Origin of the sequence: Halorubrum sp. SD626R (genome assembly GCF_001261915.1) — an archaeon.
Classification (GTDB): Archaea; Halobacteriota; Halobacteria; order Halobacteriales; family Haloferacaceae; genus Halorubrum.
Map to the genome: position 1 here is coordinate 1 of NZ_CVRT01000029.1, position 40,707 is coordinate 40,707.

The 40,707-nt window shown below is 71.1% G+C and carries 34 protein-coding genes; 12 read left to right on the forward strand and 22 right to left on the reverse strand.

Features of this window, described 5'->3' with window-relative positions; genetic code table 11:
* Positions 1-237: hypothetical protein (locus SD626R_RS16980; RefSeq protein ID WP_218054128.1), on the reverse strand; the 237-nt coding region annotated here is incomplete at its 3' end.
* Between the two features lie 81 nt (positions 238-318).
* Here SD626R_RS16980 and SD626R_RS01645 point away from each other — a divergent pair.
* From SD626R_RS01645 to SD626R_RS01655, 3 genes are read left to right on the forward strand one after another with little or no spacing between them, the layout of a single operon-like run.
* Entirely contained in the window at positions 319-1,212 is an 894-nt protein-coding gene (locus SD626R_RS01645; protein WP_092562595.1) for a tetratricopeptide repeat protein, read from the forward strand.
* Positions 1,213-1,234: 22 nt separating this feature from the next.
* Positions 1,235-1,534: a DUF424 domain-containing protein gene (locus SD626R_RS01650; RefSeq protein WP_092562693.1), complete on the forward strand. Its 300-nt coding sequence runs from the start codon at positions 1,235-1,237 to the stop codon at positions 1,532-1,534.
* A gap of 10 nt (positions 1,535-1,544) precedes the next feature.
* Positions 1,545-1,877, forward strand: a complete 333-nt coding sequence (locus tag SD626R_RS01655) for a hypothetical protein (protein WP_092562598.1) — start codon at positions 1,545-1,547, stop codon at positions 1,875-1,877.
* 30 nt (positions 1,878-1,907) lie between these two features.
* Here SD626R_RS01655 and SD626R_RS01660 read toward each other — a convergent pair whose 3' ends face one another.
* Positions 1,908-3,017, reverse strand: coding sequence for a pyridoxal-phosphate-dependent aminotransferase family protein (locus SD626R_RS01660; RefSeq protein ID WP_092562696.1), 1,110 nt, complete (start codon positions 3,015-3,017; stop codon positions 1,908-1,910).
* Positions 3,018-3,250: 233 nt separating this feature from the next.
* Between SD626R_RS01660 and SD626R_RS01665 the strand changes: the two genes are divergently transcribed.
* The gene (locus SD626R_RS01665) at positions 3,251-5,614 is read left to right on the forward strand and encodes an amino acid permease (RefSeq protein ID WP_092562601.1); all 2,364 of its coding nucleotides are present in this window, start codon (positions 3,251-3,253) and stop codon (positions 5,612-5,614) included.
* A 485-nt stretch (positions 5,615-6,099) separates the two neighbouring features.
* Here SD626R_RS01665 and SD626R_RS01670 read toward each other — a convergent pair whose 3' ends face one another.
* The 4 genes from SD626R_RS01670 to SD626R_RS01685 form a co-directional block, all read right to left on the reverse strand.
* The gene (locus SD626R_RS01670; protein WP_092562604.1) at positions 6,100-6,357 is read right to left on the reverse strand and encodes a DUF7561 family protein; all 258 of its coding nucleotides are present in this window, start codon (positions 6,355-6,357) and stop codon (positions 6,100-6,102) included.
* Between the two features lie 396 nt (positions 6,358-6,753).
* Positions 6,754-7,890 (reverse strand): ABC transporter ATP-binding protein, encoded by a 1,137-nt coding sequence (locus SD626R_RS01675; RefSeq protein ID WP_092562607.1) that lies wholly within the window; start codon positions 7,888-7,890, stop codon positions 6,754-6,756.
* Positions 7,880-9,682: an ABC transporter permease gene (locus tag SD626R_RS01680; protein ID WP_092562610.1), complete on the reverse strand. Its 1,803-nt coding sequence runs from the start codon at positions 9,680-9,682 to the stop codon at positions 7,880-7,882. Before SD626R_RS01680 ends, SD626R_RS01675 begins: the two co-directional genes overlap by 11 nt.
* A gap of 7 nt (positions 9,683-9,689) precedes the next feature.
* Positions 9,690-10,970 carry a thiamine ABC transporter substrate-binding protein gene (locus tag SD626R_RS01685; RefSeq protein ID WP_092562613.1) on the reverse strand — a complete coding sequence of 427 codons (1,281 nt, stop codon included), beginning with the start codon at positions 10,968-10,970 and terminating at the stop codon, positions 9,690-9,692.
* A gap of 137 nt (positions 10,971-11,107) precedes the next feature.
* On the opposite strand from SD626R_RS01685, the gene SD626R_RS01690 reads away from it, so the two are divergent.
* The 4 genes from SD626R_RS01690 to SD626R_RS01705 all read left to right on the forward strand — a co-directional run bounded on the left by SD626R_RS01690 (position 11,108) and on the right by SD626R_RS01705 (position 15,526).
* Positions 11,108-11,929 (forward strand): DUF6517 family protein, encoded by an 822-nt coding sequence (locus tag SD626R_RS01690; RefSeq protein WP_092562616.1) that lies wholly within the window; start codon positions 11,108-11,110, stop codon positions 11,927-11,929.
* 50 nt (positions 11,930-11,979) lie between these two features.
* Complete coding sequence (hisA, locus tag SD626R_RS01695) at positions 11,980-12,738, forward strand: 1-(5-phosphoribosyl)-5-[(5-phosphoribosylamino)methylideneamino]imidazole-4-carboxamide isomerase (protein ID WP_092562619.1); 759 nt, start codon at positions 11,980-11,982, stop codon at positions 12,736-12,738.
* Positions 12,739-13,258: 520 nt separating this feature from the next.
* Entirely contained in the window at positions 13,259-14,638 is a 1,380-nt protein-coding gene (locus tag SD626R_RS01700; protein WP_092562622.1) for a phosphoglucomutase/phosphomannomutase family protein, read from the forward strand.
* 144 nt (positions 14,639-14,782) lie between these two features.
* On the forward strand, positions 14,783-15,526 hold the full coding sequence (locus SD626R_RS01705) for a DNA polymerase sliding clamp (protein WP_092562625.1): 744 nt from the start codon (positions 14,783-14,785) through the stop codon (positions 15,524-15,526).
* A 48-nt stretch (positions 15,527-15,574) separates the two neighbouring features.
* On the opposite strand, the gene SD626R_RS01710 is transcribed toward SD626R_RS01705, so the two are convergent.
* The 3 genes from SD626R_RS01710 to SD626R_RS01720 form a co-directional block, all read right to left on the reverse strand.
* On the reverse strand, positions 15,575-17,452 hold the full coding sequence (locus SD626R_RS01710; RefSeq protein ID WP_092562628.1) for a histidine kinase N-terminal 7TM domain-containing protein: 1,878 nt from the start codon (positions 17,450-17,452) through the stop codon (positions 15,575-15,577).
* A gap of 74 nt (positions 17,453-17,526) precedes the next feature.
* Entirely contained in the window at positions 17,527-18,933 is a 1,407-nt protein-coding gene (locus SD626R_RS01715; RefSeq protein WP_092562631.1) for an MFS transporter, read from the reverse strand.
* 92 nt (positions 18,934-19,025) lie between these two features.
* Positions 19,026-19,619: a DUF7474 family protein gene (locus SD626R_RS01720; protein WP_092562634.1), complete on the reverse strand. Its 594-nt coding sequence runs from the start codon at positions 19,617-19,619 to the stop codon at positions 19,026-19,028.
* 151 nt (positions 19,620-19,770) lie between these two features.
* Between SD626R_RS01720 and mdh the strand changes: the two genes are divergently transcribed.
* On the forward strand, positions 19,771-20,685 hold the full coding sequence (mdh, locus tag SD626R_RS01725) for a malate dehydrogenase (RefSeq protein ID WP_092562644.1): 915 nt from the start codon (positions 19,771-19,773) through the stop codon (positions 20,683-20,685).
* Between the two features lie 525 nt (positions 20,686-21,210).
* Here mdh and SD626R_RS01730 read toward each other — a convergent pair.
* Both SD626R_RS01730 and larE read right to left on the reverse strand, forming a co-directional pair.
* On the reverse strand, positions 21,211-21,414 hold the full coding sequence (locus tag SD626R_RS01730; protein WP_092562647.1) for a hypothetical protein: 204 nt from the start codon (positions 21,412-21,414) through the stop codon (positions 21,211-21,213).
* Between the two features lie 99 nt (positions 21,415-21,513).
* Entirely contained in the window at positions 21,514-22,485 is a 972-nt protein-coding gene (gene larE / locus SD626R_RS01735; protein ID WP_092562650.1) for an ATP-dependent sacrificial sulfur transferase LarE, read from the reverse strand.
* A gap of 132 nt (positions 22,486-22,617) precedes the next feature.
* Here larE and SD626R_RS01740 point away from each other — a divergent pair, with 132 nt between their 5' ends.
* The gene (locus tag SD626R_RS01740; RefSeq protein ID WP_092562653.1) at positions 22,618-24,627 is read left to right on the forward strand and encodes a MutS-related protein; all 2,010 of its coding nucleotides are present in this window, start codon (positions 22,618-22,620) and stop codon (positions 24,625-24,627) included.
* On the opposite strand, the gene SD626R_RS01745 is transcribed toward SD626R_RS01740, so the two are convergent.
* From SD626R_RS01745 to SD626R_RS01755, 3 genes are all read right to left on the reverse strand, one after another.
* A complete protein-coding gene (locus SD626R_RS01745) occupies positions 24,600-25,142 on the reverse strand; it encodes a hypothetical protein (RefSeq protein WP_092562656.1) in 543 nt (180 codons plus the stop codon). The two genes, SD626R_RS01740 and SD626R_RS01745, sit on opposite strands and share 28 nt — an antisense overlap.
* Positions 25,143-25,242: 100 nt before the next feature.
* On the reverse strand, positions 25,243-28,194 hold the full coding sequence (gene uvrA / locus SD626R_RS01750) for an excinuclease ABC subunit UvrA (RefSeq protein WP_092562659.1): 2,952 nt from the start codon (positions 28,192-28,194) through the stop codon (positions 25,243-25,245).
* Between the two features lie 87 nt (positions 28,195-28,281).
* On the reverse strand, positions 28,282-30,507 hold the full coding sequence (locus tag SD626R_RS01755; RefSeq protein ID WP_092562663.1) for a twin-arginine translocase subunit TatC: 2,226 nt from the start codon (positions 30,505-30,507) through the stop codon (positions 28,282-28,284).
* A 122-nt stretch (positions 30,508-30,629) separates the two neighbouring features.
* Here SD626R_RS01755 and SD626R_RS01760 point away from each other — a divergent pair, with 122 nt between their 5' ends.
* Together SD626R_RS01760 and SD626R_RS16645 are read left to right on the forward strand one after the other, a co-directional pair.
* Positions 30,630-31,784: a twin-arginine translocase subunit TatC gene (locus SD626R_RS01760; RefSeq protein ID WP_092562667.1), complete on the forward strand. Its 1,155-nt coding sequence runs from the start codon at positions 30,630-30,632 to the stop codon at positions 31,782-31,784.
* A gap of 408 nt (positions 31,785-32,192) precedes the next feature.
* Entirely contained in the window at positions 32,193-32,351 is a 159-nt protein-coding gene (locus SD626R_RS16645) for a hypothetical protein (RefSeq protein WP_176697246.1), read from the forward strand.
* 28 nt (positions 32,352-32,379) lie between these two features.
* Here SD626R_RS16645 and argF read toward each other — a convergent pair whose 3' ends face one another.
* The 8 genes from argF to argH form a co-directional block, all read right to left on the reverse strand.
* Positions 32,380-33,279, reverse strand: coding sequence for an ornithine carbamoyltransferase (gene argF, locus SD626R_RS01765; RefSeq protein WP_092562670.1), 900 nt, complete (start codon positions 33,277-33,279; stop codon positions 32,380-32,382).
* 72 nt (positions 33,280-33,351) lie between these two features.
* Entirely contained in the window at positions 33,352-34,542 is a 1,191-nt protein-coding gene (locus tag SD626R_RS01770; protein WP_092562674.1) for a [LysW]-lysine hydrolase, read from the reverse strand.
* Positions 34,542-35,669: an aspartate aminotransferase family protein gene (locus tag SD626R_RS01775; protein WP_092562677.1), complete on the reverse strand. Its 1,128-nt coding sequence runs from the start codon at positions 35,667-35,669 to the stop codon at positions 34,542-34,544. Before SD626R_RS01775 ends, SD626R_RS01770 begins: the two co-directional genes overlap by 1 nt.
* Entirely contained in the window at positions 35,666-36,655 is a 990-nt protein-coding gene (locus SD626R_RS01780) for an acetylglutamate/acetylaminoadipate kinase (protein WP_092562680.1), read from the reverse strand. The genes SD626R_RS01775 and SD626R_RS01780 overlap by 4 nt, the downstream gene beginning before the upstream one ends.
* Complete coding sequence (argC, locus tag SD626R_RS01785) at positions 36,652-37,749, reverse strand: N-acetyl-gamma-glutamyl-phosphate reductase (protein ID WP_092562683.1); 1,098 nt, start codon at positions 37,747-37,749, stop codon at positions 36,652-36,654. The genes SD626R_RS01780 and argC overlap by 4 nt, the downstream gene beginning before the upstream one ends.
* Complete coding sequence (gene lysX / locus SD626R_RS01790; RefSeq protein WP_092562699.1) at positions 37,746-38,633, reverse strand: lysine biosynthesis protein LysX; 888 nt, start codon at positions 38,631-38,633, stop codon at positions 37,746-37,748. The genes argC and lysX overlap by 4 nt, the downstream gene beginning before the upstream one ends.
* 41 nt (positions 38,634-38,674) lie before the next feature.
* Complete coding sequence (lysW, locus tag SD626R_RS01795; RefSeq protein WP_092562686.1) at positions 38,675-38,863, reverse strand: lysine biosynthesis protein LysW; 189 nt, start codon at positions 38,861-38,863, stop codon at positions 38,675-38,677.
* A gap of 252 nt (positions 38,864-39,115) precedes the next feature.
* Positions 39,116-40,588: an argininosuccinate lyase gene (gene argH / locus SD626R_RS01800; protein WP_092562689.1), complete on the reverse strand. Its 1,473-nt coding sequence runs from the start codon at positions 40,586-40,588 to the stop codon at positions 39,116-39,118.
* Positions 40,589-40,707: the final 119 nt, after the last annotated feature.

The window sequence follows — 40,707 nt, forward strand, 5'->3', positions numbered from 1 at the left end:
CGGTGAGCGCTCGGAGAGCGCGAACCGCGAGGCTGGGGAGGTGTGAGGCTGCGGTCGCTGTGCGGGGCGGGACTCAAAGGGGCAGTCGGCGAGGACGAAGCCCGACGACGCAAGCACCGCAGGAACGAGCATAGCGAGTGACGAGGAGCGCAGCGAGTCGTGCGAGTCGTCGCCGGCTGGGGCTTTGGAGGCGTTCACCGCGCTGGCAGTTGCATAAAAGCGGTCAATGCGATTCATACCGACGAAAGGTGCGTATAACCCACATCCGTCCAGTCGGCGACGCAACCCTTACGCGTCGTGACCGTCAAACTAGGGCATATGACCGACGAACGCGACGGCGACCGCCACGAGTTCTCCGCCGGGCAGGGCGTCGACGCCGACTACGAGGAGTTCACCCTCGACCCCGAGGAGCTCGACGCCGACCCGAACACGGTCGACCCCGTCGACTCCCGCGTGCTGACCGACATCCTCGACAAGCGGAACGTCGAGAGCGACGCCATCGACGTGGAGCGGCTGATCGATGTCGGGCTCTCCTACATGGGGATCAACCGCTTCGAGGAGGCCACGGAGACGTTCGAGCGCGCCGCCCACTTCGCCGAGGAGGACTCGCTGGAGGCCCAGGAGGCGTGGGTGAACAAGGGCGCGGCCCACGCCGAGTTAGAGGAGTACGACGAGGCGATCGGCGCCTACGAGGAGGCGCTGCGGATCGACGACGACTCCGAGCACGCCGCGACCGCCGAGACTAACCTCGCGTACGCGCTCTGGGAGTTCGGCCGCACCGAGCAGGCGCTCGAACACGCCGAGCGCGCCGTCGAGACCGACCCGCGCTTCGCCGAGGCGTGGTACAACCGGGGGTTCCTGCTGGTCGAGCGCGGGCTCGCCGAGGACGCCGTCACCTGCTTCGACAACGCGATCCGCCTCGGCTACCGGAGCGCGGGCGTCCTCGAAGAGAAGGCGCGCGCCCTCGAAGAGGCCGGCGAGCACGAGCAGGCCGAGGAGGTCGCCGACCGCGCCGACGAGATCCGGCGCGAGGCGGAAGAGCAGATGGTCGAGGAACAGACCGGGCAGGCGCCCGGACCGGGCGGTCAGGCGGGCGGCCGTGGCGGCCGCGGGGGTCAAGCGGGCGGCCGCGGCGGTCAAGGAGGCGAGCGCGACGAGGCGGCCGAGCCCCCGGAGCGCGAGCTCCAGGGCGAGGGGCCCGAGGGCTTCTGAGATGGGCGAGGAGGCCGTCGCGATGCTCCTGCGCGAGCGCGAGACCGCGGAGGGGACGCTCGTCTCCGTCTGCGACGCCGACTGCCTCGGCGAGACGTACGCGGACGGCGCCGTGACGCTCGACGTCACCGAGGAGTTCTACGGGGGCGACGACGCCGTCGAGGCGAGCGCCGAGGAGGTCGTCGCCGGGCTCCATCGGGCGCAGGTCGCGAACATCGTCGGCGTCGAGGCCGTCCGCGTCGCGGTCGAGGCGGGGCTCGTCGACGAGGAGACGGTGCTCGACGTCGACGGAACCCGACACGCACAACTGCTCTGGCTGTGAGCGGGGACGTATGAAGCGACTCGGACGGGCGGAGCTCGCGGAGCGACTGGGCCCGCGGCCGCCGTCGGACGCGTTCTGGAACCGCGCGATCGACGCCGAGCGCGCCGTCATCGGCGTCGCGCCGGACATCGTCAAAGAGGAGACGGACAGCGACCACGAGCGCTCGGAGCGAGCCCGTCGAAACCGTCGCCGGCGCGGCGTGCCCGGCCCGGACGGGCCGCTCTCGACCGGCGACATCGTCGATGTCGGCGACCACGCGTTCGTCGTCGTCGCGGTCGAGGAGACGGAGGCCGGCGGCCGTCGGTATCAGATCGATCTGGTCGAGCCGCGGTCGGACGGCTGACGGGAGACGATGGGGGACGGACCGACCGCGCTACAGGTCCGCGACGTCCTCGATGGCGTCGGTGAGCTCCTTCACGCTCTCGACGGTGTGTTCGCCCATGTGTCCGATGCGGAACGTCTCCTCACCGAGGTCGCCGTAGCCGTTCGAGAAGGCCATGTCGTACTCCTCGCTCACCTCGTCGATCGTCGCCGCGACGTCGATCCCCTGCGTGTTCTCGATGCAGGCGACCGTCTGCGACTCGTACCCCGACTCGGGGAACATCGCGAAGTGCTCGTCCGCCCAGTCGTGGACGTACTCCATCATCTCGCGGTGGCGCTCGTCGCGGGCGCGGTGGCCCTCCTCCAGCATGCGCTTCATCTGCTTGCGGTATGCGAGCATGATCGGGATGGCGGGCGTCGAGTGCGTCTGCCCCTTCCGGTCGTAGTAGTCGATGGCGCGCCGGAAGCCGCCGTACCACGAGGAGTCGCCCTTTTCGACCTCGCGGTCGTAGGCGTCGTCGCTGACGACGCAGACCGCGAGCCCCGGCGGCATCGCGAACGCCTTCTGGGTCGAGGCGAACACTACGTCGATGTCGTGTTCCTCGATGTCGAGGTAGTCGCCGCCGAGCGACGAGACGGCGTCGACGGCGAAGTAGGTGTCCGGGTATTCACCGATTACGTCGCCCATCTCCTCGACCGGGTTGCGGACGCCGGTCGACGACTCGTTCATCACCCCCGCGACCATGTCGTACTCCGCGTCGGCGGCCTCGATGGCGTCGCGGACGTCCTCGGGTTTGACCGCCTCGCCCCACTCGTACTCCAGCCGGTCGACGTCCTTGCCGAGGCGCTCGGCGACGTTGGCGTAGCGCTCGCTGAACGCCCCGCAGGTCGGCACCAGAACGCGGTCGTCGACGAGGTTCAGCGTCGTCGCCTCCCAGAACTCCGTCCCGGAGGCGGTGAGGATGATCACGTCGTTGTCGGTGCCGAGGAACGTTTTGGTGTCCTCGACGATGGTGGTGTAGAGGTCGGTCATCCGGTCCATCCGGTGGCCGAACGTCGACTCCGTCATCGCCTCGATCACGTCGTCGCGGACCTCGGTCGGCCCGGGGATGTACAGCGTCTTGTCGTCGTAGTCGTCGCGGTATTCGCGTTTCTTCGTCACGGGATCCACCTGTCGGATCGTACCGGGTGGCGAGGCAGTATGGTCCTTGTGATACGGTTGAACGGGCGCGCGAGTCGGGCAAACGAACGGACGGACTCACGCGCGTTCCGACGAGCGCTCCCGGCCGTCGGAGACGGTGTCGTTGCCCGGATCAGCCGGGTTTATACCAGACGAGGAGAGAAGTAGCGTATGACAGACGACCGGCGAGTCACAACCGCCAGAGGTGGACCGCCGTGAGCGGCGACGAGGAGCTCGCGAAGGACCTCGGTCCGCTGGCGGCGCTCACCATCGGGATCGGGACGATGATCGGGGCGGGGATCTTCGTCCTCCCCGGGACCGCGGTCGCGCGGGCGGGCCCGCTCGCGGCGTTCACGTTCGTCCTCGGCGGCGTCATCGCCCTGTTCACGGCGCTGTCGGCGTCCGAGCTCGGGACGGCGATGCCGAAGTCCGGCGGCGCGTACTTCTACGTCAACCGGGCGCTCGGGCCCATGTTCGGCTCCGTCGCCGGCTGGGCGAACTGGCTCGGCCTCGCGTTCGCTTCCGCCTTCTACATGTACGGCTTCGGCGAGTACGTCAACGCCCTCGTCGGGCTCGGGCCGATCGGGCTCGGTCCGGTGACGCTGGAGGCCGCGCAGGTGATCGGCCTCGCCGGCGCGCTGCTGTTCATCGCGGTCAACTACTTCGGCGCGAAGGAGACGGGCGGGCTCCAGATCGTCATCGTCATGTCGCTGCTCGGCATCCTCGCCGTCTTCACCGTCGTCGGCCTGCTGAACGCCGAGATGTCGTCGCTGCGACCGCTCGCGCCGCCGGGGACGACGAGCCAGGTGCTGCCGGTGACGGGGATCATCTTCGTCTCGTACCTCGGCTTCGTCCAGATCACCTCGGTCGCCGAGGAGATCAAGAACCCCGGGCGGAACCTCCCGCTCGCGGTGCTCGGCTCGGTCGTGATCGTCACGGTCGTCTACGCGCTGTTCCTCCTCGTGCTGCTCGCCGCGGTGCCGAACGAACTGGTCGCGAACAACGAGACCGCCGTGGTCGACGCCGCCCGCCTCCTCTTCGGCAACTACGAGGTGTTCGGCTACTCGCTGGGCGCCGTCGGCGCCGCCATGCTGCTGATCGGCGGGCTGCTCGCGACCGCCTCCTCCGCGAACGCGTCGATCCTCTCGTCGTCACGGATCAACTTCGCGATGGGCCGCGAGAAGATCGTCACCCCGAAGCTCAACGAGATCCACGAGCGGTTCGGCACGCCGTACAAGTCGATCGCGCTCACCGGCGCGCTCATCCTCGTCTTCCTCGTCGCCGGGAGCGTCGAGTCGCTGTCGACGATGGGTTCCGTGCTCCACCTCGTCGTCTACGGCCTGCTCAACATCGCGCTGATCGTCATGCGCGAGTCGGAGGTCGAGGGGTACGACCCCGACTTCGAGGTCCCCTTCTACCCGGCCGTCCCGATAATCGGGACCATCTCGTCGTTCGCGCTGATCGCCTACATCGAACCGCGGATCATCGCGATTTCCGGGGGGCTCGTCGTCTTCGCGCTGCTCTGGTACCTGCTGTACGCCCGCGGGAAGGTGGAGTCGCGCGGCGTGCTGGGCGCGTGGATCCTCGACCGCTCCGACGAACTGCCGAAGGCCGCGGTGTCGGCCGCGACCTCGGTCCAGCCGAGCGGCGACGACTACCGCGTGATGGTGCCGCTCGCGAACCCCGCGACCGAGGAGCACCTGATCACGCTCGCGTCCGCCATCGCCAAGCAGCGGAACGGAACGGTCGTCGCGGTCAACATCGCGAACGTCCCCGACCAGACGTCGCTGGAGGCGGCGCGCGACCGCGGCGCTCACGAGGCGGCACACGGCCTCCTCGACCAGGCCCGCGAGGACGCCGAGACGTTCGGCGTCGACGTGGAGACGCACGTCGTCTTATCCCACCGCGTGTTCGAGGAGGTGTTCGACGCCGCGCGCACCTACGGCGCCGACCTCACGGTGATGGGCTGGGGCGAGGACTCCCACGGGGCGCCCGGCCGCGCCGAGTCCGCCGTCGACGAACTCGCGCGCTCGCTCCCCTCCGACTTCCTCGTCTTCCGCGACCGCGGTTTCGACGCCTCGCGCATCCTCGTGCCGACCGCCGGCGGCCCGGCCTCGGACCTGTCCGGCGCGGTCGCGAAGATGCTTCAGGTGGAGTTCGACGGCGAGGTCACCCTGCTGCACGTCGCCGACGACGAGGCGGCGGGCCGACGGTTCCTCATGGGGTGGGCCGCCGAGCACGACCTCGCCGACGCGACGCTGCGGATCGAGAGCGGCGACGTCGAGACGGCGATCGACCGCGCCGCCCGCGACGCCACGATGCTGATCATCGGCGCGACCCAGAAGGGGCTGCTCTCGCGGCTGGTCAGCGGATCGCTCGTCTTGGACGTGCTCAACGAGGTGGAGTGCTCCGTGCTGCTCGCCGAGCCGAAGAGCGACCGCGGGCTCCTCGACCGGCTGTTCGGCAGCGGTGCGCGGTCGAACGACGTGACCGACGTCGCGGAGACGCCCACGGACACCGGCGTCGAGCCGGAGCCCTCGACGCCGGGAGTCGACGACGACAGCGACGCGGAGAAGTGACAGGAGCCGGCGATGAGACGTGCAGATTCGGCCGGCGGAATCGGGTATATGCGACTCCGGAGGCGGTGGGGTCCGTTTCCACTGAGATAGGCGGCGGCGCGCGCCTCCGAGCGCCCACCGGGCGCGAAGGAGCGCGCGCGAGGGAAGTCACGAGCGGAGCGAGCGACGAGGCTGGGGAGGCGTGAGGTGCTGTGCGGTCGAGGTGGGACTCGAAGGGGCAGTCGCGATTCCCGCGAGCAACGCGAGCGGGAAGACGGGAGACTTCGTCTCCCGGAAGGACGAAGCACGGCGCAGCAAGGACCGCAGGGAGCGAGTGAAACGAGCGACTGAGGACCGCAGCAAGCCGCGCGAGTCGTCGCGACTGGGGCTTCGGAGACGTTCTCTGCCGACCCGCTGTCCTCCTCGTATAACCGGGGCTTTGCAGGTACTTCCCTTGACAACTACGGAATAAACGATCGGTTGCCCGAACGCCCCGATCCGGCGGGTTATCTCCAGTGCCAGAAGTCGTTCCCGTCGTCTTCGACGGGATCGGTGCGCTCGCGGAGGTCGGCCACGTCCGCCTCGGTCGGCTCGTGGTCGTCAGGGAGCCGCTCCATACAGTCGAAACAGAGGAAGAACTCGGAGCCGTCGGCGAGCTCTAAGGTCAATCCCTGGGTCGACTCGAACGCGAAGTTCCACAGGTCGCCGATCCCGCCGGCGATCCTGACGGACCGCTCGCAGACGAAACAGGACTCCGAGGCCATACTCATCGTATCGACTCCGAGCGCTAATGCGTGTCGGCGGAAACGTGATCGCTAGCGGATCGACGGTGACCACCGCCAAAGCCCCAGTCGCTTACTTATAAACGGTTGACTGTGGATCGGCGGTTAACACCTCCAAAGCCCCAGCCGCGAGGACTCCTGCGCCTCGCTGCGCGCTTCGATCGCTCGCGGTGCTCGCTCCCTGCAGTGCTTACGTCGGCGGAGTTCGCCCTCGCGGCTGCCCCTTTGAGCCCCACCGCCCGCACAGCACCGCGGCCTCACACCTCCCCAGCCTCGCGGTTCGCGCTCTCTGAGCGCTCACCGCGTCCCTCGCGCGCGCTCCTCGTGGCCGCCTTCGGCGACCACTCGGAGGCACGCGCCGACCGCGTCGTTCATTTATCAATAGCCGTCTGTCACGTCCCCCTCGATGCTGATGACGTGCGCGTCCTCGGGGTCGAAGCCGACGACGACCTCCCCGGAGAGGGGGTCGCGCGTCCGGACGACGAGGTCGCGCCCGCCCCAGTCGAGGGTCACCCGGGTCGTCTCGCCGAGGAACTCCGCGCTCGCGACGGTCGCCCGAACCCGACTCTCCCCCTCGTCGATCCGGAGATACTCCGGCCGGACGCAGAAGGTGAGGCGGTCGCCGGCGTCGATGTCGGTCGCGTCGCTCACGCCGACGCGGAGCGTCTCGCCGCCGATGTCGACGCCGACGATTCGAGAGACGCCGTCTCCATCGCGCTCCTCCGCGTCGACCACCCGTCCCGCGAAGACGTTGTTGTCGCCGACGAACTCGGCGACGAACCGGGTGGCGGGCTCCCGGTACACCGTCCGCGGGGGCGCGACCTGCTCTGGCGTCCCGCCGCGCATCACCGCGACGCGGTCGGAGATCGCCAGCGCCTCCTCCTGGTCGTGGGTGACGTAGACGGTCGTGATTCCGAGTTCGGACTGGATCTTTCGGACCTGCACCCGGAGGCGCTCGCGGAGCCGCGCGTCGAGCGCGCTCATCGGCTCGTCGAGGAGGAGGAGGTCGGGGCCGGGCGCGAGCGCGCGCGCTATCGCGACGCGCTGCTGTTGCCCGCCCGAGAGGTTCTCGGGCTCGCGGCCGGCGGCGTCGGGGAGGTCGACCAGCTCGAGCAGCTCTGCCACGCGCTCGTCGCGGGTGACCCCCTCTGGCGGGTCGGCGAAGTTGAGCCCGTACCCGACGTTCTCGCCGACGGTCATGTGCGGGAACAGCGCGTAGTTCTGGAAGACGACGCCCACGTCGCGGTCCTCCGGGGGGACCCCGGCGACCGACTCGCCGCCGAAGCGGACGGTGCCGGAAGAGGGCTCCTCGAAGCCCGCGATCAGCCGGAGCGTGGTCGTCTTCCCGCAGCCGGAGGGGCCGACGAGCGTGAAGAACTCCCCCTCGCGCACCCGGAGGCTCACGTCGTCGACGGCGGTGGCCTCCCCGTAGCGCTTGGTGACGCCGTCGAGCTCGACGGCGGGCGGAGCGTCGGCGGACGCGGCGGCGTCGGTGGCCGACCGCTCAAAGTCCACGGGTCTCACCCCCGAGCCGCTCGATGACGACGAAGCTGAGCCCGGTGACGACGAGGAGGACGACGCCCATCGCGGTCGCCGGTCCGAGCCGACGCCCGATGAACCGTTCGATGGCGACCGGCATCGTGTACGCGTCGGCGCCGGTCGCGAGCACCACCGTCGCCGTGAACTCCCCGATCGAGATGGCGAACGCGAACGCCGCGCCCGCGACGACCCCGGGCCACACCAAGGGGAGCTCCACGTCGCGGATCACCCGCGCCCGCGACGCGCCGAGCGCCCGCGCCGACTCGACCAGCGAACGGTCCAATCCCTCCAGCCCGGGCGCGACCGTCCGGACGACGAAGGGGTAACCCGCCACGGCGTGCGCGACGACGATGGCGACCGCGCCGGTCGCCGCGATCCGCCACCCCGCGACCTCGATACCGAAGACGAGCCCGCGGAGGAGCCCGAGGCCGACGACGATCCCGGACACCGCGAGCGGCGCCATCGCGGCCGCGTCGACCAGCTTCCGCCCGCGGTACCGCCGCGTCGTCAGCACCGCGACCACGACTCCCATCGGGAGGGCCAGGAGGGTCGCCGCCGACGCGAACGCGAGCGAGTTGCGGATCGCGGGCCACGGTCGCACCTGAAACGCCGCGCCCGTCCGCTGGCGCTCTAAGAGGAAGCGGTAGTGCTCCAGCGTCAGCGCGCCGTCGCCGCCCGTGACGCTCGCGAGGACCATCGAGGCGATCGGCGCGAGGAAGAGGACCCCCACGGCGACGGCGTAGGCGGCGAGGCCGACGCGCGGGAGGACCTCTCGGAGGGTCGGGGCCGCGGGGCGGAGGGACCTGCGCGGGAGCGGGCGAGCGCCGCGCGCGCTGACCGTGTTGCGCGCCTCGTAGCGCAGGTACGCCAGCAGCACCCCGAGCGAAATGAGGAGCTCGACGATCGCCAGCGCGGCCGCCTCGGCGTAGTTCAGGTCGCGGACGAGCCGGTACACGAACACCTCGACCGTCGCGAGTTCGAACCCGCCGAGCGCGAGGACGATGGGAAAGGTGCCGAAGGTGAAGACGAAGGTGAGCGCCGCGCCAGTCAGGACCGCCGGGTACACCTGCGGCGCGACCACGTCGAAGAACGCCCGGACCGGCCCCGCGCCGAGGCTCCGGGCGGTCTCGACCGCCCGCGCGTCGACCGACTCCCACGCTGCGGTCGTCACCCGGGCGACGAGCGGCGCGTTGTAGAAGGCGTGGGCGATCACGACCGCCTCCAGGGTGAACAGCAGCTCGACGCGCGGGAGCCCGACCGCCGACAGGACCCCGTTGAGGGTCCCGTTCGTGCCGAACGTGGCGACGAACCCGACCGCGACCATGATCGACGGCAGGACGAACGGGACGATCGTCAGCGACCGCAGCGTCCGCCGGCCGGGGAATTCGAAGCGCGCGAGCAGGTAGGCGGCGGGCAGTCCGAGGGCGACGCTGGCGACGGTCGACAGCGCGGCCTGGTACGCGGTGAACCCGACGATCCCGAGCCGGCGGTCCGGCGAGAGCAGGGCGCGCGCGACCGCGAGCGGCGACTCGCCCGCGAACAGCCGGGCGAGCTCCCCGAAGTAGAACGGGTCGCGAAGTAGCGCCGCGAACACCGAGAGCGTGGCCGCGCCGTCGACGACGACCGCCTCGATCAGGACCGTGCCGACCGGGTAGTAGAAGGCGGCGACGAGCGTGAGGCTCGTGACGACCGCGAGCGCGGTCAGCAGCCCCCCCTCGACGCGCTCGCGGACGGCGCGGACCGCCCCGTCCCGACGACGGTCGCTCACGCCGCCCTCAGTTCCCGGCGAACTGCCGCTCCCAGGCGTCGACCCACTCGCCGACCGCCCCCTGTAGCTCGTCGTACGTGAACGTCACCGGCTCGGCCGGCTCTTGGGCGAGCTCGGCGTAGTCCTCGGGCAGCGTCGCGGTGTCGGTCGCCGGGAACGCGACGTTGCGCTGGGCGATCTCTCCCTGCACTTCCGGCTCCAGCATGAACGACATGAACTCGCGGGCGAGCTCGGGCTCGTCGGCCTCGGCGAAGACGGCCATCCCCTCCGGGTTCGCGTACGCCTGGTCGTTCAGGAAGCGGATCTGATGCTCCTCCAGGTCCGCGCCCTCCATGTCCGCGAACACCTGGTCCGTCGAGTAGGAGACGACCATCGGCGCCTCGCCGTTGCTCCAGGCGGTGTACGCCTCGTCCCAGTCCCCGAGCACCCGCACGTCGTTGGCCTGGAGGTCCGCCCAGTAGTCGAGGTAGTCGTAGTCGGGGTCGTCGTCGCCGCCCGCGACGGTCTCGTCGCCGTCGCCCGCCCCGTCGCCCGCGACGCCGCCGTCGCCGAACCGGTGGATCGTGTGGAGCAGGAACGAGCGCCCGGTCGTCGATCCGCCGGGGTTCTGCGCGATCAGCGCGCCGGCGTGCTCGTCCGCGAGGAGTCCCTCGAACGTCTCCGGCGCCTCGGTCGCCGTGCCGTCGTAGACGAGGCTCACGTAGCCGGTGTCGAAGGGGACCGCCCGGTCGAACGGGTCGAACAGGAGCCCGTCGCGGACGTCGTTGAACCCGGCCACCTCGCCGCGCTCGGCGAACAGGTCGCCGTCGAGTTCGTCGTCGACGCGCACGAGGTCCTCGGTCGTGAGCCCGACGTAGAGGTCGGCGTCGACGGAGACGCCGGAGGCGGCGCGCTCGACGTAGTAGTTCAGCTCGTTGTCCGGCGTCGCCCACTCCAGCTCGGCGTCGACGCGCGACTCGAACTCCTCTTTGAGCCACGCGCCCGGGCTCACCGAGGGGGCGTCGATGAAGTTGGTGTACGTCGCGACCGTCAGGGTTGGCGTCTCCTCCCCGCCGGATCCGTCGTCGTCGGACCCGTCGTCTCCGCCGTCCGACCCGTCGGAGTCGTTCGAGCCGTCGGAGCCGTCCCCGCCGTCGCCGGTTCGCTCCGCGCTACAGCCGGCGAGCGCGACGGCGCCCGCCGCGCCGCCGAGCGCGAGGAACCGGCGGCGGGTCGAGCGGTCGGCGCCACGCAGCGCTCGCCGGTCGCTCGGGTCCGCGTCGCCGGTCGCGTCCGTGTCGTCTGCCATTACCGAGTTGTCACACCGAGTGGTTATAAGGGATCCGTGTCGGTGACGGCGCGGGGAAGGCGACGGTCGGGTGCGGCGATATCGTTCTCGATACCCGCGGCAACACCGACTTAGGGAGTCGAACCTTCCGGAAGGGTATGAACGACTCGTCGATCGGAGACGCGACCGGAATCGGGCGCCGTCGGCTCCTCGCCGCGGGCGCGAGCGCCGCGGCCGTCGGCCTCGCCGGCTGTCTCGGCGGCCGCGACGGGCCGGTACCGGAACCGACCGTGACGAGCGACCGGATCGACGACGGGTGGCGGCTCCTCGACGAGTCGGAGGGCACGGTCTTCGAGCGGGCGTACGGGCCGGTGACGGTCCGCGCGCTCGAACACACCCTGATCTACGAGGACGCCTCCGTCGCCGAGGCCCTCGCCGAGGCGCTCGACGCGAGCGGGTCGCCGGTCGTCTTCTTCGCGACCCGTCTCGACCTCCGGCCCGCGATCGACGGGCTGCCGGGCGGGGTCGGTCGCGACCGAGTGATGACGGCGGCCGAGACGGCCGCGGTCGACGCGTTCCGCGCGCGGCTCCGGAGCGCCGGGACAGAGAACCTTCAGGAGGTCGACGAGGGGGTCACGACGGTGACGGGCGGTCACACCGCGACCGCGTGGCGCTTCGAGGGCGAGTTCGCGCTCGACGGCGAGGTCGCCCTCCCCGACGGCTCGACGACCGCGGTGGACGAGGTGACGGGCGTCAGGGCGCGGCTCGCCGTCTGGCACGACGGCACCGACGTGCTCGTGGCCGGCGGGGCGTTCCCGTCCGAGCCGATCACCGCGGCCGTCGGGGACTCTCTCCCCGGCTCGATAGACGGCGAGACCGTCGTCGAATCGACCGCCGACGCGGAGGCGGCGGACGCGCTGGCGACCGACCCCGCCGCGTTCGACGAGGAGGTCTCGGCGCTGATCGTCTCGGTGACGTAGCGTTCCGTCGAACCGACCCGTTTAATCCGCGCCCGCGACTCTCGACGGGTATGAGCGGCTTCCCCGAGTTCGAGGTGATCCCGGCGGTCGACGTCCAGGACGGCGAGGTCGTCCAGCTCGTCGGCGGCGAGCGCGGCACGGGAAAGCGGTACGGCGACCCGGTCGAGGCCGCCGAGCGCTGGATCGAGGCGGGCGCGGAGACGCTCCACCTCGTCGACCTCGACGGCGCGTTCGAGGGCGAGCGCGTCAACGCCGCTGCGATCGAGGCGGTGGTCGAGGCGGTCGGCGGGGACGAGGAAGGCGAGGAAGGGGTCGGCCTCCAGCTCGGCGGCGGCATCCGAACCGCCGAGGGGGCGCGCGACCTCCTCGACCTCGGGCTCGACCGCGTAATCCTTGGCACCGCGGCGGTCGAGACGCCCGAGATCGTCGCCGAGATCGACGAGACGCATCCCGGGAGCGTCGTCGTCAGCCTCGACGCGAAGGACGGCGAGGTCGTCGTGAGCGGGTGGACGGAGGGGACCGGGTTGGACCCCGCCGAGGCGGCGGTCCGGTACGAGGACCTGGGCGCGGGCGCGATCTTGTTCACGAACGTCGACGTCGAGGGACAGCTGGCGGGAGTCGACCGCGAGGCGGTCGCGAGCGTCGTGGAGGCGGTGGAGATACCCGTGATCGCCTCCGGCGGCGTGGCGACGGTCGAGGACGTGGTCGCGCTGAAGGCGGCCGGCGCGGCCGCGGTCGTCGTCGGGACCGCGCTGTACGAGGGCGCGTTCACGCTGCGAGAGGCGCAGGAAGCGGCGGACGAGCGGTAGGTCCCGGCGCGTGGCGGCGGTGGTGTTCGGTCGTAATTCGTCGTGATCGGTGCGGTGAACACCGCCAAAGCCCCGGCCGCTCGGCGATCCGTGGCTGGGACCAGATCGTCGGTGAATACCGCCAAAGCCCCCAGCCACTCGGCGATACATGATCGACAGTAGATCGTCGGTGAACACCGCCAAAGCCCCAGCCGCGAGGCGGGCGCAGGCGACGCAAGCACCGCAGCGAAGGAGCGACAGCGACTGAGCGAGGAGCACAGCGAGCGTGCGCCCGCCTCGCGGCTGCCCCTTTGATACCCACCCGACCGCAGCTGCACAGCGCCTCACGCCTCCCCAGCCTCGTCGGCCGGCCTCCGCTTCGCTCCGGCCGCCCGACTCCCTCGCGCGTGCTGCTCGGCCGCGGGGCGGCCTCGCAGGCACGCGCCGACCGCACGAATACCACCTTCCTGTGGCCGACTCACAGCCGCAAGGCTCGCGACCGGCACCGGGCATTATTGTCCCGGCCGCCGACGTGGGTCACATGGACCAGATCTCGTTCGGCACGGACGGCTGGCGCGCGACGCTCGACACCTTCACCGACGAGCGCGTGCGCATCGTGGGACAAGCGGTCGCAAACCACCTCGCGGCGGCGGGTCACGACGAACCGGTCGCGGTCGGCTACGACGCCCGCGAGACCTCGGAGGGGTTCGCGGAGAGCCTCGCCGAGGTGCTCGCGGGCAACGGCTTCGATGTCGTCCTCCCCGAGCGTGACGCGCCGACGCCAGTGATCGCGTACGCCATCGTCGACCGCGGGCTCGCCGGCGCCTGCATGGTCACGGCCTCGCACAACCCGCCCGAGTACAACGGCGTGAAGTTCATTCCCCACGACGGCGCCCCCGCGCTTCCGGGCGTGACCGAGGACGTGGTCGACCGGCTCGCCGAGCCCGACCTCCTCCCCGAGGCCGAGCGCGGCGAGATTTCGCGCGTCGACCTCGTGAGCGCCCACGCCGACGTGGCCCGAGAGCTGGTGGGGGCCGACCTGGACGGGATCACGGTCGCGTACGACGCGATGCACGGGAGCGGGCGCGGCGTCACCGACGCGCTCCTCGAATCCGCGGGGGCCGAGGTGGTCCGCCTGCGCTGCGAGCGCGACGTGACGTTCGGCGGCGACTCCCCCGAGCCGTCGGCCGAGCACCTCGAAGCGCTCGCGGAGCGCGTCACCGACCCCGAGAGCGACATCGATCTGGGGATCGCCAACGACGGCGACGCCGACCGGATCGCGGTCGTCACGCCCGAGCGCGGCGTGCTCGACGCGAACCTCTTCTACGCCGCCTGCTACGACCGGCTGCTGGAGGACGACTCGGGGCCCGCGGTCAGGACCGTCTCCACGACGTTCCTCGTCGACCGCATCGCCGAGGCGCACGGCGAGGAGGTGTACGAGACCCCGGTCGGCTTCAAGTGGGTCGCCGAGGCGATGGGCGAGCACGACGCGCTGTTCGGGGGCGAGGAGTCCGGCGGCTTCACGCTCCGCGGCCACGTCCGGGAGAAGGACGGCGTGCTGATGGCGCTGCTCGCCGCGGGCACCCACGCCGCGGAGCCGTTCGACGAGCGGGTCGACCGCCTGCTCGACGAGTACGGACAGATCGCGGCCGGGAAGGTGTCGCTCGATTGCCCCGACGACCGGAAGGAAGGCGTCCTCGACGAGCTCGAAGATCACATCCCCGAGTCGGTGAACGGCTCCCCCGTCGCGAAGGTCGTCACGCTCGACGGGTTCAAGCTGCTTCTGGAGAACGGCTCGTGGCTGCTCGTGCGCCCCTCCGGCACGGAGCCGAAGCTCCGGGTGTACGCCGAGGCCGACGGCGACGAGGCGGTCGAGAAGCTGCTCGCCGAGGGCCGCGAGATCGTCGAGCCGCTGATCTGAGCGCCGCCGCCCGTGCCGGTCGACGGCGACGGTCCTCGACGACGCTCGCGGTCATCGTCGCCCGCCTCATCCGGTCGGTTTGAGCGTTTCCGTGCCGGCCCGATCGGGTGCCTTTTTAGGTGATACCGCCCTAGCCGAACGTATATGTTCAAGGCCATCGTGGGCGCGTCGACGTTTCAGGACGCGCTCGATTCGGTGAGCGTGCTGGTCGACGAGTGTAAGATCCGCCTGAACGAGGAGGAGCTCTCGATCCGCGCCGTCGACCCCGCCAACGTGGGCATGGTCGACCTGACCCTCGAAGCCGCGGCGTTCGAGTCGTACGAGGCCGACGGCGGCGTCATCGGTGTCAACCTCGCCCGCCTGGAGGACATCGCCGGGATGGCCAACTCGGGCGACCTGATCCACCTCGAGCTCGACGAGGAGACCCGCAAGCTCCACATCCAGATCGACGGGCTCTCGTACACCCTCGCGCTCATCGACCCCGACTCCATCCGCCAGGAGCCGGACATCCCGGACCTCGATCTCGCCTCCGAGATCGTCGTCGAGGGCGCCCAGATCGACCGCGGGATCAAGGCCGCGGACATGGTCTCGGACCACATCCGACTGCGCGTCGACGAGGCCGACGAGGCGTTCTTCATCGAGGCCGAGGGCGACACCGACGACGTCGACCTGCGGCTCGCCCGCGAGGACCTCATCGCGCTCACCGCCGGCCCCGCCGACTCGCTGTTCAGCCTCGACTACCTGAAGGACATGAACAAGGCGATCCCCGGCGACGCCGAGGTCACCATCGAGCTCGGCGAGGAGTTCCCGGTCAAGCTTCACTACGGGTTCGCTGAGGGGCTCGGAAATGTGACGTTCATGCTCGCCCCCCGCATTCAGAGCGACTGAGGCGGCAGAAAACGACGTTTTACTGCATCTGTCTGGCGGCTCTATTCATCACTCTTCGTTCACGACCGGAATCGACACAGTCACTTTCGTCCCGCGCGGCTCGCGCTCGGCGTAGTCGATGTCGGCGCCGACCGCGGCGGCGCCCCACGCGACGACCCACAGCCCGAGCCCGGAGCCGTGTTCGAGCGCGGTCTCGCGTCCCGACTCGACGGTCTGGATCTCGTGGTCGGGGATGCCCGGACCGTCGTCGGCGACGGTGAGGCGGAACCGAGCTGGCTGATCGTCGGTTCCGGCGTCCCCCGCGCCGTCCGCGCCGCTCCCGCCCTCGCCTCTGTCTTCCCGTTCGAGCGTTACCCGGACCCATGGCCCGGCGTCGTCGCGCTCGACGCCCTCGCCGTCGTGGTGGGTCAGGGCGTTCTCGACGGTGTTGTCCACGACCGCGCGGAGCGCGTCGGCCCTGACGCGGGTGATCCAACTCCGAGCGGTCCCGCCGTCCGCCGCCTCCGCGTCCCGCTCGACGTCCAGTTCGACGCTCGCGCCGGGCTCGCGATCGCGCGCGTCGGCGACGGCGTTCTCGACGAGCTCGTCGACGGCGACCGCGTCCGCCTCGCCGTCGGAGAGGAGCGCCTCCACGGTGCCCGCCTTCTCGCCGAGCGCGGCCAGCGCGCCCGCCCGGCGCTCGATCGCGTCGGCCATCCGGGCCAGCTCCGGGTCCTCTAGGCGGTCGGCGAGCAGCTCGCCGTAGCCGTGGACGACGCCGGCGCCGTTCCGCAGGTTGTGTCGAAGCACGCGGTTCAACACCTCCAGCTGCTGGCGGCGGCGCTCCCGCTCCGTCACGTCGGAGAAGACCACCGTGTAGCCGACGCGGGTCCCGCTGGGGTCGGTCAGGGGCGAGGTCGACACCGCGTACGTCCGGCGCCCCGCGCCGTCGCGGGACTCGACCTCGACGGTCTCGCGGGCACCGCCGGCGTCGACTCCCGTCTCGTCGCCGCTCGCGCCGTCGTCGGCGTCGCCGCTCGCGCCGTCTTCCCCGCCCACGTCGACCGGGAGGCCGAGAAACGCGTCGAGGGGGCGGTCGCGGGCGGCCTCGGCGTCGACGCCGAGCAGCGCCTCGGCCGCGGGGTTGAGTCGGACGACTCGCCCGTCGAGCGCGAGCGCGACGATGGGGTCGGCGAGGTCGTCGATCGCGGTGCGTTCGGCGGCGCGACTGGTCGTCGGGTTCCGGTCGAACATCTCCGCGCGGTTGAACGCGTACGCGTCGAGCAGCACGTGGGGGACGAACATCAGCGGCGCGAGCTGGAGCTGCGGCACCGGGCCGAGCTCCAGCGTCCACGCGACCAAGGCGAACCCCGGCGGCAGCGAACTCAGCGCGACCGCGGCGCTCTCGCGGCGGTAGAGGGGGCCGTAGCTGAGCAGCGTGTCGACGAGGAGGAAGACGGCGCTTGCGACGAGCACCGTCTCGACGGCGACGACGAGGTACGCCCAGGGGCCGAACGCGTACGAGACGGTCGCGACGCCGAACGCGGGGTCGCTCTCGAAGCCGGTCCAGAACGCCCCGTGGAGCGGGTTCGTGGCGAGCAGCGCGGTCGAGAGGAGCCCGAAGCCGACGACCGCCGCGAACAGGCGGCTCCGGACCACGTCGCTCCGTCCGGTGTACTCCAACGCGAAGCCGAGGAAGGCGATCCCGGTCCAGAGGACGCCGAGCCACATCCCGGCCTCCAGGGCCGTCCGGAGGGTCGGGTCCCCGACTAGTAGCCCGACTCCGTAGGAGAGACACCACGTCGCCTGCGCGGCGAACACGCCGAGGAACCAGTCGACGCCGGGGCGACCCCGATGCTCGCGGATCGCCCACGCGAGGCCGAGCGCCCCCGCCCCGCCGGCGAGCGAGCCGACGGCGGGCCACGCGGGGACGAGGTCGAAGACCATGCGTGGGTACGACGGAGAGGCCGGGGGTAAAACTGTCGCGCGGCGGCCGCCGACTCCCCTTCGACCCGACGCAGTCACCCGGTCCGGCGTCGGAACCCCGCGGCGACGGGCACGAGGAGCAGCGCGCCGACGAGGAACGGGGACGCGACGGCGACCGTGTAGAGGACGGCCATCAGGGGCGGTCCCACGGTCCGGCCGAGGCTCGACGCGCCCTGGGTCACCCCGAAGGCGGCCCCCTGTCCCGCGTCGTCGGCCGACGCCGAGACGAGCGTCGCGAGCGAGACGTTCACGAGGGCGTTCCCGAGCGAGAGCGCCGCGAGCGCCAGCAGCAGCGCGACGAGCGGGAGCGTGAGCCACGCCGGGCCGCCGAGAGCGACGTCCCCAGCCGCCCGGTCGACGAGCCCGGTCGTGGGGATCGCGACGAGCGCGACGCCGAGGACGACCGACCCGGCCGCGACGAGCGTCCGCGAGGGGACGACCCGCGAGAGCCGCCCGACGAGGACGCCCTGGTTCACCGCGCCGAGGACGCCGACGTAGGTGAGGAGGAACGCCGCGGCCGTCGCGTCGTAGCCGAACGCGTCGGCGACGTACGGGATGAACATCACCTGCACGCCCGCGAACGCGACGGCGACGACGAAGTACGCGACCGTCAGCGGCCGGAGTGTCGCGGAGGCCAGGGCGTCGCGGAACTGCCCGATCGCGGTTGCCCGTCGGCCCGCGGTCTCGCTCGCGGGCCGAGTCCGGTTCGGCTCTTCGAGGAAGAGGGCCCCCACGCCCACCGCGAGGAAGCTCATCCCCGCCGCCGCGAAGCTCGGGAGGGAGTAGGCGGTGGCCGGGACGAACGCCGGGAGGAGGGCGTCGGCGCGGGCGACCACCGGATCGGCGGCGAGCAGCCCGCCGATCGCCGGCCCGAAGACGAAGCCGAGCGCGAACGACGCGCCGACGAGCCCGAGGGCGCCCGCCCGCCGGTTCCGGGGCGTGATGTCGGCCACGTACGCCTGCGCGGCGGCGATGTTCCCGCCCATCGCCCCGGCGAGCGTCCGGGAGCCGAACAGCGTCGCCAGCGCCGCGACGGGGCCGAAGCGCGCCCCCGCCGCCCCGGCGTAGCCGAACGTCACCCACGCGACGCCGGCGGTCGCCAGCGACGCGAGCAGGACCGGGCGACGCCCGATCCGGTCGGAGAGCCGGCCGAGCGTGGGCGCCGCGAGGAACTGCGCGAGCGAGTACGACGCCGCGAGCAGACCGATGAAGGCGTCGCTGACGCCGAAGGAGCGCACGTAGAAGGGGAGGATCGGGATCACGATCCCGAAGCCGACCAGGTCGATGAACACGACGCCGATCACCACGGCGAGCGCGCGGCGCGGGTTGGCGACGGACGGGGATCGCTCCGGCCCGTCGTCGCCGTCAGCGTCGCCGGCGGCGTCGGCGACCCCGTCGAGGTCGCCCCCGCTCGACGCCGCGCCGGCTTCCGGGTGTGTCACGGTTACGAGAGATCCCCCGGAGGGTTAAATTGGCGCCCGAGCGCGTCGCCGGGTGGGTCAGCCGAGAGTGTCGATTCCGGGCGGGACCGCCGCTACAGGTGTCGCTCGATGACGCGCTTCGCCGATTGGCCCTTTTCCTTCCAGCCGTACCCCTCGTCGTACACGTGGCGCTTGGCGTCGACGAGCTCCTCGGGCGTCGACTCCTCGAAGCCGCCGCGGTCCCACGCGCCGGACTCGCGGAGCCACTCGACGACGTTCTCGCGGGTCTCGGGCCACGAGAGCCCGACCATCTCGTACCACGCCACCATCGCGAAGACGGCGTTGTCGTGGCAGCCGGGGACGGAGCCGTGCTCGTAGACGGTGCGCATGGGGTCGCGGGTCGGCTCCGAGACGCGCTCCTTGAACTCCGCGGCGGTGAGCAGCCGGAGCCGGTCGCCGTCCTCGACGACGCGCTGCTCGCGCGCTAAGGCGTCGAGCGCGGCCTTGTGGAGCCCGCCCCACTCGCCGTGGACCGCCTCGCGGAGCGTGGACTCGGCCATCCCGTCCGGCTCGGCGGTGAGGACGGTCAAGAGGTCCGTGTACGCCTTCTCGATGGTCGGCCAGCTCACGCCCTCGAAGTCGCAGTCGGCGTCGTGGAGGCTGTTGGTCGTCCGACAGCCGGGACACGGGTAGCGGAACGTCGGCACTGGGTGGGAGTGCGCGGCGGCGGGAGTTAGGGTTTTCGCGACGGCCGGCGGGCGCGGACCGCCGGCCGAGTCCGGAGACGCACGGCATTGCCGCTATCGATCACGGCGTTCCGAAACGTTTACTCGCCGGCCGGCCGCGGTTTCAGACGGTATGACAAAAGTCAGCGTCATCGGTGCGGCGGGGACCGTCGGGGCGGCGGCGGGGTACAACCTCGCGCTGCGCGACGTGGTCGACGAGCTCGTGTTCGTCGACATCCCGGACCAGCGCGAGACGACGATCGGGCAGGCGGCCGACACGAACCACGGGATCGCCTACGACTCGAACACGACCGTCCGACAGGGCGAGTACGCGGACACCGCCGGCTCGGACGTCGTCGTGATCACGGCCGGCATCCCCCGGAAGGAGGGGCAGACCCGGATCGACCTGGCCGGCGACAACGCCCCCATCATGGAGGACATCGGCTCCTCCATCGCCGAGCACAACGACGACTTCGTCACCGTCACCACCTCGAACCCGGTGGACCTGCTCAACCGCCACCTGTACGAGGCGGGCGACCGTGACCGCCACAAGGTGGTCGGCTTCGGCGGGCGGCTCGACTCCGCGCGCTTCCGGTACGTCCTCTCCGAGCGCTTCGACGCGCCCGTGCAGAACGTCGAGGCGACGATCCTCGGCGAGCACGGCGACGCGCAGGCGCCCGTCTTCTCGAAGGTACGCGTGAACGGCCGCGACCCGAGCTTCGACGCCGACGAGAAGGAGGAGATCCTCGAAGACCTCCAGGAGTCGGCGATGGACGTGATCAGCCGGAAGGGGGCCACGCAGTGGGGGCCCGCCACCGGCGTCGCGCACACGGTCGAGGCCATCCTGAACGACACCGGCGAGGTGCTCCCCTGCTCGGTCGTGCTCGACGGCGAGTTCGGCTACGAGGACACCGCGCTCGGCGTCCCCGCGAAGCTCGGATCCGACGGCGTCGAGGAGGTCGTCGAGTGGGACCTCGACGAGTATGAGGCCGACCTGCTCGACGAGGCCGCCGAGAAGCTCTCCGAGCAGTACGAGAAGATCGCTTAGAAACCCGTTCGACCTCTCTCGGTCGCCGACGGGGACCGGAATCTCAACGCTCAATTTTCCGTGGTACCGGCCGGAGTTCGCGACAGCGACGAGCGCCTATTTATAAATAAAGCCGCGCGGTGGCGCGCCCCGGTGAGCGGCCCGAAGGGCCGCGAATCGACGGTGCGAGGGAGTCGCGAACGAAGTGAGCGACGAGGCTGGGGAGGCGTGAGGTGCGGTACTGTGCGGGGCGGGACTCAAAGGGGCAGCCGCGAGGGCGACTTACGCTCGCTGCGCTCCTCAGTCGCTCGCGCCGCTCGCTCCTTGCGGTGCTTTCGTCGCCTAAGTCGCCCTCGCGGCTGGGGCTTTGGAGGTGTTCGCCGCGGATTCGGTGCTAAGAACGTATCGCCGAGCGACTGGGGCTTTGGAGGTCTTCACCGCGAAGTCATCGATCACGTATCGCCGAGCGGCTAGGGCTCTGGCGGATACCGCCGCCGATCCGTCCCTGCCCGCTTATAAACAGTCGATTCAGATCTCTCACTCCCCTTATTCCCCGTCGGCGTTCGCGAGGAACTCCACGTCGCCGGCGATGACGGCGCTCGCGATGACTCCGCAACCGACCAGCAGCGCGACGACGAGCGTCGTCAGCGCCACCGAGAGCGCGCCCCCGCCGATCGCGACGCCGACGAACGCGCCGACCGCGCCGCCGACGCCGCCGGCGATGACCGCGAGCGTCTGTGCCTCGCTCATAGCTGTCGGTTTCCCAACACCGGTAATAAACGTTCGCGTCGGGCTCTCACGGGTGATAACGCGTGGCCCGCCTCGCCGCCCGTCGCTTACACCCGGCGCTCAGCGCGGGTAGCGTCGGCCGAGGTCGGGGTCGTTCCCGCCGTCTCGGTCGCTCGCCGACGCCTCGTCGCCTCTCCTCTCGCCGCCGTCTCCGTCACCCGCGGCCTCATCGTCGTCTCCCGGATCGCCGCCCGGGCTCACGCTCCCGGTCCGGTAGCCGGCCATGTCGAGGGTGACGTAGTCGAAGCCAAGGTCGGAGAGGTGCTCGTGGACCGCGTCGGCGAACGCGGGGTCCAGCGCGCGCTCCAACTCGTCCGGCGCGATCTCGACTCGTGCGAGCCCGTCGTGGTCGCGGACGCGGAACCCCTCGAACCCCCACTCGCGGAGCACCCGCTCGGCCTTCTCCACGCGGGTCAGGCGCTCCTCGGTCACCTCCAGCCCGGTCGGGATCCGCGAGGAGAGACACGCCATCGACGGCTTGTCGGCGACCGACAGGCCGTACGCCTCGGCGATCTCGCGGACCTCCCCCTTCGCGATCCCGGCGTCAAGGAGCGGCGAGACCACGTCCAGCTCATCGACCGCGCGCAGGCCGGGGCGGTGTCCCTCGCCGGGGTCGTCGGCGTTCGTCCCGTCGCAGACGGTGCCGATCGCGAGCTCCTCGGCCGTCTCGTACATCCGGCCGAGCCGCATCGTCCGGCAGTGGTAACAGCGGTCGCCGTCGTTGGCGACGAAGTTCGGGTCGTCGAGCTCGGAGAACGTCACGGTCTCGTGGCGGATCCCGATCTCCCCGGCGACCCGTTTCGCGTCGTCGAGCTCCGCGGCCGGCAGCGTCTCGCTCCGCGCCGTGCACGCGACCGCGTCGTCGCCGAGGGCGTCGCGCGCGAGCGCGGCGACGACCGCGGAGTCGACGCCGCCCGAGAAGGCGACGAGGACCCCGTCCCGCTCGGCGAGCGCGTCGCGGGCGGCCGCCGCCTTCGCCGCCGTCTCCGGGTCGAGCGCGTCCCGGTCGGCGGCGAGGGTGTGGTGGCTCATGGCCCCGGTTCGGCGGCGGCGGGAAAAAGCGCGTCGGCCGCGGTCCGCGGGAGTCCGCGGATCGGGATCCCCCTCTCTCCCCGGATCGCGACCCCTCATCCTTTTGCGCGTCGCCGCAATAGCCGCGAGTAGATGGAGCTGGAGGCGATCCCCGGCGTCGGGGCGAAGACGGCCGCCGCGCTGCGCGAGCTCGACGACCCGGTCGGGACCGTCGAGTCGGGCGACGTCGCCGCGATCGCCCGCGCGCCCGGCGTCAACGAGGCCCGCGCGGCCCGCATCGCCCGCGGCGCGATCCGCCGGCGACACGGCGACGACGGCCGGGTGCTGGCGACCGACCGCGCCCGCGAGGTGTACCGGGAGGCGATCGACCTGCTGCGCGAGCGCACCGTCACCGACTACGCCGCCAAGCGCCTGGAGACGTTCTACCCGAGCGCCTCGGCCTCGCGGATCGCGGAGGCGCAGTCGTTCGTCGAGTCGGCGGTCGAGCGCGACCCCGACCCCGCGGTCCGCGAGGCGCTCGCCGGGATCGAACCCCTGACCGACCCGCCGACGGTCCGGGTGCGCGACCGCTGCCTCGCGACCGCCGACGCCGAGACGCTCGCCCGCGCGGAGTCGACGGTCCCCGAGCTCTCGGTCGAGACGGTCGAGGACACTCGGGACGTCTCCGAGCTCGCCCGGTCGTACGCGACCGTGATCGTGCTCGACGAGGAGTTCGCCGGGCTCGACGTCGAGGGCGACGTGCACGTCCGGCCGGACGCCCTCGACGAGCCCGCCGAGACCGTCCCGGAACGGCTGCTCTCCTTCTTCGCCGCGAACCGCGAGCGGCTGGAGGCGGCCGCGGCGGTCCACGAGGCGGCCGCGGCGGCGGGCGACCCCGTCGCCGACGGCGAGCCCGCGGCGGACACGGGCGCCCTCCGCGACGCCCTCGCGCGGCTCGACGACGACGGGACGATCGTCGGGGACGCGGAGCTGGAACGGCTGACCGCCGCCGTCGACGACCTCGACGCCGCCGTGTCGACCGCCGAGTCGGTCGCCGACGACCGGCTCCGAGAGGCGATCCGCGAGCGCGACGTGACGATCGAGGGCACCGACTTCCTCTCGCTCGTCGAGCAGGGCGCCCGCGTCGACTCGCTCCTGGACCGCGAGCTCGCCGACGAGTACGACGAGGCGCTGGCCCGCGCCCGCGAGCACCTCGCGGACGCGCTCCGCTTGGAGCCCGAGGAGGCGGAGCTCGCCGACCGCGTCTTCGGCGGCGACCCCTCGTTCCCGGTCGACCACGACGAGAGCGCGGTCTCGCGGCTCCGGACGGAGCTCTCCGCGGCGCGCGACCGGCGGGCCGCCCGGCTGAAGGCCGAGCTCGCGAGCGACCTCGGCGACCTGCGCGAGCCGGTGGAGGCGCTCGTCCGCGACGCGCTCGAACTCGACGTCGAGCTCGCCGTCGCGCGGTTCGCCGACGACTTCGACTGCGTCATGCCCGACGTCGTCGCCTCCGACTCGTCCGACTCGGGCTTCCGGATCGAGGGGGGCCGCTCGCCGCTCCTCGACGTCGACTTCGCCGACGCCGAGCCGGTCGATTACGCGGTGTCGGGCGCGACGCTCCTCTCCGGGGTCAACTCCGGCGGCAAGACCTCGACGCTCGACCTGGTCGCCTTGGTCGTCGTGCTCGCGCAGATGGGGATGCCAGTCCCCGCCGAGTCGGCGGCGGTCGAGCGCTTCGAGGAGGTCCACTACTACGCGAAGTCGCAGGGCACCCTCGACGCGGGCGCGTTCGAGGCGACGCTTCGCGACTTCGGCGACCTCGTCGAGGGCGCCGACGGCCGGCTCGTCCTCGTCGACGAGCTGGAGTCGATCACGGAGCCCGGCGCCTCCGCGAAGATCATCGCGGGCATCCTGGAGGCGCTCGACGGCCAGGACGCGACCGCCGTCTTCGTCTCGCACCTCGCCCGCGAGATCCGCGACGCCGCCGACTTCGACGTCGCCGTTGACGGGATCGAGGCCGAGGGGCTCGTCGACGGGGAGCTGCGCGTGAACCGGTCGCCGCGGAAGGGCCATCTCGCGCGTTCGACGCCGGAGCTCATCGTGGAGAAGCTCGCGGGCGACCGCGACACCGAGTTCTACGGCGACCTGCTTGAGAAGTTCTGAGTCGCGAGCGCGGCCGCCGCCGACTCCTCCGGCTCGTCGGGCCACACGAGCCGCCACTCGCCGTCGTCGGTCGCGACCAGCCACCGGACCTCGAACCCGCCGTCCTCGGCCCCGTCGTCCGCGACGACCGCCGAGACGACGGCGTTCTCCGCCGCGATCGACTCGACCTCTCCCTCGTCGAGCGAGGCGGCGAGGAAGCCGGAGATCGCCCGGATCCGGTCGGCCGAGACGTCCTCGGCCGCGACCGTCGCGTCCGCGAGCTCCTGTCTGACGGTGCTGTCGAACGCCATCGGGACGTCCTCGGCGAGGCGCGAGAGCGGTGACGCGCCGTGCGCGAGCGCCGCGACGTCGTCCGCGAACGCCTCGCTGTCCTCGCTCCCGCTCGCCCGCCGGTAGTACTCCTCGACGACCGCCACGGAGCCGTCGGGACCGCCGTCGCCGCCGATAGAGGAGCAGCCGGCCGCGAACGCGAGGACCGATACGCCGCCCGCAGAGAGGAACGCTCGGCGTTCCATAGGGGCGTGGCAAGAACTACCAAAACAAAACCCCTTCGCCGGGATTCCGCCCGAGAGAGGCGGAGACGGTGTTTACCTCTCTCACCCTGCCCCGCCCGGATCAGTCGTCGTCCGCGGCCGCCGGCCTCCGGCGGTCGTCGCGCGGTCCCGCGATGTCGACGTCGGGGAGGAGGTCGCGCAGGTACCGTCCGGTGTGCGAGTCGTCGGTCCGAGCGACCGCCTCCGGGGTCCCGCTGGCGACGAGCTCGCCGCCGCCCTCGCCGCCCTCGGGCCCGAGGTCGACGATGCGGTCGGCGTTCTTCACCAGGTCGAGCTCGTGCTCGATGACGACCACCGTGTTGCCGCCGTCGACGAGGCGGTGGAGCACGTCGATGAGCTTGCGCTCGTCCTCCTTGTGGAGCCCCGTCGTCGGCTCGTCGAGCAGGTAGAGCGTGTCGCCGGTCGCCTTCTTCCCGAGCTCCTCGGCGAGCTTCACGCGCTGGGCCTCGCCGCCCGAGAGCGTGGTCGAGGGCTGGCCGAGCTCCATGTAGCCGAGCCCCACGTCCTTCAGGAGCTTCAGGCGGCGCTGGAGCCCCTGGTGGCTCTCGAAGAAGTCGTACGCCTCGTCGACGCTCATGTCGAGCACGTCGGAGATGGTCGCGCCCTTGTACTCCACGTCGAGCGTCTCGTCGTTGTATCGGGCCCCGCCGCACTGCTCGCAGGGGACGTACACGTCCGAGAGGAAGTTCATCTCGATCTTCACGGTCCCCTGACCGCCGCACTCCTCGCAGCGCCCGCCCTTCACGTTGAACGAGAACCGCCCCTTCTCGTAGCCGCGGCGCTTCGAGAGCTTCGTCTCCGCGAACAGCTCCCGGACGTAGTCGAAGACGTCGGTGTACGTCGCCGGGTTCGAGCGCGGCGTCCGGCCGATCGGCGACTGGTCGATGAGCCGCACCGTCTCGATCCCCTCGATCCCCTCGATCGCGTCGTGCTCGCCGGGGTCGACCGAGGTGTTGTCGTTCATCTCGCGGGCGAGACCTTTATAAAGAATGTCGTGGACCAGCGTCGACTTCCCGGAGCCGGAGACGCCGGTGACGGTCGTCAGCGTCCCGAGCGGGATCGACACGTCGAGGTCCTTGAGGTTGTGCTGGCGGGCCCCTCGGACCGTCAGCTCCCCGTCCGGCTCGCGGCGCTCCTCGGGGACCGGAATCTCCTTGCGGCCCGCGAGGTAGTCGGCGGTGACCGACTCGTCGGCCGCCACGATGTCGTCGAAGTCGCCCTGCGCGACGACCTCGCCGCCGCGCTTGCCGGGGCCGGGCCCCATGTCGATGATCTCGTCGGCGCGGCGCATCGTCTCCTCGTCGTGTTCGACGACGACGAGGGTGTTACCCAGATCGCGGAGCCCGGTGAGCGTGTCGAGCAGGCGGTCGTTGTCGCGCTGGTGGAGCCCGATCGACGGCTCGTCCAGGACGTAGAGGACGCCGACGAGCCCCGACCCGACCTGCGTCGCGAGCCGGATGCGCTGGCTCTCGCCGCCCGACAGCGTCGACGCCTCGCGGTCGAGCGTGAGGTACTCCAGGCCGACCTCCTCCATGAAGCCGAGCCGCGCGCGGATCTCCTTGAGGATCTCCTCGGCGATCTTCGTGTCCCGCTCGCCGAGCCGCGCCTCCATCCCCTCGAAGTGCGCGCGGGCGTCGGCGATCGACATCCGGTTCACCTCCGTGATCGGCGTGCCGTCGACGAGGACGTGTCGCGACTGCTCCTTCAGGCGGGTGCCCTCGCACTCCGGGCACGTCGTCACGGCCATGAACTCCTCGATGTGGTCGCGGGCGCGCTCCGAGTCGGTCTCGACGTGGCGACGCTCTAAGTTCGGGATGACCCCCTCGAACCGCTCGGTCTTCTCGCGGGTGCCGTTCTTCGTCGTCCACTCGAAGTGGACGAGGTCGTCGGTACCGTAGAGGAACTGCCGCCGGATCGACTCGTCGAGCTCCTCGAACGGCGTCTCCAGCGAGACGCCGAAGTGATCGGCGACGTTGTCGAGCTGTCGGGAGTAGTAGGTCCGGTCGTAGCTCCACGGCTCGAAGACGTGCTTGAGGGGTTTCGAGGGGTCTTCGACGACGAGGTCCTCGTCGACCTCCTTCGTGGAACCGATCCCCTCGCACTCGGAACAGGCGCCGTACGGGCTGTTGAAGGAGAACGACCGCGTCTCGACCTCGGAGAACTGGAAGTCGGAGTTGGGGTTGCCGAGCTCCTCGGAGAACTCGACGATCAGCCGGTCGTCGCCCTCAGCGTCCTCGGCGAGCGACCCGGTCGAGCGCGTGTTGGAGGCGAACGGCACGTCCTCGGGCGGGTCCGGGACGATCAGCTTGAGCGCGCCCCCGGCCTCCTCCAGCGCGGTCTCGACGGAGTCGGTGATCCGCGAGCGGGCGTCGGGCGACACGGTCACGCGGTCGACGATCACGTCGATCGTGTGGTCGTAGTTCTGGTCGAGCTCGGGCTCGTCGAGCGTCAGGTCGACCGGCTCGCCGTCGACCTCGACGCGGGCGTACCCGTCGCTCACGAGCTCCTCGAACAGCTCCTCGAAGGCGCCCTTCTGGTCGCGGACGACCGGCGCGGCGATCTTCGCGCGGGTCCCCTCCGACAGCTCGAGGATCTGGGCCACCATGTCCTGGGCGGACTGCTCGCCGACCTCCTCGCCGGTGACGGGGTCGTACTGGGTGCCGATCCGGGCGTACAGCAGCCGGAGGTAGTCGTGCAGTTCGGTGACGGTCCCCACGGTCGAGCGGGGGTTGTTCGCGGCGTTCTTCTGGTCGATGGAGATCGCGGGCGAGAGCCCCTCGACCGACTCCACCTGCGGCTTGTCCATCTGCCCGAGGAAGTTCCGGGCGTACGCCGACAGCGACTCGATGTAGCGGCGCTGTCCCTCGGCGTAGACGGTGTCGAACGCGAGCGACGACTTCCCCGACCCGGAGAGCCCGGTGACGACGGTGAACTCCTCGCGCGGGATCCGGACGTCGAGGTCCTTGAGGTTGTGTTCCTCGGCGCCGCGGACCTCGATGTAGTCCTTGCTCATTTCGTCCGCTCATAGCGTGCGCGCGCGGGAATACCCGTCGGTCGCGGCGGTCTCACGCGAAGCGACCGACGGCGTCGCCCGCGCCGATCAGCGGTCGACGACCTTCGAGGGCGGCGAGAGGTTCCGGCGCCCGCCGAACGTGACGAGGAACAGGAGGCCGACGCCGACCCCGTACGCCGCCATCAGCGGGAGCGTCGCGAGGAACATCGTGATCACGTCGGCCGGGGTGAACACCGCCGCGAACAGCATGATCCCGACGGTGACCTCGCGCCAGCGGTTCCGGAACACGCGGTAGGGGACGCCGGCGTTGTTCAGCAGGACCATCGCGATCGGGATGTCGGCGAGGAAGCCGATCCCGATCGTCGTGTAGACGACGAGCCAGAGGAAGTCGCTCACCTGGTAGGTGATCACCATGTCCGCGAGCCGCGCGTCGGTGACGAGCCAGCCGATGAGCCCCGGGGCGATGTAGGCGTAGCCGAGCGCGAAGCCGCCGAGCAGCCCGCCGAGCAGCGCGCCCGCCCAGAGGTACACCTGCCAGATCCGCCCGGCGACGAAGCCGCGGTCGCGGAGCGCCGGCCACGCGTAGTACAGCGCGACCGGGAACACCGCGACGATCCCGAGCAGGATCGAGAACTTCACCATGAAGATCAGCGCCTCGACCGGGTGGAGCGTGATGATGTTGATCCCGCCCTCGATCTCGGCCGGGACGCGCGATTCGAGGTCGCTCCGCACCGTCGCCAGCCCGCCGAGGTACAGCCACGTGAACGCGGCCGCCATCACGCCGCCGAACACCACGAGCAGGACGAACGACTTCGAGCGCAGCGAGTCGAAGATGAACCGGAGGTCCTTGTAGTAGCCGCCGATGTCGTCCTCGGCTTCCTCCTCCTCGCCGTCGGTGAGCTCGGAGAGGAACGTCGAGCTCGCGCGGGAGGTCCGGTCCTGCACCGCGCCCATCACCCCGCCCTGGCCGCCGGAGCCGCCGGCCCCGCCCGATCCGGTCGCGCTCGCGTCGGCGCTTTCCTCGCCGCTTCCGTCCCCTCCCTCGTGCACCTCGTCGAAGCGGTCGAGGATCGCCTGCGCCTTCTCCGGGTCGTCGTCGTCGATGGCGCCCTGCGCGAGCGCGAGCGACTCCTCCTCGCCCATCTCCGCGAAGGCGTCGTCGGGGGCGGCCCGGACGCCCGCGGCGTCGAGCTCGCTCACGTCGATGGCGGCCGGGTCGCCGTACTGATACCCCGCGCTCGTCGTGTCGAGGTCGGCGTAGACGGCCCACAGCGTCGCGACGACGACGAAGATCAGCGCCCAGACGGCGGCGTAGATCCCGGCGCCGGTCGCGGGGTCGACGCCGAGTCCGGCGCCCGGTTCGAGGAACCGCCAGTCGCTGTTCGCGAGCCGGAGGAGGTCGTTGAGGAGCGTCCGCCCGCCGTACTCGTAGAAGGCGTAGACCAGGCCGCCGCCGAGGACGGCCGCGCCGCCGACGACGTTCCAGTGGTTCCGCGCCGCGCCGAGCACGTCGATGCGGTCGGAGCTCCGCTGGGCCGTCACGACGAGCTTCGCGAGGTAGAGGCTGAAGCCGTAGAGGGCGATCAGCGGGAACGCCCACATCAGCTGCGTGAACGGGTCCGGCGGCGAGAACACCGCGCCGAAGACGAAGATGGCGACGACCGCGTAGCGCCACTTGTCGCGGAACGTCTCGTACTGGACGATCCCGGAGTACGAGAGCCCGGTGATGAGGAGGGGCATCTGGCCGGCAAGTCCGAACGACAGCGAGAGGAAGACGATGAACTCCGTCCACATCACGATGGAGTAGGTGGGCTGGATCCCGGCCTCCAGCCCGAAGCCGGCCAAGAAGGAGAACATGATCGGGAAGAAGGCGTAGACGCCGTAGCCGACGCCGACACTGAACAGGCCGCCGCCGAGAAGCCCGATCCCCGCGAGCTTCCAGCGCGGGATCGGCGACTGCGGCCACATGCCCCGGGCGCGGAGCTCGCCGCGGGAGACGTAGATCAGCGGCGGGACCGCGACGATCGCGCCGACGATCAGCCCGATCTTCGCCTGCAGGAGGATCACCTCGAACGGGGTGGTGGCGATGACGTCGGTCTCGGCGGCGACCGCAGGGGACATATTCGACTCCGTGACGGCCCTGAGCCGGTCCCAGACGTACACGCGGAGCGCCCAGAACGTCGCGAGGAAGCCCAGCAGGAAGACGACGAACACCTTCTGGAGGTCCTTCTGGATCGACCGGAGGAACGCCTTCGCCGACTCGCGGCCCGCCGCGAGCGACTGCTGGGTGTCCTCGTCGAGGGCACTCGCCATACGGGAGTGGAAGTCCGTCCCCGTTATCAACCTTTTCGACACGCTCCGCGGGCGCCGCGCGCCCCGATCCGTCGCCGCTATCCGAAAAGGCCTATAGTCGCCCGGTCGCGATGGTGAACCGAATGGACGACTCGGACCGGTCGCGCGACGAGCCATCACCCCCCGAGGAGGACTCTGTCGCCGACGACGCCGCCCCCGACGGCGATGCCGACGCGGGCGACGAGTCCACCGAAGACGGGCACCCGTCCGTCGAGTCCGAGGTCTCTCCGGAAGTCACGCCCGAGGTCGACGGCTCCGCGGATCGCTCGGGCGACGCTGACGAGTCGCCCGACGCGACCGATGCTGACGATGCGGACGACGGGGACGGTGCGACCGAGACCGGCGACGCGAGCGACGTCTTCGATGTCCACGATCCCGAGACGGCGGACGCCGACGCGTCCGCCGAGAGCCTCGGCGACGGCGGAACGCCGGCGACGGTCGGCGACCCGACCGCCGGAACGGTCGATGACGCGACGGTCGTCGATGACGGCGCCGACGACTCCTTCGAGGGGCTGGAGGCGCCGGAGTCGGACGAGGAGATGCCGCTCGCGGCCCACATCGAGGAGATGATGCGGCGGCTCGCGGTCGTCTTCCTCTTCGGCGGGCTCGCGACGCTCGTCGTCGTGACCGAGTCGACGGAGCTCATCAACTACTTCTGGAGCTACCACATCCCCGCGCCGCTGGAGAACCGCCCGCGGCTGTACGGCCCCCTCGAACTCCCGCTCACGCGCCTGAAGGTCGCCGGACTCGCGGGCGTCGTCGTCGGGCTCCCGGCGTTCGTCTACCAGACGTACCGGTTCATGAAGCCCGGTCTCTACGAGAACGAGCGCCGCTACTACCTCGCGGCGGTCCCGACGAGCCTAATCTTAGGCGGGATCGGCATCGCCTTCGCGCACTTCCTCGTGTTGCCCGCGATCTTCTCCTATTTCACCACTTACACCTCCGACGCCGCGACGATCGCCTTCGGGCTCGCGGAGACGTTCAACCTCATCGTCATCATGCTCGCGTTCATGGCGATCGTCTTCCAGATCCCGCTGTTCATCATGCTCGCGATCATGATGAACCTCGTCACTCGCCAGTGGCTGGAGGCGAAGCGGCTGCTGTTCTGGGGGGCGTTCCTCGGGATCGCGTTCCTGTTCAGCCCCGACCCGACCGGGATGGCGCCGATCATCGTGACGCTCACCATGATCGCGTTGTACGAGGGGACGCTGGCGATACTGCGCTGGACCGGCAACTAGATCCGGTCTCTGTCGGTTGTTTATACGCGGTTACCCCCGGACCGCTGGCGAACACTTCCAACGCCCCAGCCGCTCGGCTAGACGCGGTTGATTCCGGATCGTCGGTGAGCACCTCCAAAGCCCCAGCCGCGAGGACTCGCGCGGCTCGGTGCGCTCCTCAGTCACTCACTCCGTTCGCTCCTTGCGGTGCTTCCTCCGCCGTGCTTCGTCCTCGCGACTGCCCCTCTGAGTCCCACCCGGCCGCACAGCACCGCAGCCTCACGCCTCCCCAGCCTCGTCGGCCGGCCTCCGCTTCGCTCCGGCCGCCCGACTCCCTCGCGCGTGCTGCTCGGCCGCGGGGCGGCCTCGCAGGCACGCGCCGCCGCTCCGTCGATACACATTTGTCGGTAGCGAAGCGAGCGGGTCGGCATGGTCCTCGGTCTCCTCGTTCCGGCCGCCGTCTCGTTCGTGTTCGCCGCCGTCGCGGCGTACGTGGGCGCCCTCCGGGCGCTGGAAGTCTACTTCGACCCGTCGCAGGACAGCGTCTTCCTCATAGACGACCGCGACCCGCCGCGGCGGCGTCAGTGAGGCGATAGCACCCGCGGCGCGTCGCCCGTCATTCCCCGCCGAGTAGTTCGACGAGCAGCGCGTTCTGGGCGTGCATCCGATTTTCCGCTTGGTCCCAGACGAGCGCGCGATCGGATTCGAGCACGTCGTCCGTGACCTCCTCGCCGCGGTGCGCGGGGAGGCAGTGCATCACCTTCGCGTCGGTGCCGGTGAGCAGCTCCTGATTCACCTGGAACCCGTCGAAGGCGGCGATCTTCTCCTCGCGCTGGTCCTCCTGTCCCATCGAGATCCACACGTCGGTGTAAACGACGTCGGCGCCCTCGATCGCGGCCTCGGGGTCCGTCGTCGGTTCCACGTCCGCCCCGAACTCGGCGGCGCGGTCGAAGACGGCCGGGTCCATCCCGTAGTCGGCGGGCGTGGCCACCGAGACGTCGATCCCGGCCATCGCCGCACCGACGACGAACGACTGTCCGACGTTGTTGCCGTCGCCGACCCACGCGACCGTCGCGTCCTCGCCGACCGTCTCGCGGATCGTGAGGAGGTCGGCGAGCGTCTGGCAGGGGTGCGCCTCGTCCGTGAGCCCGTTGATCACGGGGCAGTCGGCGTACTCGGCGAGGACCTCGACGTCCTCGTGGTCGAACAGTCTGGCCATCACCCCGTCGACGTACCGACCGAGGACGCGCGCGGTGTCCTTCAGCGGCTCCCCGTGCCCGAGCTGGATGTCGTCGGGGCCGAGGAACATCGCGTGGCCGCCGAGCCGCGTCATCCCCGTCTCGAAGGAGACGCGGGTGCGCGTCGACGGCTTCTCGAAGATCATCCCGAGCGTCGCGTCGCCCAGTCGAGGGTCCGTCTCGCCCGCCTTCATCGCGGCGGCGCGGTCGAGCAGGGCGTCCAGTTCGGCGGGCGTCACGTCGTCGATGTCGAGGAAGTCGTCGGTGGCGAGTGGCATCGTGTGTGTGAGTGTGGTGCGCGGTGTGGTTCGAGAACAGGTGCGTGGCGGGATAGTTGGTGAAACGATGCGCTACAGTCGCCCGCGGCAGACGTCGGTCAGGACGGTCACGGCGCGGTCGAGCTCGGAGAGCGGGAGCCGCTCGTCCGGCGCGTGGTCTAAGTCGGAGTTCCCGGGACCGTAGGTGACCATCGGGCAGTCCCACGCGGCCGCGAAGAGGTTCATGTCGCTCGTCCCCGTCTTCCGGAGCAGCCGCACGTCGCCGCCGGCGCCCCGGATCGCGACGCGGAACGCCCGCGCGAGGTCGGTCCGCGGGCTCTCCATCACGGGCGGCATCGGGTCGCCCCAGTGGACCGAGCCGGTCGACAGCTCCGCCTCCGCGAGTTCGTGGACCTCGTCGACCGGGCGGGAGGGCGGGATCCGCAGCTGGACCTCCATCGTCGTCTCCACGGCGAGCCCGTCGTCGCTCAGCCCGCCGTCGATCGAGATCGGCTTGGTCGTCACCTGATCGAACACCGCGGTCTCCGCGTCCTCCGGCGTGAACGCCTCTTCGACGCCGTGCCACCAGTCGATCGCGTGCTGGATCGCGTTCGGCTCCGGCCGCGAGGAGTGGCCCGACTCGCTCGTGTTCACGTACGTCCCCTCCAGCAGGCCGCGGTAGCCGAGGGTGATCCCCCGCCAGCCCGACGGCTCGCCGTTGATCACCGCCTCGGGCGCGTCGCGGTCGTCGATGAGGTGCCGCGCGCCGGCGGAGTCGACCTCCTCGCGGACGACGCCGGCGAAGGAGACGCCCGTCTTCACCGCCGCGACCGCCATCGCGACGAGCGGGCCGGTCGCGTCGACCGCTCCGCGGCCCCACAGCACCGGCTCGCCGGGCTCGCCGACGCGGACCTCCGACGGGTCCGGCAGCTCGCCCTCGGGCGGCGCCGAGCGCACCTCGACCGGGATGTCGCCCGGGACGGTATCGATGTGAGAGGTCAGGAGGAAGGCGTCGTCGGCGGGCGCGCGGACGTTCCCGCCCCCGTCGATCCACGCCTCCCGGCCGTTGGCCTCGAAGAAGTCGACGAGGCGCTCGGCGGCCCGCTCCTCCTCGCCGGACGGCGACGGGATCGACACCATGTCGTACAGCAGCTTCCGAGCCGGCGTGTCGCAGGCCGCGGGGTAGCCGCCCCCGGCGACGACGTCGGTGCCGGCGGGCGACGATTCGCGCTCCGATCCCTCGCTCGCTTCGGCCTCCCCCTCGCGCTCCTTTCCGGCCGCCATCACCCGATCACCTCGGCGAGGGCGTCGACCACGGCGTCGGCGTGCTCGCGCTCGATCGTCAGCGGCGGGAGCAGGCGCACCACGGTGCGGCCAGCCGGCAGCGCGAGGATCCGGTGGTCGATCGCGAGGTCCCGGAGCAGCCGGTTCGAGCCGCGCTTCACCTCGATCCCGATCATCAGCCCGTCGCCGCGCACGTCGCGGACGTCGTCGCCGAGGCGCTCCTCGACGCGTCCGCGGAGGTACGCGCCGACCTCGTCGGCGTGCTCCGGGAGCGCCTCGCGCTCGATGACGTCAAGGGTGGCCCCGGCGGCCGCGGAGACGACCGGTCCGCCCGAGAACGTCGACCCGTGGTTCCCGGCGTCCTCCGCGATCCAGTCGCGACACAGCGTCGCCCCGATCGGGAGCCCGCTGCCGAGCCCCTTCGCGGTCGTGAGGATGTCGGGGACCACGTCGTGGCGGTCGGCCGCCCACAGGTCGCCGGTGCGGCCGAGCCCGGTCTGGATCTCGTCGAGGACGAGCGCCGCGCCGGACGTCGCCGTCGCGACGCGAACCGCCTGGAGGTAATCGGTCGAGACGGGGTTGATCCCGCCCTCGCCCTGGAGGGGCTCGATGATGACCGCCGCGGTCTCCTCGTCGACCGCCTCGCGCATCGCGTCGGCGTCGCCGTACTCGACGAACTCCACGCCGCCCGCGAGCGGCTCGAACCCCCGCTTGTACTTCTGCTTCCAGGTGGTCGCGAGCGACCCCATCGTGCGGCCGTGGAACCCCTGTTTCGTCGCCACGATCTTCTCGCGACCCGTGGCGTGCCGGGCGAACTTCAGCGCGGCCTCGTTGGCCTCGGTGCCGGAGTTACAGAGCCAGACGTTGTCGACGTCGACGGGGCCGACCTCGGCGAGCCGCTCGTACAGCGCCGTCCGCGCCGCGTGCGGGTACGACGCCTGCACGTACATGAGCTCCTCCAGCTGGCTCGTCGCGGCGTCGACGACCTCGGGGTGGCAGTGGCCCACCGGCGTACAGGCGTAGCTCGCGCCGAAGTCGAGGTACTCGGTGCCGTTCGTATCGGTGACGTAGACGCCGTCGCCCGAGGCGATCTCGATCGGCTTCTCCGAGAAGACGAAGCCGCTCACGCGGTCTCACCCCCCGTTTCGGCCGCCGCATCGTCTCCGTCTCCAGTCGCGTCGTCGCCGTCGCCGTCCGCGTCGTCGCCGTCCGCGTCGTCCCCGAGCGCCGACCGCTCGACCGTCGTCCCCGCGCCGCCGAGGGCGGCGACGATCGGGTCGCGGACGTTGGCGTCCGCGATCACGACGCGACCGGAGCCGCCGGAGAGCGCCTCTTCGGCGGCCATCACCTTCTTGCCCATGAACCCCTCGGCGGCGTCCTCGACCGCCGCGAGCTCGTCGGGCGTCGCCGCCGACTCGATCAGCGTGTCGGGGTCGTCCGGGTCGGCGTAGACGCCGGCCACGTCCGTGAGGAGGACGAGATCGGCGCCGAGCGCGCCGGCGACCGCGGCGGCCGCCCGGTCCGCGTCGGTGTTGACGGGCGTGACGCCGCCGTCGCCCTCTTTCCCCTCCATCGGCGGCGAGACGACGGGGGTGTAGCCGTCGGCGAGGAGTCCGGAGAGCAGGTCGGCGTTCACCGACTCGATCCGGCCGGAGTGCTCGCCGCGGCGGATCTTCTTCTTGCCGTCTTCGACCACGCGGATCGCCGACTTGCGGGGCCCCGAGAGGAGCCCGCCGTCGACGCCGCTCAGCCCGACCGCGTCGACCCCGGCCTCGCGGAACCCCGCCGTCAGCTCGGTGTTGAGCTTGCCGGCCATCGCCATCGTGAACGCCTCCATCGTCTCGGCGTCGGTGAACCGGCCCGCGACGCCGGAGGCGGACTCGACGTACTCGGGCTCCATGCCGAGCCGCTCGATGACCTCGTCGACGACCGTCGAGCCGCCGTGGACGACGACGACCCGCCGCCCGTTGGCGGCGAGGTGGGCCACGTCGCCGACCGCGCCGGCGGGGTCGACCGCCTTCGCGCCGCCGACCTTGACGACGACCGGAGGCTCGTCGGCGGCCGTCCCACCGTCAGCGGCCGCCTCGCCGGAGTCGGCCAGTCCCTCGCTCATGGCGATCCCACCGGGTGGAGCCCGTCGAACTCGAGGCCGGCGGTCTCGGGCAGCCCGAGCGCGACGTTCGCCGCGTGGACCGCCTGTCCGGCGGAGCCCTTGGTCATGTTGTCTATCGCCGAGAAGACGACGACACGCCGGTTTCCGGGGTCGAGCTCGAAGCCGACCTCGCCGTGGTTCGTGCCGGCGACCGACTTCGGCTCGGGGTAGCGGTAGACGCCGCCCCCGCCGGAGACAATCCGCATGAACGGCTCGTCGGCATAGGCGTCGCGGTACGCCCCCCACAGGTCCCCCTTCGAGACCGGCTCGTCTGGGAAGACGTGGCAGGTCGCGCTCGCGCCGCGCACCATGTCGACCGCGTGAACGGTGAAAGAGACGGAGAGGCCGAGGTACGCCTCGATCTCCGCCTCGTGGCGGTGGCCGGTCGGGGCGTACGGGCGCACGACGCCCGAGCGCTCCGGGTGCGAGGAGGCCGCGCCGCCGCCGGCGCCCCCCTCCGAGGAGCCGACCTTCACGTCGACGACGACCTCGCCCGCGTCGAGGCCGAGCGCGCCCGCGTCGACCAGCGGCTTGAGGCCGAGGATCGTCGCGGTCGCGTTGCAGCCGCCGCCCGCGATCAGGTCGGCGCCGGGGAGGTTCTCGCGGTTGATCTCGGGGAGCGCGTACTCGGCGCGTTCGAGGTACTCCGGCGACATGTGGCCGTCGTACCACTCGTCGTAGGCGTCGGCCTCGGGGAGCCGGAAGTCGGCCGAGAGGTCGACGACGGTGTCGGCGGCCTCGAAGAACTCGTCGATCCGGCCCATCGAGACGCCGTGGGGCGTCGCCGCGAACAGCACGTCGACCGACTCGAGGTCGTCGGGGTCCGAGAAGCGCAGGTCCAGCCCGCGCAGGTTCGGGTGCGACCGCCCGACGGTCATGTTGTCGGCCGACCGCGAGGTGGCCTGAACGACCTCGAACTCCGGGTGGCCGGCGAGGATCCGCAGCAGCTCGCCGCCGGTGAAGCCGGTGCCGCCGACGACGCTCGTGGTGTACGTCTCGTCGGGCGTCGCGGCTCCGCCCGCGGCCGCGGCCGACGCGTCGGACTCCGCGGTCATGCGGTCACCTCCTCGCCGTTCGCCGCCGCGGCCGCCTTCGCCTCCAGCCAGTCGACGACCTCAGCGGGCACGTTGACGTCGGTGGCCGAATCGAGCGCCTTGAACTCGACCGTGTGGTTCACCTCGTGGACGGTGTACTCGCCGGAGTCGGTGCCGCCCACCTCCATCAGGTCGACGCCGAGCATCCCGCCGCCGACCGCGTTTGAGGCGCGCTCGACAAGCTCGAGGGCGCGGTCGTCGAGCTCGAACGACTCCGTCTCGCCGCCCTTCGCGGCGTTCGTGAGCCAGTGGTCGGACGAGCGCGTCATCGCGGCGACCGGCTCGCCGTCGACCGCCAGCGCGCGGATGTCGCGGCCGGGCTTGTCGACGAACTCTTGGACGTAAAACACCTTGTGCTCGTAGTGGCCGAGCGTCTCCTTGTGCTCTAAGATCGCCTCGGCGGCGTCGCGGGTGTCGATCTTCGCCATCAGCCGGCCCCACGAGCCGACGACGGGCTTGAGCACGCAGGGATAGCCGAACGACTCGATCGCCTCCAGCGCGGTCTCCTTCGTGAACGCGACCTCGGTCGCCGGGGTCGGGATATCCGCCTCGGCGAGCGCGAGCGAGTTCTTCGCCTTGTCGGCGCAGACGTCGCCCGTCTCCGGGGAGTTCACCACGGGAACGCCGTAGCTGTCGAGGAACTTCGTCGCGTACAGCGACCGGCTCGTCGACAGGCAGCGGTCGACGACGAGGTCGAGGTCCGCGACGTTCGCCGTCGTCGACTCCAGGCCGAACCGCTCCTTGCGGACGTCGATCTTCTCGACCTCGTGGCCCCGGTCGCGGAGCTCGCTCAACAGCAGCTTCTCGTCCTTCCGGATCCGGGAGTAGAGGACCCCTACCCGCATGTTGACCACTCTGGAGTCGCGGACGCGGCGATCGTCGACATCTACTCGCCCCAGTCCTCCTCGAGCTCGGGGGCCTCCTCCAACACGACGGGGTCCAGCGAGATGACCTCCAGCTCGGTCCCGGTGACCGGACTGTCGATGATCTCGCCGACTTCGACGTCGGCCGGAAGCTCGATCTCCTCGCCCGTGATCGGGTCCTCTGCCAGCAGCGTGTCGGTGTCGCTCGTCATCGTGAGAGACAGTCGTCCTCGAATAGGCATAAAGGCTTCGAACTTATTGGATAGTTTACATAAAACGGATCGGTCGCTAACGGAAGCATTTCGTCGAAATCGAACCGTATCGAGATCGGATGTCAGATCTCGGTAGTAACTGCGTCCCCCTACGGGGACGGTCGTCGGCGTCGGTCGGGTCGGCCTCGATCCGGCCGGGACCGATCGGGTCGACGCCGACCGAGTCGACGCCGGGCCAACCGGCGTCGCGGCTCAGACATAGCGCTCGACCTCCGCGTGCAGGGTCTCGCGCGCGTCGGCGAGCGCGTCGCGCTCGGCCGCCAGCGCGTCGCGGTCGCCCTCGATCCCGGCCTCGACGCCGCCGAGCTCGTCGCCGACCGCCTCGGGGGCGGGTCCGCCGGCCGAGTCGCGGCTCGCGACGCTTTCGGCCGGGTCGAGCGCCGACTCCACGTCCTCGCGGCTCACGTACGTCGAGAGGGGCTCGCCCGTGACCTTTCGAGCGGCCTCGTCAACTTTTGCGGCCGCCGCGGCCGGCGAGTCGTCGTCGGAGACGGTCTCGGCCGCGGTCGCGACGATCTCGTGTGCGGACCGGAACGGCATCCCGCCCATCGCGAGCAGGTCGGCGACACCGGTCGCCGTCGCAAAGCCCTCGCCCGCGGCGTCCGCGAGCGCGGCCTCGTCCCAGTCGGCGGTCGCGACCGCGCCCGCGGCGACCTCCGTCGCCTCGCGCACGTCGTCGGCGACCGCGAACACGCCCGCGTGGGCGCGTTGGAGGTCGCGGTTGTACGCCCGGGGTAGCCCCTTGAGGAGGCTCAGCGTGCCCGTCGCCTCGCCGATCGCGTCGCCCGCGACGCCGCGGGTCAGCTCCAGCGTGTCCGGGTTCTTCTTCTGGGGCATGATCGAGGAGGTGGACGAGTACGCGTCCGACAGCTCCACGAACCCCTTGTTCGAGAAGACGATTAGGTCCTCCGCGAGCCCCGACAGCGTCGTCGCGAGCGTCGCGCACGCGGTCGCTCCCTCGGCGAGGAAGTCGCGCGCCGACGCCGCGTCCGTCGAGTTCCGAACCGTGCCGTCGAACCCGAGCAGCTCGGCCGTCCGGTCGCGGTCGATGTCGAAGGGCGTCCCCGCGAACGCGGCCGCGCCGAGCGGCGACCGATTGACCCGGTCGTACGCGCCGAGCAGGCGCTCGGTGTCGCGCGCGACCCCGCCCTCGTACGACAGCAGGTAGTGCGCGACCGTCGTCGGCTGGGCCGGCTGGAGGTGGGTGTAGCCGGGCATCACGGTCTCCGCGTGCTCGCTCGCGACCTCGACGAGCGCCTCGCGGAGCGCGACCGTGGCCTCGGCGGCCGCGAGCAGGTCCTCGCGCAGGCGGTACCGGATGCAGGTCGCGACCTCGTCGTTTCGCGAGCGGGCGGTGTGCATCCGACCGCCGTCCGGCCCGATCCGGTCGATGACGGCCGTCTCGATCGCCTCGTGAACGTCCTCGCCGTCGGGGAGCGAGCCGTGGCCCGCGGCCTCAACGTCGTCGAGCGCCGCGAGGATCTCGCCCGCGACCGCGCCGTCGACGATCCCCTGCTCGGCGAGCATCACCGTGTGCGCGCGGTCGACCGCGAGGTCGGCCTCGAAGATCGCCGCGTCGGCGGCGAGGCTCGACAGGAACTCGCGGGCGGGGCCGCCGCTGAAGCGGTCGCGGCGGACGGCCGTGCCGGGATCGTCGTCGGTCATTTATTTGGACTCGTCGTCGGTTCCGCTCCCGTCAGTGGCCAGTTCGGGCTTCGACACCGCCGCCTTCACGTCGTTGGCGAGGCGCTCCTGGAGCCCGTGGTACTTCGCGACGCCCGTGG

What these genes read in the sequence shown, in the direction of transcription:
- SD626R_RS01670 (WP_092562604.1), bottom strand. Translation starts at nt 6,357, where the DNA reads ATGGCCTCGGAGTCCTGTTTCGTCTGCGAGCGGTCCGTCAGGATCGCC.
- SD626R_RS01770 (WP_092562674.1), bottom strand. Translation starts at nt 34,542, where the DNA reads ATGGCGGCCGGAAAGGAGCGCGAGGGGGAGGCCGAAGCGAGCGAGGGA.
- lysW (WP_092562686.1), bottom strand. Translation starts at nt 38,863, where the DNA reads ATGACGAGCGACACCGACACGCTGCTGGCAGAGGACCCGATCACGGGC.
- mdh (WP_092562644.1), top strand. Translation starts at nt 19,771, where the DNA reads ATGACAAAAGTCAGCGTCATCGGTGCGGCGGGGACCGTCGGGGCGGCG.
- SD626R_RS01700 (WP_092562622.1), top strand. Translation starts at nt 13,259, where the DNA reads ATGGACCAGATCTCGTTCGGCACGGACGGCTGGCGCGCGACGCTCGAC.
- SD626R_RS01685 (WP_092562613.1), bottom strand. Translation starts at nt 10,970, where the DNA reads ATGGCAGACGACACGGACGCGACCGGCGACGCGGACCCGAGCGACCGG.
- SD626R_RS01745 (WP_092562656.1), bottom strand. Translation starts at nt 25,142, where the DNA reads ATGGAACGCCGAGCGTTCCTCTCTGCGGGCGGCGTATCGGTCCTCGCG.
- SD626R_RS16645 (WP_176697246.1), top strand. Translation starts at nt 32,193, where the DNA reads ATGGTCCTCGGTCTCCTCGTTCCGGCCGCCGTCTCGTTCGTGTTCGCC.
- argH (WP_092562689.1), bottom strand. Translation starts at nt 40,588, where the DNA reads ATGACCGACGACGATCCCGGCACGGCCGTCCGCCGCGACCGCTTCAGC.
- lysX (WP_092562699.1), bottom strand. Translation starts at nt 38,633, where the DNA reads ATGCGGGTAGGGGTCCTCTACTCCCGGATCCGGAAGGACGAGAAGCTG.
- SD626R_RS01690 (WP_092562616.1), top strand. Translation starts at nt 11,108, where the DNA reads ATGAACGACTCGTCGATCGGAGACGCGACCGGAATCGGGCGCCGTCGG.
- uvrA (WP_092562659.1), bottom strand. Translation starts at nt 28,194, where the DNA reads ATGAGCAAGGACTACATCGAGGTCCGCGGCGCCGAGGAACACAACCTC.
- hisA (WP_092562619.1), top strand. Translation starts at nt 11,980, where the DNA reads ATGAGCGGCTTCCCCGAGTTCGAGGTGATCCCGGCGGTCGACGTCCAG.
- larE (WP_092562650.1), bottom strand. Translation starts at nt 22,485, where the DNA reads ATGAGCCACCACACCCTCGCCGCCGACCGGGACGCGCTCGACCCGGAG.
- argC (WP_092562683.1), bottom strand. Translation starts at nt 37,749, where the DNA reads ATGACCGCGGAGTCCGACGCGTCGGCCGCGGCCGCGGGCGGAGCCGCG.
- SD626R_RS01780 (WP_092562680.1), bottom strand. Translation starts at nt 36,655, where the DNA reads ATGAGCGAGGGACTGGCCGACTCCGGCGAGGCGGCCGCTGACGGTGGG.
- SD626R_RS01645 (WP_092562595.1), top strand. Translation starts at nt 319, where the DNA reads ATGACCGACGAACGCGACGGCGACCGCCACGAGTTCTCCGCCGGGCAG.
- SD626R_RS01730 (WP_092562647.1), bottom strand. Translation starts at nt 21,414, where the DNA reads ATGAGCGAGGCACAGACGCTCGCGGTCATCGCCGGCGGCGTCGGCGGC.
- SD626R_RS01710 (WP_092562628.1), bottom strand. Translation starts at nt 17,452, where the DNA reads ATGGTCTTCGACCTCGTCCCCGCGTGGCCCGCCGTCGGCTCGCTCGCC.
- SD626R_RS01655 (WP_092562598.1), top strand. Translation starts at nt 1,545, where the DNA reads ATGAAGCGACTCGGACGGGCGGAGCTCGCGGAGCGACTGGGCCCGCGG.
- SD626R_RS01760 (WP_092562667.1), top strand. Translation starts at nt 30,630, where the DNA reads ATGGACGACTCGGACCGGTCGCGCGACGAGCCATCACCCCCCGAGGAG.
- SD626R_RS01740 (WP_092562653.1), top strand. Translation starts at nt 22,618, where the DNA reads ATGGAGCTGGAGGCGATCCCCGGCGTCGGGGCGAAGACGGCCGCCGCG.
- argF (WP_092562670.1), bottom strand. Translation starts at nt 33,279, where the DNA reads ATGCCACTCGCCACCGACGACTTCCTCGACATCGACGACGTGACGCCC.
- SD626R_RS01705 (WP_092562625.1), top strand. Translation starts at nt 14,783, where the DNA reads ATGTTCAAGGCCATCGTGGGCGCGTCGACGTTTCAGGACGCGCTCGAT.
- SD626R_RS01755 (WP_092562663.1), bottom strand. Translation starts at nt 30,507, where the DNA reads ATGGCGAGTGCCCTCGACGAGGACACCCAGCAGTCGCTCGCGGCGGGC.
- SD626R_RS01650 (WP_092562693.1), top strand. Translation starts at nt 1,235, where the DNA reads ATGCTCCTGCGCGAGCGCGAGACCGCGGAGGGGACGCTCGTCTCCGTC.